We start from the raw sequence: 47,161 nt of genomic DNA on the forward strand, positions 1-47,161 counted from the left end.
TGCCATCTTTATTTAGAGGTAACATGTGTGTGTACGTTTTACCCTCAGCTATTTCTTTAGCTACAAAAAATTGCTGATGCGCACTACTTGCTACTTGTGGTAAATGGGTTACACAAATTACTTGAGTTGATTTACCTAATTGGCGTAACAATTTACCTACAGCGGATGCAGTAGGGCCCGATATACCTACATCAACTTCATCAAAAATCAATGTTGGTGTTGTCACTTTTTGAGCAATAATAACCTGAATAGCAAGGCTAATACGCGAAAGCTCACCACCTGATGCCACTTTAGCTAAAGGCTGTAAAGGTTGTCCTGGATTAGTTGATACTAAAAATAATACATTGTCGTACCCTAAGTTATTAGGTGCACGTTCTGGCTCTTGGGTAAGTGCTATTTCAAACACACCGTTTTCCATAGATAGGTTTGCCATGCTTTCGCTTATCAAGCGATTTAGTGTATCTGCGTATTCTTGGCGGCTTAAGCTCAAAGCTTCACTTGAATTTTTATAATCCGTTAATGCGTTCTCAATTTCAGATTCTAATTGTTCTAACCGAGAACTATTATTGCTTATAGATTCAAGCTCTTGTGAGATTGATTGATGAAACTCAACAAGTGCTTGTGGTTTTATGTGGTGCTTACGGGCTAAATCCATAGATCCACTTAATCTATTTTCCACTTCAACTAAACGAGCTGGGTCTAAATCGGCTTGCTCTGTGTAACTACGTACTTCACGGCTTGCTTCTTCAACCTGCACTGCTGCTTCACTCAGTAATGCAGCAACACTTGCTAAGCTTTCGTCGTATTGAGCAAGCTCTGTAAATTGTTGTGCGCTTTGTTGTAGTAAAGAGCAGGCATTTTGTTCATCACTTTCGTATAAGTGTTGTAGCTCGCGCTGACAAGATTCTAAAATAGTTTGGCTGTTACTTAATTTATAATGCTCAGCTTCTATTTGTTCAAATTCACCTTCTTGTAGTGCGAATTCGTCAAGCTCTGCTACTTGGTATTCTAAAAGCTGTTTTTGAGCTGCTTGTTGTTGCTGTTGTTGCTCTAAATGTTTAAATTCTTTTTGCAAACTAGCAAATTGCTTATAACTTTGGCTTACTGCACTTACCAAATGTTGATGGCCTGCATAAGCATCTAAAAGTTGTAATTGATGTTCAGCTTTTAATAAATGTTGGTGAGCATGCTGCCCATGTATAGAAATTAAGTATTGTCCAAGCTCTTTTTGTTGTGCAGCGGTGACCGCACTACCATTAATATAACTTTTGCTTCTGCCATTTTTACACACAACACGACGCAACAAGCACTCGTTGTCGGACGTGCTTAGCATATGCTGCTCTAAAAATGCTTGGGCAAGTGGAAGAGCATCTAAATCAAATCGTGCGCACACATCTGCTTTGTCTGTGTTCGGGCGCACAGCCGAAGCTTCGGCCCGCCCGCCTAAGCATAATGAAAGTGCATCAATAGCAATCGATTTACCAGCACCTGTTTCGCCGGTAATTGCGGTCATGCCATTTTGCCATTCGGTGCTTAAATTACTTACTATTGCAAAGTTTTTAATTTCTAAACCAATTAACATACTGTTTATCCATCCAGTCAATTAACTGTTAATTTATACAGTGTTTTGGTTTTTTGCAAATTAATTTTTTATTATTTAAGCAATATTTGCTTCTTCAATGAATTGTGTATTTATAGGGTTTTGTGGGGATTCATTTTGATCATCAATATTATCAGTAGGTTGTATCGTATCTTCAGTTTTAATATTTGCGATGAGAGGGGGAAGAGTATCTCGGTAAAAAACCTTGTTGTAGAGTATCCCTTGTTGAGGAAGCTCTGAAACAAAGTACTGTATATTATCGATTAAACTTTGGGCTGAGTTTGTTTGATGCGTTTTCATTAACTCGTTAGATAAAGTATTTACGAGTAAATCAGCAGTATCTTCGAGCTGTTGTAAGTTCTCGTCGGTATGCGGCTGTACAACGAAAAAATTACTTATAATTGCCTGTATTCTAGAGTTATATTTAGGGCGAATTATTTTAGCGTCGAGTAATTCATTTAGCTTTAATTTAACACGAGTACTCGCGTGCGATACACGTTCATTAAATAACTTTTTTTTAGCTTCTATCGCTTTTTTACGGTTACTTTCTACCTTAAGGTAGCTAGCCAGTAATGTAATTAATAGCAGCAGAGCAAAAAAAACAACATAAGTCATTATTGTTAGTTCCTGAAATGGTTCATTATTTTTATAGCGACATTTTGCTCTATAGTACTGCTTTTGGCAATAAAATTAGTATAAACGACTACCCCAATTTAATTTTGTACGTAAAACGTTGTAGTAAGAGTAGTTTTTAGGATGAATTAAGCGTAACTTTTTATCTGCTTTTTTAATTACAACTTCATCGCCCGGCAATACAGCAAGCACGACATGGCTGTCGCAACTTACTTGGAGACTATCGGTATTTTCGAGGCTAAGTTTTAAACGTACTTCGTTATCTGCATCAACAACTAATGGTCTGCTTGATAATGTGTGTGGAAACATTGGCACCAATGAAATGGCATTAAGTTCTGGTGTTAAAATGGGACCTCCCCCCGAAAGAGAGTAAGCCGTTGAGCCTGTGGGGGTAGATACAATTAAGCCATCTGAGCGCTGTGAAAATACAAAGTCATTATTAATAAAAGCTTCAAATTCAATCATGTGAGCAACTTTGTCAGCATGTAAAACCGCTTCGTTAACCGCTGAGTTAGCACTTTTTAATTCGTTATGACGATATACTTCTACTTCTAATAAAAAGCGTTCTTCTTCTAGGTATTCACCACTGAGTACTTGTTCCAAACTTGCTTCAAACCCTTCAGGGTTTAAATCAGTTAAAAACCCTAAGTTACCTCTGTTTACACCAATAACTGCAACATCAAAACGAGCTAACACGCGAGCTGCGCCAAGCATGTTACCATCTCCGCCAACAACAATAGCGAGATCAGCTCTCTCTCCTAAATCTACTAATTTAACAAGTTTATCTTTTGGAACATCAACTAATTGACTGCCAGTACGTTTTTCTACAATAACTTCAAAACCAAGTGCAAGTAAAAATGTATGCAAGCGTTGTAGCGTGGTAGCTGCACCAGGATGATTTGGTTTGCCAATAAGGCCAATGGTTTTAAAGGGAGAGTCCATAATATACGCACGATAAGTTATAATATTGCTAGAGTAACTCAAAATAGAAGTGTTTGAAAACACAGATTTTAGCAAAGTTATTATGAAGCAATTGATTGACTAATTAATCAGGTTTTTTCAAGTATGAGTTTGTGCCAGTACTTGAAATAACCACAAACGCCCCGATATATGTTTCATGCAACAAGATGTAGATACCATGAAAATAAACCCGCGAGATCAGCAAATTTTTTCAGCTGTTATGAACATGTACTGTAATGGTGAAGGTTTACCCGTTCCATCAACAAAAATAGCTAAGCTAAAAGGCATGGCGGTGTGTTCAGCTACTGTTCGTAATGCAATGGCTCGCCTAGAAAAAGTGGGCTTATTGTATTCGCCTCATACATCGGCAGGTCGAGTGCCTACAAATGAAGGGTTTGATTATTGGTTTAATGAGTTTTTTCCATTGGCTGATATTGCTAATTATTGGGAACCAGAGCAAGCACAATTAGTTGAACTTGCTCATGGGCTGAGCCAAAAATACCAAGTGTGTTGTTGTGTAGGTTTACCACAAGCAAGTTCTCAGCAAGTATTTAGAGTAGAAGTTCTCGATTTTGATTCAACAGACTGGCTTATCTTATTAATAGATAGGGCAGGGCAGAGTCATAATATTTGCATTGATAAGCCACATGATTCATCAGACTCTGTTCGCTACCAATTTGCGACATGGTTAAATACAGTATTTAGCCAACAAACATTAATGGAAGGCTTGTATCGTATGCAAGCTATGGCTAATACTGCACCTCGAAATTGTCATGATTCACTTAACCAGTGGACTCGTCAACTTAGTCAAAAATTAGGTTCAGATAACAGTATTGTTGTCGGAGAAAATTATCTCTACAAACAAATCGATTGTGAACAAAGTTTAAATATTGGTGTTTCATTTTTAAATTATGTAGAGGATAAGCTTGCCTTTAAAAATGGTTTATCGGTACTTAATAGTGAAGAGCTTCCTTTTACTGAGTGTAATGAGTTGATTGTTATTAGCGTGCCATATTTTCAAAATCAGGAATACCAAAGCCGTTTTTGTATAATTTGCCCTAAATCGGCGCAAATTGAAGAAATAATCCAAGAATTTAAATTAATTGAGACCTCTAACTCTTGAATCTTTTTATTCAACCCCCATAATTACCGCAGTTGAAAAGAATTGGAGCAAATATTTTATGTCGGAACAGACGCAAAAACCAGAACAAGAAGTAGAACTAAACGAAGAGCTAGCTCAAATGCAAGCTGATGTAGAGGCAGCAGTAGAAGCCGCTGATCAACATGCAGATGAAGAGCAGAGCCCTGAAGCAGAAATTGCAATGTTATACGCAGAGCTTGAAGCGGCTAAACAAACGATTGCTGATCAAAAAGACGGCGTTGTTCGCGCAGCAGCCGATGTTGATAATATTCGTCGTCGTGCAGCACAAGATGTAGAAAAAGCGCATAAATTTGCATTAGAAAAGTTTGCTAACGAATTGCTACCTGTAATTGACAACCTTGAGCGCGCTATTGAGTTTTCTGATAAAGAAAACGAGACTTTGAAGCCATTGCTTGAAGGTATTGATATGACCGTTAAAAGTTTTAACGAAGCGGTTGCTAAATTTGGTGTTGAAATTGTAGACCCACAAGGTGAGCAATTTAACCCTGATTTTCATCAAGCAATGTCGATTCAACCAAGTAACGATGTATCGCCAAATACAGTACTTGCAGTAATGCAAAAAGGCTATAAATTGAATGGTCGTTTATTACGCCCTGCAATGGTTATGGTATCTAAAGCAGCTGATGCTTAATTAATATTAGTTTTGAATAAAAATGCCTCATTGTGAGGCATTTTTTTTGTCTTTTATACGATGAATAATCTGTACAATAATAGTTAATATAACTGCACCAAACATTAAACTCGAAAATGGTACTGCGCTTTTAGCATGCATTAGTACAAGCAAAGGTCCTACTAAGGCACCGCTGCCAAATCTTAGAGTACCAATTACGGCAGTAGCCGTGCCGGTGTTTTTTTCAAACTTCATTAAAATAAGTGAATCGGCGTTACTTGCTGTTACTCCCAAGCTCATCATTAATGGTGCAATGCTCGCCACTATGTAATACAGCGGCATTTCTAATAGACTAAACGTTAGTAGTGCAGTGCCTGAAATAAATCCGCATGTGAGTCCGTAGTAAAGCATTTTTCGTGAGCCAACTCGCGGAACTATGCGTGTGTTTAAAAAATTACCAAACATGAGTGCCATTACGTTAAAGGCAAATAACACCCCAAATAATTGCTCAGAAACTTTAAATAAATCGAGATAGATAAAAGGTACTGATGTTAAAAAGCAAAAAAATCCAAACGACACAAACATAGAACTTAATATATCTGCACGTGCATCGGTATTGCTTAGTACGGTTTTATAACTATCAAAAAATAATGCTAATCCTTTTTTTTCATTTGTATGAATAGGTATATCGATTAAATACACTTGCACAAACGCTAAAATAATAAAGCTATAGGTAGCTAATACTAAAAAAATAGTCGACCAAACAGAAAAGCCTAAAATAAATGAGCCAATAGAGGGGGCAAGTAGTGGTGCAACCATCATGATCATAGACACGTAAGACATACCTTTAGCCGTGTTTTTTTGATATATGTGCCTAATAATACCCGGTACAACCACTGTTGCTGCAGCACCAGTAAATGCTTGCACGGCTCTAAGGATCCAAAAAGTATGTATTTCAGTTGTAAAAGCAAGCGCCATTGAGCTAATACCAAATAAGGTTAAACCTAACTTAGCAAGTTTACGACGACCAATTTGATCAGCAATAGGACCAAAAAAAAGCATGCCTAACGAATAGCCCGCTAAATAAATACTCAAAGATATTTGTACATTTGGCATGTTTGTTTGTAAATCGTTTGCAAGAACAAGCATTGCAGGCAAATACATATCAATAGCAAGCGGAGTAATAGCCACAATACTCGCTAATAAAGGTAATAAAATACGGATGTTAAAAGACGAGGTCGAGGCGCCCATGTATAAACTCAATCATGACTAAAACGTGGCTCATAGTGTAACAGGGCAAGGTGATTGGATAAACTTAGTTTGCCTGCTAACTTTATAGCTTTATCTCAAATATCAATATAATAATAAACACAATTTAGTATTTTTGAGTAAATTGGTTCTAATGCAAAATAAAACATTTATGTAAGAGTATATTTAGCGCTATTAATAGGTTATTCAGCTTGTTTGCAGCAACTGACTTTTAATGTAATTAGCATAAAGCAAAGATTTTAAACTGGCACCGTGTTTGCTATTCTACAGTTAATGAAAATAATGATTTAAGAGAAACACGATGAAAAAATTGGTAATTGCAATATTAGCGACAGCGGTTCTAGCAGGTTGCAAAACATCTCCAACAGGACGTACGCAAATAGCACTTTATTCAGATCAACAAATGAGTGAAATGGGCACTGCAAGTTTTGCTGAAATGAAAAAAAGTCAGCCCGTTAATACTGATGCTAAAACGAATGCTTACGTAAATTGCATTGCTGAAAAAGTGGTTGCTGTATTACCAAAAGAATATGCTTCTCAAAATTGGGAAGTGGTTGTGTTTGAAGATGAATCTGCTAACGCATTTGCATTACCAGGTGGCTATATTGGTGTACACACTGGTTTGTTAAAAATAGCAACTAACCAAGACCAGCTAGCGACAGTGTTAGGGCATGAAGTAGGTCACGTTATTGCTGAGCATTCAAATGAGCGTGTTTCACAAAGCTCAATTTTAGATACCGGTATGCAACTTGGCAGTGCTGCACTTGAAATGGGTAATATTCAATACCGTAACGAAATAATGCAAGGCTTAGGTTTAGGCGCTCAATATGGTGTGGTTTTACCATTTAGCCGCTCACATGAGTCTGAAGCAGATGAAATTGGTTTAGATTTAATGGCAGAAGCCGGCTTTAACCCAGAGGAATCGGTAACGCTTTGGCAAAACATGAGTGCTGCGAGCAGTGGTACAACACCTGAGTTTTTATCAACTCACCCAGCACCAAGTAATCGTATTAAAAATTTACAAGCGCAAATGAGTAAAGCGCTTGGTGAACAAAGCACAGCTAAAGCACAGGGAAAAAACCCACAGTGTAAGCTGTAACTTAGTTTATATAAATTTAAATCCCCCTGTAAGTAGCTTACTTACAGGGGGATTTTTAATTACTATCAATAAATAATTATTTAGTGCTAAGTGCTTTTTCAAATACGCCTTTAAAGCGTTCAAAATCTTCTATTTGAGGTAAGTGCCCTAGGTTATCAAGTTCAAACAACTGTGCGTCAGGGATCAGCGCAGCGGCTTGTTTACCTAATTTATCGTATCGACCAAGCTCGTAGTTAACACCGTCTTTTTTCCAGTTACGACCAGGACCTGTTCTGTCTCGTGTACCAATAATTAATTTAACGGGTACTGTAAAGTTTTTAAATTCAGTAATAACAGGTTGAGTGAAAATCATATCGTATGTTTTAGCGTTTACCCATGCCATTTTTTCTTTATCTGGACCTTGTATTTGCCCTGTTATAAAGTCAGTTAAAGCTGAATATGTTGCATTCCATTTCCCATCATAATAATTTTTTTGCTGGTAATTTCTTACACCTTCAGGTGTTTTTGCTAATTCGTTTTTATAGAAAAAGTTAGTATCTTTGTAATCAACATATTGCAGGTAGTTTTCTAGTCCAATAGGGTTCAGTAAAATTAATTTACTTGTAGTATTTGGATACATTAATGCAAAACGACTCGCTAGCATTCCACCCATTGAGTGCCCCAATACAATCGACTCTTTTATATTAAGCGAATCCATTAATGCATGTGTATGGTGGGCAAGAGTTGCAAACGAATACTGGTAGTCCGTTGGTTTGGACGATTTACCAAAACCAATTTGATCAGGAATTAACACTCCATACCCTAATGATTGAAGGTACTGGGCTGTTGTTGTCCAGTAGTCAGCATTAAAGTTTTTTCCATGCATAAGTGTAACAACAGGCATATCGGTTTTTGTTGGTTTTAAGTAAATATAAGCCATTTTTAATGATTGTTTTTGTGACTCAAGTGCAAAGTAATTCACTTTAAAATCGTAGTCATAATTACTTAAAAGTGCATCATAGGAAAGGGTAGATGTATCTTGAGATGTACCTGCTAAGGCATTGTTTGTTATTAATAATAAAGTAGAAAAACAAATAACTTTAATCGACGACATTCGTTACTCCTATTAAGGATAAAAACATGAACCGCATTAGGTAAGGCTCAAAATAAAGTATCACAATAACTAAATCTTAAGTGCTATTCAATTGGCGCTCTATAATGATCAAGGGTTATTTAAATTTAAAGCATAAAAAAGCGAAGCTAAATGAGGCTTCGCTTATTGTAAGTGTTTGAATCTTTATGTTTAAAATGTCCACTCAACATGGATTTGTGGAACTGACTCAGTTACATCTGTTCCTAGTTTGTTATGCCAGTATTGCCATTCCATACCTAAAAGTAGGGTGTTTTCTTTCATTTTAAAAGCGTGACCTAAATCCCAAGTAACAATTGGTTGTGCAAGTATCCACGCACGTACCTTGTTACCAAACTCGTCTTCACGTTCTGCTATATATTCTGCGTGACCTTTAAAGCTAAACTTTTGTGAGCCAATAGTGAAAGGATATTCAAAGGCGGCGTCAAACATCCAACTATTTGTTTCAATAGGTGCACCACCTTTTGCTACGCCTTCACTATCATCAATGTAGGCAGTGACTAGCGTTTGAAAAAAGTAAAATCCAGGTATATCCCAACTTAACTTAACACCAGGTAGGTATTTCATTACTTTTGCATCGCCTGCTACGTTAATACCTGCGGTTAGACCAACATCTAATAATGCACCAGAACTTATTTTTTTACCTGTAATGGCTGATAAGCTAATCGTTGAATACCACTCTGCATAAAAATCAGCATCCTGATAATCGTCATCTATATCGTCTTTACTGTAATCAATAAAGAAGAAATTATCGCCGTAGTCGTAGCCAGATGCATGTTGGACTGAATACACAGTGGTATCGGACTTTTGCTCAGTAAACGGATTTTTTTGATTGCCATTATTAATATGCAACGCTGTACTGCTCCAATTAGCAGCAAATGTTGGATTAGTAAAAACACAGGTAGATAAAGCAAGAAGAGGGAGTACATTTTTAATTTTCATAAGAATTTTTAACTATAAATTTAGTGGCACGCGAAAAGCGAAATTATAGCAGAAGTGATTGATTTGTTGAGTGTTAAATTAACATATGTTGCAGCTGTCTATTAAGCTGCAACATATAAATGCTAACGTATTAAGCTTTATTACGGCGTAAGCAAATAATTGCAATTGCAGTAAATGCTAAAATAAAGCAGTAATAAGAAGACGTTGATACTTCCCACGGGCTAATTTTAAACGTAGCACCTAATAACAATGCTTGGGCGCCGTATGGCAAAGAACCCTGTGTTACACAGGCAAATATATCAAGTAAACTTGCAGAGCGTTTACCAGTTATTTCACCGTCGTCAGCAAGCTTTTTAGCAATAGGACCCGCGACAATAATTGATACCGTGTTATTAGCAATACACATATTACTTGTCATAACTAAAGCTGCAATACCTAATTGATCAGCCACTTTACGATGCCATTTTGCAATGATTTTTGTAATTGCCTGAATCTTATGAGCAATATAATCAAGGCCACCATTAATGCGAATAAATTCAGATAATCCACCAATAAACATAGAGAGTAAAAATATCTCCTGCATGTCGGTAAAGCCTTTGTAAATATCTTTTACAAAGCTTGCGCCCTCATAACTTCCTGTAAAGCCCATAAGTGCAGCAAAAATAATACCGCTAAATAACACTACAAATACGTTTAAGCCAGCAACGGCTAACACTAAAATAAAGGCATAAGGAAGTACTAACCAAATATCGTAATCTTTGGTTTCAACTACTTGTGCTGCAGGTGTTAAATAAAACAACAAGCCAATAGTTAGTATTGCAGCGGGTACTGCTATTTTAAGATTCTCTTTAAACTTGTCTTTCATCTCACAGCCTTGTGTACGAGTGGCTGCAATAGTGGTATCGGAAATAATTGATAAGTTATCGCCAAACATAGCGCCAGATACAATCGTACCGGCCATTAACGCAGGGTCGATACCTGTTTTGATGGATACTGCATAAGCAATAGGACCAATAGCACCAATTGTTCCCATCGACGTACCCATTGCAGTAGATACAACCGCTGCAATTAAAAATAAACCAGGAAGTAATAGCGAAGGTGGAATAAGTGATAAGCCAGCATTTACTACCGCATCTACACCACCGGTTGCACTGGCAACGGCAGAAAACGCACCTGCAAGTAAGTAGATTAAACACATGGTAATAATATTGTTGTGTCCGGCACCTTTAATAAAGGTCTCTACACACTCGTTTACCGTGCCTTTATTTAAAATAAACGCAAGCATAATGGCCGGTAATATAGCCACTGGAGCAGGAAGTTGATAAAAAGCGTAATCAACCCCTTGAGATTGCAAATATAAACCTGAGCCTAAAAATAGTGCTACAAAGGTTAAAAGGGGTAGTAAAGAAAGTATTGCTTTGTTTTTGTTAAATGATGGCTGCATCATAATCCTCGAAACCAGTTAATTTACAACAGCCAAAAATTCCTCTTTTAGCTGAATTTAGCAAATCTACCTACTATGTTAATCATTAACAAAATTAGGAGAGTGCAGCGCCCGCAAGCCAAAGACCAAATCGACGCGAAAGAGAAGTTTAAATGTATAGATGGCTAAAGTAAACTGGTATTGTTATTATTATTAAATTAAAAGCTTACCTGACTATTGCATGACTTTTAGATAATATCTACAAAGTAACGCTATTTTCAGCGATTAATATTTGTCCAACTGCATAAAAATGCCCAAGCGCGTATTTGCAGTGCTCCGGATATATACTCAGATTAGTAAAAAACGGATTCAAATTTAAATTAGGTAAAACAATGACTACAAATCGAATAGGTGTTTTTGGTGCTAACGGCAGAATGGGCTTAGCTCTATTAGAAGCTGCGACAATTAAAGAGCAAACACAGCTTACAGGTGCATACGTTCGTAGCAGTTCGCCGTTATTGGGAATTGATGTAAATCAGATAAATAGTGCAGCCGATAAAAATGTTAGCTTTAGCGACGAAAGTACAATAGATAATGTAGATGTTTTAATCGACTTTACACTTCCCGCTGGTATGAAAAACCATTTAAAAACCGCTGTAGCACAAAAAATCCCTATGGTTATTGGTACTACGGGTTTAACAAGCGACGATATGGCACTTTTACACGATGCAGCTAAATATATTCCTATTGTGTTTGCTAGAAACTACAGTGTTGGCGTGAATGTATTACTTAACCTTGTGCAAACAGCAGCAACTAAATTTGGTGACGATTTAGATATCGAAATATTTGAAGCGCATCATCGCCATAAAATTGATGCGCCATCGGGTACTGCACTGGCAATAGGTGAGTCAATCGCGCAAGCGAAAGGTTGGAATCACGACGATGTTGCCGTATATGACCGAAGCCAAGTAGAAACAGCTAAATCGCAAAATGAGATTGGTTATTCGGTGCTAAGAGGGGGCGATATAGTAGGTGAACACACTGCATACTTCGCTACAATGGGCGAAAGGCTCGAATTGACCCATAAGGCAAGTTCAAGAATGACCTTTGCACTAGGCGCTATAAGAGCTGCAGGCTGGTTGCAAAATAAACCAGCAGGACTTTATGATATGCAAGATGTGCTAGATCTAAAGTAGTTTAGTTACCTTTTTAGCTGTTTGGGTCTAATTTCACCTAAAGTCACTTGTTTATTACAATTTACTAAATAGTATTAGACCTAAAAGGCAACTTAATGTAATATGCAGCCAATTTGCCAAAAATTACTAAATGCGTGTTTCCAATTATACCCAAATGGCTAGTAAATCCGGGGTTTCAGTGGGAATAAAAATAGTTTTAGGCAAGAAAAAATGATTGAAGGTTGAATGCTTTACATCTGCATCATTTAAGACTGCGTAAAACAATTTAAGCTCACAGAAATCTGGTTTTGACGATCCCTCTGGGTATTGGCGGGGTGTTAAGCAATTGCTTACTCCCGTTTTTTACTGTTAGGAGGTTTAACTTGACTAAATCCGCTCTGTTAGTCCTAGAAGACGGCACAGTGTTTCGCGGTACTGCAATCGGCGCTGACGGCATGTCAGTCGGTGAAGTAGTATTCAATACGTCTATGACTGGTTATCAAGAAATTTTGACTGATCCATCATACGCGGAACAAATCGTAACTTTGACGTACCCACATATCGGTAATACGGGTACCAACAGCGAAGACGAAGAAGCGAATCAAATTTGGGCCAAAGGCCTAGTGATCCGTGATTTGCCACTGCTAGCGAGTAATTTCCGTAACGAGCAATCGTTAGATGATTACTTAAAAGAACGTAATATTTTAGGTATTGCGGACATCGACACCAGAAAGTTAACTCGAATTTTGCGTGATAAAGGCGCACAAAACGGGTGTATTATTGCCGGTGACGAGCTAGACGAAAATAAAGCGCTACAAGCCGCGCAAGCCTTCCCAGGCTTAAAAGGTATGGATTTAGCAAAAGTTGTCTCAACCAAGGAAAATTTTGAGTGGCGCGAATCAAGCTGGACATTAGGCGAAGGATTTAAAACCCTTGATGCTGCTGATGAAAAGTTTCATGTTGTTGCCTACGACTTCGGTGTAAAGCGTAATATTCTACGTATGCTTGTAGACCGTGGTTGTAAACTTACAGTAGTACCAGCGCAAACTTCTGCCGCTGACGTACTGGCTTTAAACCCTGATGGTATCTTCCTATCTAATGGCCCTGGCGATCCTGAGCCATGTACTTACGCTATTGATGCAATTAAAACCTTTTTAGAAACCGACACACCTATTTTTGGTATCTGTTTAGGTCATCAGTTATTAGCCCTTGCCTCAGGTGCTAAAACAGAAAAAATGAAATTTGGCCACCACGGCGCTAACCACCCAGTTAAAGACCTAGACCGCGATGTAGTTATGATCACAGCTCAAAACCATGGTTTTGCAGCTCAAGAGTCAAGCCTGCCAAGTACGCTGCGTGCCACGCACAAATCGTTATTTGACGGAACGCTTCAAGGTATTCATCGTACAGATAAACCTGCGTTTAGCTTCCAGGGTCACCCTGAAGCAAGCCCTGGTCCGCACGATGCAGCCCCATTATTTGACCACTTCATCGATTTGATGCAAGCGCGTAAACACTAATTTAACTGGAGTAATAATGCCAAAACGTACCGACATAAAAAGCATTCTTATCTTAGGCGCAGGCCCAATTGTAATTGGTCAAGCTTGTGAATTTGACTACTCTGGTGCTCAAGCGTGTAAAGCACTTAGAGAAGAAGGCTACAGAGTTATATTAGTTAACTCAAACCCTGCAACTATCATGACCGACCCTGATATGGCCGATGCAACATACATCGAACCAATTCACTGGGAAGTGGTAGAAAAAATTATTGAAAAAGAAAAGCCAGATGCAGTACTGCCTACAATGGGTGGTCAAACGGCATTAAACTGTGCGCTTGAACTAGACAAGCACGGTGTATTGGCTAAACATGGCGTTGAACTAATTGGTGCAACGGCCGATGCAATCGACAAAGCAGAAAACCGCGAACGTTTCGATATCGCAATGAAAAACATTGGTCTAGAGTGTCCTCGTGCTGAGATTGCTCACTCTATGGATGAAGCCAAAGACATCATAACGCGCATTGGTTTACCATGTATTATCAGACCTTCTTTTACTATGGGCGGCACCGGCGGCGGTGTGGCGTATAACTTAGAAGAGTTTGAAGAAATTTGTGAGCGTGGCTTAGATTTATCGCCAACGAACGAATTACTAATTGATGAATCACTGATTGGTTGGAAAGAGTACGAAACAGAAGTTGTACGTGATAAAAACGACAACTGTATTATTGTTTGTACCATTGAAAACTTTGACCCTATGGGTGTTCACACTGGCGATTCAATCACCGTTGCACCAGCGCAAACGCTAACCGACAAAGAATACCAAATTATGCGTAACGCCTCTATGGCAGTATTACGTGAAATTGGTGTAGAAACTGGCGGTTCTAACGTGCAGTTTGGTATTAATCCTGAAGATGGCCGTATGGTTATCATTGAGATGAACCCACGTGTATCACGTTCATCTGCACTAGCATCAAAAGCAACGGGTTTCCCAATTGCTAAAATTGCAGCAAAACTAGCAGTAGGTTACACACTTGATGAACTTCAAAACGACATTACCGGTGGCAAAACACCCGCGTCTTTTGAGCCTTCAATCGATTACGTTGTAACAAAAATTCCTCGCTTTAACTTCGAAAAATTTGCCGGTGCTAACGACCGTTTAACTACGCAAATGAAATCAGTTGGCGAAGTAATGGCAATTGGTCGTAACCAACAAGAGTCGTTACAAAAAGCATTACGTGGTCTTGAAGTGGGTGCAACGGGATTCAACCCGATAGTTGCCCTTGATGACCCTAAAGCAAAAGAAAAAATAATTCGTGAACTACGCGAGCCAGGCGCTGAGCGTATTTGGTACATTGCTGATGCAATGCGCCATGGCATGAGCGTTGATGATGTTTACGAACTGACTAAAGTTAACCGCTGGTTCTTAGTACAAATAGAAGACATTTTAAAAGACGAATCAAAAATAGCGAAAGTAGGCATGGCGGGTTTAAATGCTGACTTCCTACGTAAACTTAAGCGCAAAGGCTTTGCAGATCCGCGTATAGCAGAAATTGCAGGTGTATCTGAAGCTGAAATTCGTAAAAAACGTCATTTATTAAACATCGTGCCAGTATACAAACGTGTTGATACGTGCGCTGCAGAATTTAGCTCAGACACTGCTTACATGTATTCAACTTACGATGAAGAGTGTGAAGCTAATCCAACAGATCGTGATAAAATCATGGTTATTGGTGGTGGTCCAAACCGTATCGGTCAAGGTATTGAGTTTGATTACTGTTGTGTACATGCCTCGCTTGCGCTTCGCGAAGACGGTTACGAAACTATTATGGTTAACTGTAACCCTGAAACGGTATCTACCGATTACGATACATCTGACAGGTTATACTTTGAACCAATTACGCTTGAAGACGTACTTGAAATCGTACGTGTTGAAAAGCCAAAAGGCGTTATCGTGCAGTACGGTGGTCAAACACCACTTAAACTAGCGCGTGAGCTTGAAGCAAATGGCGTACCAGTGATTGGTACTTCACCTGATGCGATTGACCGTGCAGAAGACCGCGAACGCTTCCAACAACTTGTTGAGCGTTTAAACTTACTTCAGCCAGAAAATGCAACAGTAACTTCAACCGAAGAAGCATTACTTAAATCAGTTGAAATTGGCTTCCCGTTAGTAGTACGTCCGTCGTATGTACTAGGTGGTCGTGCAATGGAAATTGTATACGACGAAGATGATTTACGTCGCTACATGACCGAAGCTGTACAAGCATCAAACGAAGCACCTGTATTACTGGACCGTTTTTTAGATAACGCGATTGAAGTTGACGTTGACGCAATTTGTGACGGCGAACAAGTAATTATCGGCGGTATTATGGAGCACATTGAGCAAGCGGGTGTTCACTCAGGTGACTCAGCATGTTCATTACCTGCACATTCTTTATCACAAGAAGTGCAAGACGTAATGCGCAAGCAAGTAACCGACATGGCGCTTGAGCTTGGTGTTGTTGGCTTGATGAATACACAGTTTGCAGTAAAAGAAGACAAAGTGTATTTAATCGAAGTTAACCCACGTGCTGCACGTACTGTACCGTTTGTATCTAAAGCAACCGGTGTTGCGCTTGCAAAAGTAGCTGCACGTTGTATGGCAGGGCAGTCTTTAGCAAGCCAAGGCATTACTAAAGAAGTGATCCCTCCTTACTACAGCGTTAAAGAAGTTGTTTTACCATTTGCTAAGTTTCAGGGTGTGGATCCAATCCGTGGTCCTGAAATGCGTTCAACAGGTGAAGTGATGGGTGTTGGTGATACTTTCGCCGAAGCATTCGCAAAAGCACAATTAGGTGCAAGCAATACTTTACCACGCGGTGGTCGCGCGTTATTATCTGTTCGTAATAGCGATAAGCCACGTATTGTTGAATTAGCCAAAATCATGACCGACTTAGGTTTTGAACTTGACGCAACTGGTGGCACGGCACAAGCTCTTGAAGAAGCTGGCATTGAAGTACGACGTGTAAACAAAGTATATGAAGGCCGCCCACATATTCTTGATTATATCAAGAATAAAGAGTACAGCTATATCGTCAATACCACCGAAGGTCGCCAAGCGATCGAAGATTCGAAGGTGTTACGTCGTGGTGCATTGCAAAATAAAACCAACTATACGACAACCTTGAACGCGGCATTCGCTAACTGTACTGCTAACAAAGCAGATGACCGTAGTAAAGTGACGTCAGTTCAAGAGCTACACCTGCGATTGAACTAAGGAAATGTGCCAAGGCCAACTAAGGCCTTGGTGTAAAGTGAGAAAAGTATGCAATCAATTCCGATGACAGTTCGTGGCGCAGATTTACTGCGTAAAGAGCTTAACGAATTAAAAACAGTTACCCGTCCAAAAATTATCGCCGACATTGCTGTTGCGCGTGAACACGGTGACTTAAAAGAAAACGCTGAGTACCACGCTGCGCGTGAGCAACAGGGTTTTTGTGAAGGTCGAATTCAAGAAATTGAAGCTAAACTTTCAAATGTTCAAATAATTGACGTAACTAAAATGCCAAATACCGGTAAAGTTATTTTTGGCACTACGGTAACTATTGTAAATGTAGAAACCGATGCTGAAGTAAAATACCGTATTGTGGGCGATGATGAAGCAAGTATTAAAAACAACTTAATATCTGTTAACTCACCGATTGCACGTGGCTTAATTGGTAAACAAATGGACGACGCAGTGTCTATTCAAACGCCAAAAGGTATTGTTGAGTTCGAAATCATTGAAGTTGAGTATCTTTAACGTATAACTCACTTTAACGTTTTAAATAAAAACCGATGTAATTACATCGGTTTTTTTATGTCTGTAATTTAACCTTTAATGGTAAACGCGCTCGTACAGTATTCATATTCTATAAATATGGTCTATGTTGGTATAGTAGGTACTTATACCGATATTGTTAAAGACGTATATATTCTAGCGCATTGAATAACTTACTAGCGGCGATAAAAATTATTTATATTGAACAGCTATATGTCATGATTTTCGCCTTGTTAATGAGCTATTTTCTTTTCGCTAAAATAGATCACCAATCTAACGTAATTGGTATTAACATATTCTCTAAAAAGGAAAAAATATGGCTAATATACTCTATCCAGCACCCTTAAATGTAGGATCAAAAATAGCAGTGTGCTCGCTTTCTGCGGGTGTAAAAGCTAAATATCATGAACGGTTAGACATAGTTATAAATGGACTCAAACATCGAGGATATAAGGTTGTTGAAGGCGAGTTTTTACGACAAAACAAACCAAGAGCGCAATTAAACGCAAAAGCCCATGCAGATCAACTAATGGGCTTTTTATTAGATGATGAAATAGACGCCATAATGCCTCCTTTTGGTGGCGAGTTAGCAATGGAAATATTACCCTTTCTTGATTTTAACGCCATTAAAGAAGCAAAGCCTAAATGGTTAGTTGGGTTTTCTGATGTAAGTACTATTGCATGTGCACTCACGGCTAAATGCCAATGGGCAACGCTACACAGCGCTAATCTAATGCAACTCCACCCAAACGAAAAAAGCCCTTATTGCCTGCAAATATTTGAAACACTAAGCTACGAAGCTGGCAGCAAGTTTGAGCAAGCTCCGTCATCTCATTATCAAAAAAACAGACCTGATTACGCACAAAATCCCAATACATTGTTTGAACACACTGAGGTTACTCAGTGGCAGTGTTTAAATTATTTTGATGAACGTACTATTGAAATGTCAGGACGTTTATTTGGTGGGTGTCTTGATACTGTAGGGTTATTACTCGACTCTCCATTTTTGGCAATACATGAATTTAAAAAAAATAGCGCACCCGAAGGGCTTATTTTATACCTAGAAAACTCAGAGTTGACACCAACAACCGTTGCACGGTTTTTACTTTCATTAAAATTAGCAGGTATTTTTGACGATATAAACGGCATTATTATTGGTCGTAGCGAAATTACTCAAGGGCAAGATGCTTCATTTGATTACCACCACGCGCTTGACGTTGCACTAGGGGGGTGTTTATTCCCTGTAATTATTGATGCTGATATTGGTCATGTTCCACCTAACTTGAATTTAGTAAATGGCGCTACTTGTACAATCACCGCTGACATAAATGAAGGTAAAGTAGTCAAAGCCTCATTAAATACCGAGCTTTGTTAGAAGTTTATTCACTTACCTTTGATAAGTAATTAAGTTAAAGGGTATAATAAGCCGGCATTTATAGCGCTTTAGTTATAAAAGTACATTCTCAGGGCGGGGCGAAATTCCCCACCGGCGGTATGTTTAATGTTATTTATAACTTAAACGAGCCCGCGAGCGCTTTATTTAACTTATTTTCACAGTAATTAGGTTAAGTAAAGGTCAAGCAGATCTGGTGAGATGCCAGAGCCGACGGTTACAGTCCGGATGAAAGAGAATATGGCTTATTATACTAATACCAATTTTATTAAAGACACGATCATTGTATCGCGTTAAGTGAGCTATTTTTTTAGCGCAGTAATAGGTCACTAATTTAATGCAGTTGGTATGACACTGTGCGCTGCTTTTTGCTGCGTGCTTTTTGTTATTTTATTTAAGCTATTTTGGTAGTGATCGTTTTAAATTTAAAGCGATATATTACTGATCCTTTCACAGTCCTGAATCTATTATTTTTTATTTGGAATATAATGATGATTCAGTCTCTACTTACTCAATTCGGCGAAAGCCATATCCGCGTACAAAGCGCAATTGCTGCACTACAGCAAGGGCAAGGCGTACTTGTTGTTGATGACGAAAACCGTGAAAATGAAGGCGATTTTGTATTTTCAGCTGAGCATTTAACGACTTCTCAAATGGCCGAAATGATCCGCGAAGGCAGCGGTATTGTTTGCTTATGCATGGGGGAGGAGCGCATTAAACAGCTCGACTTACCGCAAATGGTAGCTAACAATACGAGTCAAAATAACACCGCTTATACAGTCACTATTGAAGCTAAGCATGGCGTTACAACAGGCGTGTCTGCTGCTGATAGAGTAACAACTGTAAAAGCAGCGACAGCCGATAACGCCAAACCAAGTGATTTATCGCGCCCAGGGCATGTATTTGGTTTAAAAGCACAAACGGGTGGCGTATTAGTTCGTCGTGGTCATACCGAAGCATCCGTTGATTTAATGCAGCTTGCCGGCTTAAAACCATTTGGCGTAATATGCGAACTAACAAATCCCGATGGTTCAATGGCGCGCTTACCTGAAGTGAGTGATTATGCTAATAAACATAATATGACCGTGGTTTCTATTGAAGATTTAGTGCAATACATTCAGGCTGCACAGCTTCAAGTAGGTTAAATTACTATTTTATTAGCCTTAGATATATTATAAAGCACGCAGCTGTTGCGTGTTTTTTTATGGGTCTAACTTGCTCTTAAAAAAATAATAATTTGTTTTTATTGACGTTATTTAACAAAATTAGCGAAGGAATTGCACTTTCTGCAGCCGCTATAAACAGCCCCTTATAAGGAACTATTCCATTAAAGTCGATTATTCACACTATACACTTGAAGAGTTGCTCGATGTAAAAGCTAATATAGATGAAGATAAATACCCTGAGAATTTCAAGGCATTAATGGCTGAATTTTTAAAAAGAGAAAACGAATTCAAACACTATAATGATGCGATAGAAAAAGAGGCTGAGGCTGATAAAATATTACAGCAAATAAGCAGTTCTAATAAAAGAATAGCTGGAGTATTTTTATTTGGTTTGTGTGTCAGTTTACCCTTGGTGTTACTAAATGAACGGCCTGCTTTAAGTACGATTAATCTTTTTTATAGCGCAGTACTTTTAATTATGATGGGATTGCCTTTATTACATTCTTTTCGTTATGGCTGGACACTCGCTAGGCACGGTATAGTGACCGTGACCGACGATGTGTTTTCTTTCACTGTAATGCAATTGTTTTATAGCTCTATTTTTTGTTTAATACTTTTACTCACCATAGTAAGGTGACCTTAATACGTGCTGCAGCACATTAGCATGCAGTAACCTGTTTGGCTGAATTTAGGTGATGAGATCTGGTTTTGGGGGATTTTAGTATGAAAAATAAATTAATTTTTAGCTCTGCGTTACTCTTGCTTTCATGTACAAATGTACACGCCGCTATACTTTTAGATGCTGAAATTTGCGAAGTTTCAATGGACAATAATAGTGAAACACTTCAGTTGTCACCTCCATGCTCGGTAGTTAAAACTATAAATGATGAGGGAGATTTTCTTCAATTTGGTGAAACAAAAATTTATATTATTTCTGGAGCCCCTGCTAAGTTAGCGGAATTAAAAGGTTGGTCAGTTACAGAGAGTGATAAATGTTCATTGGAACATCAGGGTGTTATAGTCGTAAATAATAAATTTTCTCTCTCTAAAGTGGTAGATGGAGCTGTAGTGTGTCCTGATATTGGTTTAGACACAAAGTTTTATCAACAATACCTCCAGTATTAACTTATAAGATTGATATAGTTTTATTGCTTACTTTCTATACCTTATTCATTAAATTAAACCACTTATTTAAATAAGTGGTTTTTTAATATTGTTATCATTTAAGTTTATAACGTATTACTTATAAAACCTGAATAACTTGCTCTTTTGCTAAGCGAGACTTAGGTAATTTAGCATTATAATCTTCAGCGCTATCGTGATAGCCAATTACTAATGCCACGTCGCATACGTAACCATCAAGTTCTTTTTCAAAAACTTCGCCAATCAGCTCGGCATCTACGCCTTCCATTGGAGTAGAGTCAATGCCTAAACGTGCAGCTGCATGCATAGTGTTACCTAAAGCAATGTAAGTTTGTGCTTTAGTCCACTCTTCATTATTGCCTTGCTCATCAGTATTCATATCAACAAACGCGTAAGCACCAAAAGCTTGTTCGCGATTTTCTGCTTTAGTACGACCATTTTTAATATCTGCATCAATTACTTGTGCGTAATCATCGCGGGTATATTTAGGGTTGTGAGCAAATAATATTATATGCGAAGCTGTTTTAATGTGTGGCTGGTTAAACGCAAATTTATTAGCAAATGTACTATGCATACGCTCTTTAGCCTCATCTGATTCAATTACGATGAATTTCCAAGGCTGCGAGTTAATAGATGAAGGAGACAGGCGCATAGCTTCGTAAATAACGGCTAAATCGTCTTGAGATACACGTTTCGTTGCATCATAACGTTTTGCTGTGTAGCGCTTTTCTAAGTCATTAATAATAGGGTGAGTCATTAGTTTTTCCATTGAGTAGGTGTTTTACCAGTATTTACTATGTTGAGTCAGTTTTAGTAAAAACAAACCCTTTTAAAAATTTATTACAAAAATAATATCGTGCTTTTAAATCACTCTACTTACTTAATACAATCGATATATCTACGTAACGTAAGGCTTATCAATATAGCTATGTGCGGATAGTAGAGGATTATTACAATATGATAAACAGGTATATGGTTGAATCATTATCAAATATTATTAGGTAATAGTTTCTTTAATAAATATAAATACAGCAAAAGCCACCCCGAAATATTGGCTGGAGACGCCAATTGCATTGGCGCCTTTAATCAATTCAGGTATAAATAAGGCGTGTAATATTTATAGAATTAAAAACCTTCCAACACTATTTTGCCAATAGAGCGACCTTCTTCAAGTTCTGTGTGTGCAATACGCAGGTTAGCCGCATTTATAGTGCCTAAGTTTTTACCAATCGTGGTTTGAATGTAGCCTTGGTCAATCAAATCGGCAACATGATTTAATAACTTACTTTGCTCAATTAAATCTTTGGCATTAAACATTGAGCGGGCAAACATAAATTCCCAATGTAGAGATAAACTCTTCATTTTTAATTTGCTAACATCTAATGACTCAGGATCGTCAATCATTGCAATTTTACCAAATGGTGCAAGCACTTGCGTGTACGCTTCAAAGTAAGTATCAGTACTATGCAGGCTTGCTACATGTGTTACCGAGCCAATGTTTAACGCGTCAATTTGAGCAGGTAATGGTTTTGTATGGTCAACGACATAATCGGCGCCTAGTTTTTTAACCCATGCTTGAGAGCTTTCGCGCGATGCAGTGGCAATCACCGTTGCGCCAGTAATCGCTTTAGCAAGTTGAATAAAAATAGAGCCAACGCCGCCTGCGGCACCTGTTACTAAAATAACTTCGTCTGATTTTGTTGTTGCATCAGCAGCTTGTTTTACAATGTTTAAATGCTCAAATAATAATTCGTACGCTGTTATTGCAGTAAGGGGTAATGCAGCAGCTTCAGCATCGTTTAAGCTCTGCGGTTTAAATCCTACAATGCGCTCATCCACTAATTGAAATTCTGCATTACTACCTGGGCGAGTAATGTCACCTGCGTAATAAACCGCATCACCGAGTTTAAATGCCGTTACAGCATCGCCTATTGCAACAACTTCACCAACTGCATCCCAACCAATAACTTTTACTTCACCATCAGCAGGGGGCATAGATGCACGCACTTTGTAATCTGCTGGGTTAACTGCAATAGCTTTAACTTTAATTAATAAATCGCGACCTGTTGCAATTGGCTGTGGTAATTCAACATCAATTAACGATTTAGGATTAGTAACAGGAAGAGATTTTTTATAACCAATAGCTTTCATAATAAATGTCCTAATTTGTTTACGTATAAGGTGCAAGCCATGCTTTGGCTAGCTGATGGATATATAGTAGACCTTGCTTTAATGTAGATAAACCGCATAATCGTTGAATCATTATCAAATATAAATAGATAATATGAACATAGAAGATTTAAAACTTATTTTAAAAGTCGCTGAGTTTAGAAGTATTACGCTCGCAGCGGCTAAGTTAGATATGCGTACAGCCACAGCAAGCGCCGCTATTAAACGCGTGGAGTCAGCGCTTGGTAGCGAGCTGTTTGTTCGTACAACACGTCATTTGAGGTTGTCTGCTGCTGGGGAGCGCTACATACCACAATGTGAACAGGCTTTAGCAGTGCTTGAGCTCGCAAAACAAAACCTTAAAGGTGAACACGACGAAATAGAAGGCGAATTGCGTGTTGCACTTTCATCTGACTTAGGGCGTAACTTGGTGATCCCATGGATTGATGAACTCATGGACACTTATCCAAAGCTAAGTTTAAGAACCCATATAAGTGATAGTAATATCGACTTTTATCGTGACTCAGTTGATATAGCACTTCGTTATGGCTCGCCTAATGATGCAAGTGTTTATGGTTTTAAAATTTGTAACGTACCGCGCTTATTATGTGCAACTCACGAATACCTCTTACAAAACGGGACTCCCGTGCATCCTGATGATTTAACGTCGCATCAAGGTTTGTTTTATCAGTTGCAGGATATTATAAATAATACGTGGGAATTCAGTGATGGTGAATCAAAGTATAAAGTTAAAATGGATGGCAGGCGCGCCTCAAACGATGGCGATTTAGTCAGGCGCTGGTGCGTTGCGGGTAAGGGCTTAGCTGTAAAATCGGCACTTGATATAGCCGACGATTTACTCAATGACAGGGTAGTTACTGTTATGCCAAATTATCAACATGTTAATGGTGAACTTTGGCTTATTTGCCCAAGTAGGCAGTCAATAACCCCAGCGGTGCGTTTACTACGTGATGCATGCAGAGCAAAATCCCAAGCTATTCTGCAGCAGTTGGTAAATAAAGGAATTATTGATAAAAGCGTACTGAGCTAATTAAGGAAGAGTTATGCAAGTTGATGATATTAGAAGTTTTATTCCCTGTAAAAATTATGAGCAATCTCAGCGCTTTTATAAAGCGCTTGGATTTAAGATTGAAGATGCCTCAAATGATTTATGCGTGTGTACTTTTGGCGAATGTACGTTCTTTTTACAGCGTTATTATAATAAAACGTTTGCTGAAAACTTAATGCTGCAACTTTGTGTGTTAAATATAGATGAAGCATACGAACTCATTAGTAATTTAAACGGTTTTGATATCCGCTTTGAGGGTATAAAACAAGAACCTTGGGGTAGCGTTATTTACTTATGGGGACCATCGGGTGAGCTTTGGCACGTAACTGAATTAAATTAAAAATAAAAAGGAATAAATGTGAAATTTAATAAATATATAATTATTTTTATGGCGACCTTACTTGCTTCTTGTAGTTCGTTTATGAGTAACAATACAGGTAAAAATACGCAATCTAGTAGCTTAATGGACTTCTTATATCCTGATCAACAAAGCCGCTCTACCTATAAACCTGAAATACCTGTTTTAAAACTCCCTGTTACCGTCGGAATTGCATTTGTACCGTCTAAAAACTGGCAGCCAGACGGGTTAGAGACCCAAAACCAAGTCGAATTACTCGAAAAAGTAAAAAAGTCATTTCTACAATATGATTACATTGACCGCATTGAAGTTATACCAAGTACCTATTTAAAAGGAGGTGAAGGTTTTGCAACACTCGAGCAAGTCGGGAGGCTTTACGATGTAGATGTAATGGCACTGGTTTCATATGATCAAGTTACGCAATCGTATGAAAATAATGCAGCCTTACTTTATTGGACAATAGTGGGTATGTACGTTATTCCAGGTAATGAAAATACAATTCAAACCTTTGTGGATACAGCTGTTTTTGATATTAAAAGTAGAAAAATGCTATTTAGAGCACCAGGTATAAGTAAACTTGAAAAAAGAACAACAGCAATAGGTATTGATGAAACGTTATCTGAAAAGTCGGCTGAAGGTTTTAATCTAGCGGTTAGTGATATGAGTACTAATTTAGATGCAGAACTAGCAAGGTTTAAAACACGTGTTAAAGAAGAAAAAATTGCAAAAGTCGAAAATAAAGATGGCTCTAGCAGCGGTGGCTCTTTGAGTATTTATTTACTCGTCTTGTTGTCGTTATTAGTTATGCGTAGCAAAAAAGTTTAAAGTTGATAAAAAACCAAGTATTTTTAATAATGCCACCGGCTTAGAGCTAGTGGCATTATTTTTTATTAGCTAACTTAGCTTTTTATCAAAAAACTCAACGGTACGTTGCCATGCAAGCTCGGCATTGTCTTTATCATAACGACCTGTAGAGTCGTTATGAAAACCATGATTTGCCCCTTTATACATATGCATAGTGTATTCAACGTTATTGGCTTTTAAGTCTTGTTCGTACTGTGACCACGACGCGTTTACACGTTTATCTAGCTCGCCCAATTGAATCATTAATGGTGCTTTAATATTTTTACGTAAACTTTCGCTGGCTGGAGTGCCGTAAAAAGGCACTCCGGCGCTGATTAAGTTGCTATCTACTGCCGCTAAATAATTAACAATGTAGCCGCCAAAACAAAAACCGACAGCGCCTAACTTACCGTTACTGTTAGCATGCGATTTTAAAAAGTGTGCAGCGGCTACAAAATCGTTTTGAATTTTAGCGCGATCCATAGTTTTTTGCATAGCGCGTCCTTCATCATCATTACCAGGGTAGCCACCCAATGGAAAAAGCGCGTCGGGTGCAAATGCAATAAAGCCCACTTTAGCTAAACGCCTTGCTATGTCTTTTACGTACGGGTTTAATCCACGGTTTTCGTGTACCACGAGTACAACAGGAAGCTTACCCTCTACATTTTTAGGGATTGCTAAGTAACCTTTGCCTTTACCGTGTCCGTCTGGCGAATCGAATTCTTCGTACGTTGCCGTTATATCGTCATCGTTAAACGATACTTGTTCAGCCAGTGCGTAATTAGGTAATAATGCTGATGTAAGTACAGCCATCGAAAAGCCAAGTGCAGCAAGGCCACCGAGTTTTTTCATAAACGTACGTCGGTCCATTAAACCGTGGGCGTACTCGTCATACCAATCAAAGGCTTCTTGAGGAATGTGATCAGAGGGAGATGTATTCATGGCTGTTCCTTAATTTTATTATGTCTATTTATTATTTAAATACCATAACGTATTAAGAATAAAAAACGAGCAGTTTATGTCTTAAATAATAGGATCATTTATTTAAGCTAAAGCGAAAAAGAAAAAACTCAGCATAATATGCTGAGTTTTTATGGTTGGGATACCTTATTTATAACCAGTTAATCATGTATAGCTGCTGGTTGAGGATCTGTTATTAAAGGCTTTTTATTTTTCTTTCGCATTAAACGCTTAATGTCCTCTAGTGCAACGTACTGGCACGGTATAAGTATCAGTGTAATTACTGTGGCAAATAACACACCAAAAGCAAGTGATACAGCCATTGGGATAACAATTTTAGCTTGTAAACTCGTTTCAAAAATAATTGGCATGACACCAATAAAAGTAGTGATTGAGGTGAGTAATATCGCTCTAAAGCGACGAGCACCGGCTTGCATTACAGCATCCTTAATCGCAACACCTTCAGCGCGTGCTTTGTTTACAAAATCAACCATAACGAGGGAATCATTTACGACCACACCCGCTACAGCAATTATGCCAAACATAGATAAGCTACTCATGGTCATACCTAAAATCATATGCCCAAACATAGCGCCAACTACACCAAACGGAATAACCGACATTATAATAAGTGGTTGTGAGTAAGATCGAAGCGGAATCGCTAACAAGGCAAATATAATCATCATTGATATACCAAAGTCACGAAGCTGCTCTGAAGCGCTATCCATTTCTTCTTGAATACGGCCAGCTACATCACTTGTAACGCCAGGGTAGCTTTTAAGTAATGATGGTAAGTATTCATCGCGAATTTCCTCAGCAATCGCAAATGGTTCGGCTTTGTCGGTATTTACCGCAGCCCAAACGTTAACTGTACGTTTAGAGTTTTCGCGACGAATACGGTTTACACCGTCAACCAATTTAACTTCGGCTATTTCGCTAAGTGGTACTTCAGCGCCTGTAGGTGTAATAATACGCACACTTGCTATGTCGCTAATTGAATTACGTTCGTCTTCTGGGTAGCGGATCATGACTTTAATTTCTTCGCCTTCACGCAATATTCGCTGCGCTTCTAAGCCGTAGTAACTAAAGCTAACTTGCGATGCGACATCAGCAAGCGTTAAACCCATGCTGTAAGCGAGTGGTTTTAAATCAAGTTGCACTTCGTCGGTGGCACTTTGCATTGAGTCGTTTACGTCGCCAACGCCTTCCATTGTTTGTAATTTGGCTTTTAATTTACCAGCCACTTCTTTTAGCTCGTCAGCATTTTTGCCTTCAAGTTTAAAGCTAACGTCGCCATCATCTCTACCGCCATTCATTATACTGTCTTGAATGGTCATGGTTTTAACGCCAGGTAAAGCGGGCATTTGCTCGCGCCATAATGCACTTAGGGCAAAGGTGTCGATAGGGCGTAAATCAGGCTCTACCAAAATAGCCATAATATTTGCTTCAGTTCGCCCGCGCAGGCTTACCGATAAGTCACGGATCATCGGTTTACCGTATTGTTCTTTTAGTTGCTGATCGACCTTTAACAACACGCTTTCTATTTTACGTGCGGTTTCAAGCGTTGCTTGCTCAGATGAGGCAAGGTTCATTTCTATATCAATACGCGGAAAGTCGTGCGGTATTTTTGGGTTTGGTACAAACTTAACTAAACCACCTGCAAACATACCTGCGCTTACAATAAGTAAACACATAAAGCCGACAATTACAGTATAGCGATAGTGAATACAGCGGCTAACAAAAGGAAGGTAGTAGTTATTCACAAAGCCTTTTAAGCCACTATCAATTACCATACGTAAGCGATGCAATGGATTTTTAGGGTTTGGTTTACGCGGGTTCATTGCTGCAATGTGTGCAGGTAAAATAAGTTTTGATTCAATGAGTGAAAAAATCAAACATAAAATAATCACGCCACCAATGGCCTTAGAAAAAGCAGCACCAGGGCCGGTTGCGAGTGTTTGTGGTAAAAATGCAGCAATGGTAGTTAGTACACCAAAGGTTGCTGGCATCGCAACACGTTTAACACCGCGTACTACGTTATCAAGTGTATGACCGTATTTTTCTATTTCGGCACTGGCTGATTCGCCAACAACTATGGCGTCATCAACAACAATCCCGAGCACAAGTATAAAGGCAAAAAGTGAGGCTAGGTTAATTGTTACATCTAAAAAGCCAATGGGCATAAACAAAAAGGCACCTAGAAAAGACACCGGTAAACCCATCATTACCCAAAATGCCAAGCGTAGTGGTAAAAATAGTGCCAGTACTATCATTACTAACAAGCCACCCCAAATCATGTTATCGACCATCATATCAAGTCGACCTTCAAGGTAGTAAGTTAAATCAACAATAGGAGAGAGCTTAACGCCTGCAGGTAAAAGCGGCTCTTTAGCGGCCATGTAGCTTTTAAGTACTTTTGCTACATCGGTAATGTCTTGATCTTTTGATGCATTAACTTCAAACGATAATGAGTTTTTACCATTATATTTTGAATACTGCAGGCCTTCTTCAAAGCCATCGTTAATGGTTGCTACATCGCCTAAATAAATTTGTGCGCCATCAGCAAGGGTAATAAGCGGCAGTTTTTCAAACTCAAAGCCACGGTAGGCTTGTTTTTCAACACGCATCGAAATATAACCGTTTTCAGATCGTATTTGTCCCGCCGACATATTGGCCGAAAAGTTTTGCACCGCGCCTGCAATATCTCTAAATGTTAAGCCATATTCGCGCAGTTTATCGGGGCTGACTTCTATGCCAATTTCGTACTCTAAACCGCCGTTAAAATTAACAAGGTTAACGTGAGGCAGTGCTTGCAGTTCATCTTTTATATCGTTGCCAAGCTCTTTTAACTGGTAGTTACTCATGTCGCCATAAAGCGCGAGTATCATTACTTCTTGCTCAAACTTATCGCGGCGAACAACAGGTCGCTCCATCCCCGCAGGAAAGGTGTTTATTGAATCAACTTGTACTTTAATTTCATCAAGTACTTCTTGTGGATTGTATTGTTCTTCTATTTCAATCCACGCTTGTGAAAAACCACGGTTAGAGTAAGTAATTAGGCGTTTAATACCTTCAATACCTTCGAGGTTTTCTTCAACTTTTATGGTTATTCCTTCTTCAACCTCTTGCGGGGCAGCTCCTGGGTAAACTGCTTGTACGCTTATCCAGTTACTTTCAAACTGTGGGAACATTTGTTTGCGAATGGTCATCGCCATTAAAATACCGCCCACTAATATAAATATCATTAGTAGGTTGGCAGCAACGGGATTTCGGGCAAACCATGCTATTAATCCTGTTTCACGAGTGCTCATGATTATTCCTCTTTCAGCGCAAGTTGAGTTACATCAGTTTTATTAGGCACAATATCTTCAACTTTTACTGCCATACCTTCAGTAGGATACTCAAGCGCTGAGGTAACAATTTGCTCGCCATTTTTTAACCCTTGACTGGCTATAATCATGCCGTTTTGTTCGCGTATAATATTGAGGGTTTTAAACGACAATGTTAAATCGTCATTTAAAATGACAATTTTATTATCTTTAACTAAATGGTGCGCAACAATAATCGCGTTATCAAGCGGGCGACCTTCAATTGTAGCGTTAATGTATGACCCAAAACGAAGTGGGCGTGTTTTATCGCCATAAGGTGTTGCAAGCTGTGCAACTAAGTAGCTCATGCGGCTTGTTTGATCAACCACACCTTCGGTGCGAATTACTATTGCCTGCCACATTGTTTGCTTACCCGCATATTCTGCGTTAAATGTAACGTTTGAGCCTACACCGCCGTTTTTTAAATATTGTAGTTCTTGGTCGGCAACCGGTAAACGTACCTCTGCAACTGAGGTTGCACTTAATGCACCAAAGCTGCTACCAGGATTTACTACTGAGCCTAAGCTAATTGTGCGCTCATTAATAATGGCATCATATGGAGCTTTAATATAAGTACGTTCAAGATTACGGCTAGCACGTTTAACACTTGCTTGAGCAGAGCGGTAACGAGCTAGTTTTTCGGCTAATTGTGGCTTACGTAAATAAAGTTCTGAGGCGATAGCTTCGCTTGAATCTGACTTAATACGCTCCCATTCAGCTTTTGCTACATGTGCTTGTGCGCGTTCTATTTCAAGTGCTGAGCTTGCTTGTGCTAAACCGGCTTGCGCTTCAATAAAGTCTGCCTCGTAATCATTTGCATCAATTCGTGCTAAAATATCGCCTTGCTTTACAAACGCGCCTTCAACAAATTGATCTGATACCGAAATAACTTGCCCGCTTACTTGCGCTATCAGCTCGGTACGGTCCTTTGGTTTAACAATGCCGTACGATTTAACATCGAGCGTTATAGAATCTAAAAGTACGCTTTGTGTTGCAACTAAAGGGCGAATATCTTGCTCAGGCTTTTCTTCGGGTGGCTGTTTCATCATCTTAAAAGCTATAGCTAACGCAATGCCGCCTGCTAAAACAGCAATTGGGAGTATTATTTGTTTTGTAGTAGCCACAAGGCATTCCTTCATAATTGGTGGTGACAGAGCAATAATACGCAATAAAGTGTTTACAAGCTGTTTTAAGATGTAACAAAGAATTACATATGTACATTACAACTCAACATGCGGCTAATTACGTTCCTAAAAAGGAATTAAAGTAAATGTTTTTTATACAGAGGATATTATGAAAACCGAATCTATGAGTTGCAGGCTAGGCTGCGGCGCATGTTGTATTGCCCCCAGTATTAGTTCGCCCATTCCAGGTATGCCAAATGGTAAAAAGGCCGGAGAGCGTTGTATTCAGTTGGACGAACGTAATTTATGTAAGTTATTTGGTGATTCAAGCCGACCTAAAGTATGTAGTGATTTTAGCGCCACATTTGATGTGTGCGGATCAACAAATGCACAGGCTCTAGCGCTTATTACAGAGCTCGAAGAGCTAACTTAGTGAGCTATTAAAATACACATATATTTACACTTATCTATTAGTGAGTATTTATTTTAAGTAATTAAAAGCTGCGCTTTTCACGCGAGCAAGCTCTGCGTCTACCGCCAAAGTGTAGGTTTGAGTCTGTTTTGTAGACGTGAAGCTTGCTTACGTTACTGGTTACCAGCTATACGTTGCGCTTAGCGTGTATTGCTCACCACGCCCTGGTGTACCTGGTATTTCTTCAAACGATTCACCCCATAAATTATCTGCGGCTAAGGTAATAAATAAGTTTTTCACCATAGGTGGTGTCATTTTTAGCGTTAAATGAGTAAATAAAGCATCGTCGTCACTACCACGCAGTGCATTTTCGTGTTGCTTGCGCCATTCGTTATCAATTCTAAATTCTAAAATATCGGTAGGGTTCCAAACAGCGCCAAGTGTTATGCGGTGATCAGGGAAATTTAATGCATAAAAGCTAGCATCAATATCTGCCGCACCGTAATTTTCTGACTTATGAAGATACGTGTAACTCGCTACAATTTCGGTAGTATCAAAGTGTTTGGTTGCGAAAAATTCTACACCTGTAGTATCAATATCCACAGGATTTGCAAAGCGTGCCGAGGTAGAATCAAAATTAAACGTCCAGTCGGTTAAGTTATTATCTTTACGATAAAAAATAGCCGAATTAAGCTGCCAACTTTGCTCATCTAGTAATAAACCAAGCTCCAAGTTTTTAGTGGTTTCGCGCTCAAGATTGTAATTGCTTCTAAATAAGCCACCCGAATCACTGCCGCCAATTGCTGTATAACCGGCTACTTGGCTTGCCTGCGCATACGATAAATAAAACGTGCGCTCAAAACCTTCGCTGTTTTGTGTTTTTAAGGTTACATCACCAATAAGTGACGTTTCAGAGTCGTCTCTGTTAGTGTCGTCAAAAGCAGCACCTAAACGAATAGTAAGTTGCTGGTTGTCCTCAAGCGCTATTTTGTACTCTGGTAGTACACTAACTTTATAATAGTTTCGAGATGTAAAGTTGTTTTCAAGCGTGGTTGATTCAATAGAATCTTCAATAAACTGTGTTGAATAATTTACTGCAAATACATCACTTTGAGTATGTCGACCTGACAATGCTAACGATTTAACCTCGGTTTCGTGAAAGGCTTCAAATGAGCTTGGGTTCTCGCGCGAGAAAATATAATGATCGTTATGCTTACGATAATAAGCAGACACTTCAAAATGACTATTATCTGCGTAGTTTTGCTTATGGTTTAGCATAAGTAAACGTGTTTCTAAGTCTTCGGTTTCGTTAACGCCAAATGGAGTGTACAAATTTGGCCAACCAAAAAACTTATCTTGTGAGCCAAAAAATAGGTCGGTTTGAGAGTCAGAACTTGCTAATTGAACACGACCCGCTGCACGCGTAAAATCGTGGTCGCCATTATCAATTGAGCCATCACTTTGTGAGTGAGAAAACTCACCTTCAAAGCCAAGCGTCCAATCTTTTGCTCCTTCAAGGGGCATACTCACACCAGCGTGTAAGCTTTGTAAGTTAAAATCGTTAGTACCAGTACCTAACGATACGCTGCCACCCGTGTTAATCGGTTTCCAGCCAAACGATACCGTACCTACAGAGCTATTAACGCCGTTAAGAGCATTGTCAGCACCCGTTAAAATAGCCGGACCTGTAAGCATTTGCGGTGCTATAGGAATTTCAGCAAAGTAATGACCAGATTGTGGGTCGAGCAGGGTAGCACTGCCTACTCTAAAGCCTGTGTTTTCAAAAATACCGCCGCGAATAGTTACATCAGCTTGCGCCTCAGCCATATTGCGCGATTGTAAATCAACACGCGGGTCATATTCTAAATTAGATATAGGAGAGTCAAATGTACCTACAGGTAATTTATTTGCAGTGGGCGATGCTTCAACTGTTATTTGTTCGATTGATGTAGGCTTTTCAGTTTTAACTTCGCCGTAGGCAACGTTTGTAACGCTGCATAGCAGCGCAGGCAGTATAAAGTGCGTGGCACTATTCATGTTATGTGTCTCATTTTTTATATGCAATTTTGGTAACAATTAAATTCAGAACACACTTTTCAGGCGTGATAAAATAATTAGATTGAACAACTGCGATTTTTCGCGTTATTGTACATTAATAAGAAAAAACTGCATTTGATAATCATTTACTGTCATCGTTTTTATAGTTTTTTAAATAATTTATAAATTGAATTTTGGTTACGCTTATTATGAATAACGAACAACACAAAAATCACACCTACTCAGAAATGATTTATTTTGCTGGTGGTTGCTTATGGGGTGTGCAAGAGTTTTTAAAACATTTGCCAGGTGTAATTAGCACTGAAGCAGGGCGTGCTAATGGCACAAGTGATAATACCCAAGGCGAATATGATGGTTATGCAGAGTGCGTAAAAGTAATATTTAATACCGAAACGGTTAGCCTAAACGAGCTGATTGGTTACTTTTTTGAGATTATTGATCCGTATAGTATTAATAAGCAAGGTGAAGACGTAGGACCTAAATACCGAACTGCCATTTATAGTGAAGATCAAAGCCATTTAGTGGTGGCTGGCAATTATATAAATCAGCGAAGTGATGCAGATAAAATAGTCGTACAGGTAGAGCTTTTAACTAACTACGTACCGAGCGACCCTGAGCACCAAGACCGACTAACAAACTTTATAGACGATTATTGCCATATACCGCTTGAGTTACTGCATAAGTATAAAGCTAAATAAAGTCTTATTTAGTTGTTATCGTTTTTGCTTTTTGCCTTTTTTGTTCGGTTTATCATTTTTTTTACGAGGAAACATATCTCGAATTAGGTAAGGAACCGCTAATAAAAAGATCCCAGACCCTAAGTAAAAAAACAGGTTAAAAAGATAAGAAAATGGAGAGGTCGAGAAAAAATAAATTTCAGATTCAACTCGATAATCTGTTGGTGTAAGAACATAGCCGTCATATATAGATTTTATCGTGATTATTATAAGCAATAGTCCTATAGAGAAAGAGAACAAGGAGAATGCTATTTGATTCAATAGCATTCTTGTATTACTAATATCAGCGTGTTTTACTTTGGACTTCTTTTTTTTGCTTTTATTATTTAACCGTTTCATGTTTACCAAAAAAAGTAATAATGATAGCTATCAATATCCCTACAAAACCAACGCTTGAAAAAACTAAACTATATTCACTTTTAATGTTAAAAATATTCAATAAGCTAGTTATTAATAAAAGTGATATTCCAGCTGCTTTTACAAGTGTTTGGGCTTTATTTAAACAAAACCATGCTTGACAAGAAGGGCATTGCTTTTCAATGAAAATGCCTTTTTTATTTATATTTTTTATATCCTTACTATCAACCTTACTTTTACAATTTGGGCACGCAACGTTCATTTTAATCCTTTAATTCGTCTTTATTAATTTCTCTTAATACTCTAAACCCAATTGAGTCGGCTCTTGCATTTATAGTAAAGCCCATTCTTAGTGAGTGATGTACATGCGGCTGTGGCATAGTCCAACTGGCACCTTTCACCGTTCTATCATTACAATCACCAGTTTTATTTGCAGCAGTAGTACCCGTTACATTGTTATGATTATCTACGTAACAGTCTTCCACCCATTCATAAACATTTGAGGTTACATCGTATAAACCAAAAGGGTTTGGCTTTAAAATACCTACTTGCCAAGGGTGTCCTAAATCAGAGCCTTTAGGGCAACCACCTAAATCTCTATCGCAGTGGTCAATGCCTTGTTTATACTCATTACCCCACCAAAACTTACTACTTGTTCCAGCGCGAGCAGCATATTCCCATTCGACTTCGCTTGGTAATCGATATGTATAGCCTGTTTCTTTGCTTAGCCATTTTGTATAAGCAACGGCATCAAACCAAGATATATTGATCACAGGTTGCTTACCACGACCCCAGCCCTCATCGCTTGGGCAAGAGCGTATGCCGGTTTTACAAAATTGATCATATTGCGCAAAGGTAATTTCAGTTTCACTTAGTGCATAGCTATCTTTTACTGTCGCTTCAAAAATTGGCGCTTCATCTTGAAAAGAACGAAAGTTTTCACCGCCTATGGTGCCTGTACCAGGCGGTATTATTACCATATTTGGCGATAACTCACCGTTTTTGAGCTTATCTTGTATATAAGTAACTTCATGATTAGTGAGTTTGAAACTAGGCCTGCTAATATTAAAAAAGCCAACAGAAAACCCAATCAAAATTATAATAATAGCTAGATATTTTATTTTTAGTTTAGACAACATATATCACTCTGTAGTTATACCAATCATATAGGTTGCTGAATTGCTCACTTTATTGTGTAAACCATTTACACTACCGTACATTGTTGCAGCTGTACCAGCTCCGGTAGCGAGTGATTTTTGAGTTAAAAAAGCTTTATAAAAAGAGCTTCTAATTAATCGTTGTACTTGTGCTTGGGTGTACACTTTTGTTGCTTTAGTACCATCGTCTAAAAGGGTTTGCCCACGTATAACTTGTTTAAGTAATTTTTGATTTTTAACTAATCGAGGGTTATTTAATTTTAAAATCTCTACTGCGAGTTTTTTACGGTTTTCACGGGTCATCCCTTGATACATTTTTAATAGCTTATTTTGCCCAAGCGCTTTATTTTGTTTAAATTTAATTAATAAAGAGCCAGCATCTAAACCTGCTTTGGTCAAATCAGCTACTTGAATCACGTCTAATGTAACCATTAAAGTTGAAAACATAGGAGATGAGTCAAGCCATTGATTATATTCTTCATTACCGTTTAAACTGTTAAATACACGACCAAGACTTACGCCACATTGAAACGTTGAAGCCGCAGTTGAAGTTAATGTTAAAGGAATTGCAGCCCAAGTAGCGCCAACAGTAACAGCCCCTCCACCAGTTTCAACGAGTATTAGTACCCAACCAGAAGCTGCCCCTGCGCATGAAATCATTGAATTTTTCGACTCTTTCCATATTGAAGAGTTTATCTTGTCTACTTTATCTTGAGCTTTCATCTGTTTAGGGAGAACAAACTCCTTAATGTAGATGACTTTTTTATCTGCTCTACAGCTAACTCTTAATACTTTTTGGTCGTAATTACTATTGGGATTAATAAGCAACATAGCTGGATTTACTGAAAGTTTAGAAATATTATCTTTTTCTGCTTCAAAAATAACGCCAGCTTGTCTAAGTTCTGGATCTGAGTCTAATGAGGCATACATTTCTTGTAATACAGATTTGGGAAATAAACGTTTTACTTTAAGTTCGAATGCGGGATTTGATGACACGCTATTTATTCCATTAAATACTTTTTATTGGCGTAATCTAACATAACTTGTTCGTCATTTAAATTTCTTTTTATTTAAGCTAAGACATTGAAATTATTATGTGTTACTTAAAAGTAAATTTAAATAAATGTGAAATTGCATTCTGAATGCGCGCTTAATTTTAATGTTTTATAGGATGGTGTTTTTAAAAATAAATTAAATTAAATGAAGCCGTAAAAGCTCAATAGTAATGTTTTTCCGATTTTTTATTTTTAAAAAATGATCATATTAAAACTGATTGTTTATTATATTTTTTTACAGAGACTTATATTTAAGATTTTAATACATTACTTTATGACTTAGACTCTCAAGTCATAAAAGTAAATGATTAAAAATCAGCGTTTAGCGATAGGGAAATCATGAATAAATCGATATTTCAGATAGTATTAAAAGAAAACTGGGATAATCTTGGTGACGTTATTAAACGGCATTATTTTTTAAAGCCATTTTCAAATGACCATATTTGTGTTTCTGGGACAATGTCAGAAATATATCACTCTCCTTTAGCTAAGTTATTTATACCCTTTGGTGTATTGTTCGGGGCTGTGGTCCCATATAAAGGGCGCAATATTCCAATCGATGTAAACTACAATAGCAGTACTAACAATACGAATTTGTATTGGGATAGGGTGTTTAAATTTTCTGATAATCACCATTTTCACTTTAAATCACATATGGAGCATGTTCAGGATAATGAAGTGATTGAGTTTGTTCGCTTTGGTGTTGGCATGCGACTAAAAGTAACCGCAGAGGACGGCGCTATCGTATTTAGAGATAATGGTTACATTTGGCGGTTATTTAATATAGATATTCCAATTCCCGTAGGGCTTATTTTTGGCAGTGCATATGTAGAAGAGCGACCCATAGACGACAATAGTTTCAGTATGAAAATGATTATGAAACATCCACTATTTGGTATTATGTTTCGTTATAACGGTCAATTTAAGTTGGATATTAGCGATAAAAGTACAGCTAAGAGTATAGGTAAGAGTATAGCTAAAACCACTGTTAAAAGTGACGACAGCTAACTATAACTTATTATCAAAAATCAGGATTTAGTAACTTAATTTAAGAAAGGAATGGCGTGAATCTAATCGAAATATTAAAAGCTCACTCTAGTAAAGTTGGGCAGGGCCAAAGCATAAAAAAAGTTCATGATTTAGAAGCAAGGTTAAATATTAATTTACCTCAAGACTTTACCGATTATCTTATAAGTTTAAATTATGCAGAAATATTTGATGATCCAGTTTATGGGATTAACCCAGAGATAAAGCGGTTAGATATTTACGAGCAAAATAAACATAAAGAACATTTTAAGTTTGGGTTTCTAGAGGTGTTTTCAAACGATATTGATGGCACTGTTTATATTCGACCAGATACAGGAAATGTATATAACGCTAGCTTTTCAATGCCTATAGCAAAATCGTTCACAGAATTTGCAGCTAACGTTATTAAAGAAGCGTAAATAAGTAAAATTAAAAATAAGTTTATATGTAAGTACAATTCACATTGCTACTACTTATTATAAGTTTTGTGATTACACAGTAAAACAAACAGACACGAAAAAGCTCACAAACCTGTGAGCTTTTTTAAAACTAACTAAAACTTATTGCTGCTTTTGCGGCGGAAAGTTACTTAATATTTCGCTAACTGTTTTATTAATTGAAGCTTCACGCTTTTCTGGTGATTGGTTTTTCTTTAATCGACCTTCTTTAGCGCCGCGCCATACTAGCTGGTTTGATTCACGATCCACAATATCAATAATTAGCGTGCCTACTTCGTATTCACGCGCGGTTGTATCTTTTTGAAAACCACTTCCCCAGTAACCCCAATTATGGCGGTAACCTGTGCTAAACGTGTCTATTTCAAGTTCTTTATCAACCGATGCATGATAATTAACAAGTACATCAGCTTGCGTTGCATCAACTAAGCTCATACCTAATGTTTGGCTCAGCTCTGCGTTTACGGCAGTGCGAACACGTTTTTCCATAAGGCCATTTATTTGATAGTTATTTGTGTCTTTAGTCAGGCTGGCGTTTTCTACCCAAGCAAATGTTTTAAAATTATTAAAGTTAGCTGATTTGTCGTAATCCCAATCTGGGGTTTGTGTACAGGCAGTAAGTAGTGCTAGCGCTGCAACAATAAGTATATTTTTCATTACGTTTGCTCCAATAAATTACGTTGATTTAAAATAACACAAATTATTTGAATGTGTATTATTTAAACGTCCTAAATATTAGTCTAATTGTTAGGGCGTGTTGACCTCTCGTGGTTGAATTTGCAGCAGTATGTTTGGTATTTGGGCAAGGCAGAGCCTATGTAGTGTGGTTATTCCCCATAAATAGGCGATAACGCAGCATAAATGCCAAACATGCGCTGTCCTTTGGGTTCTTTCTAGGGACGGTTAACTCTTTGTTGCTCGGTTTTTACTTAGCCCGCTAGGTTACAAACCTCACGCCGCGATTAAATCGTCCCTAGATTGAACAAATTTCAATCCACAAAGGTCAACACGCCCTAAGGCTGAACGACTAGTTAACCTATGTTAATTAGTCGTTGTTTATTAACTAATGTTCAACTTCAATCCAATCTTTTTCATCTACCCAGTTTTGTGCACCGTCTTTTACCGAGCGAATAGGCACAATGTAGTCACAACTTATTTGTGGCTTAACTGAAGCAAATATAGGCACAAAACCAAAGCTTAGTGCGGTTTCTATAATTGCTTTTTGATTTTGCGGGTCAATGTCGGCCGCTTCATCTATGTAAATAGGTATACGGTATAGGTTTTGTTCCTGATCGCTTAATAGGTAGCGAATAAACAACATGCCACACAATAACTTAATCGTAATACGTGTGCCGTTTGAACCCGCCGAATCTATTTTTTCAAAGTGCTCTGTTTCACCTGCGCGGTTAACCACTTCAAATCGAATATCAAATAAATCGGTAAGTGTTAAACCCGCTTTATCTGAGGCGAGTTTAATTAAGTGATCTTTCGCTTCGTTTACTGCGCTTTCGCTGTACGGTTCTTGGCTCAGTAAATCAAGCGTGTCGCCTTGTTCAAACTGATGCGACGTGCTGATAATAGTATCTATACTATCAACCAGCATTTTGCGCGGTATTACGTTAATTTTAAACGCTTGCAGATTTGAAATACGGTGCTGGCTTATGCCTTTATTAAAGCTGTTCATTTCGCGGCGAAGTCGGTCTAAATCTTCTCGCAAGCCTTTAATAGTTGCAGCCACTTCGGTAAGCGCAACGCGAGCTTGGCGCTCAACAGCGTCGCGTTCGTTATCAATATTATGAAAGGCGCTTATTAGCTTTTGGTATTTAGTGTATTCGTCGTTTTCGTTGTCGAATTTAGTAATACCCGCGTTATATACATGCAAATAGGTGTTGCGCACGTTTATGTCAAAATTACGCAGCTCTTGGCAGTCTTTATTAAAGTGATGAACAAGATCGCTTAAGTTATCAAAGTCGACCGTAATATCAATCATGTACGGGGTCACTTTGCCGCTGTATAAATCAAGCGTGTGGTCAATTCGCTCGCTTTTAACTTGGCGTAAGCGCTCAGTTTGGCGATTAATTTGATCTTGTTTCGATTTAATTAACGAGCGACGATCGGCAATTGAGCCACTATTTTTTTGAATATCTTGCAAGTAGTCGTCAACTTGTTCGCGCTCAGCTAATAATTGCTCTTTTAGCATGGCTTGCGCTTCAACCGACTGCTGCATTATATCAAACTGCTCTAAGCGTTTTAGGGCGCTCTCTGCGCTCATTAGTTCATCGTATAACGCGTCTTTTTCTTTTTGCTTGTCGGCAACGTTTGCAGCAACGTCGCGTTGTTGCTTAAACTCTTTAAGTGAATGCTCAAGTGCATTTAGCTGAGCGGTTAATTGCTCCTTGTTTTCGCCGCTTTGCATTTGCACAGGCGAGAGCTTTTTGAGCTTAATGCTCGCACCTGGTAGCGTTAATACACCGCCTTTAACGTTTTCACTTAATAGCGATAAAAACTCCCCAAACGCGTCTTCGTCATCAATGGTTATATCGCCATTAGTGGTGGTCGCAAACGAGAGAATATCTGGGTTTAAAATGCGCGATATTTCCTCTACTTCTTTTAACGAGAGGTCTTCGCGCATACGGGTAAACAAATTAAACTCAAGGTTTTTAAGTTGCAGCTTTAAGCTCTTAATTTGTTTTTGTGTTTCGCTAATGCGGTAGTCAAGCGTGTGCAGGCTTTGCCCTTGTGCGCTGGTTATAGAGTGCGAAAGCGACTCGTAATCTTGCTTTAACTGAGTCAGGCTGGTTTTAAGGGTGGCTTTATTTACCAGTTCAAATTCGCTTTTAAGCGCATCGTAATCTAAAAACCACTGCTCAATTTGTGTTTGTCTGCGCTCTATGTCGCGCGATTGCTGTACGTATAGGCTTTGCTTTTGCTCAAACTCGTGTTTTTCGTGCTCTATATCTTCAAGCGCTATACCCAGCTCATTAAGTTGCGATTCTTGATAAGTATCAAAATCAATCAGTGCTTGGTCAATTTTAGGTGCATACGCCGCTAATTTACCTTTAAGCACGGTTTGGTTTTCAAGCATTGATTCAAGCGCGGCTATTGGCTCTTGCATTGACTCAAGGGCTTTTAGTTCGCGTTTTGAGCGGTTTACTTTATCAAACGAGCGACGCCATACTTCATAAAAGTCGACCTTAGAGTTTGACATATGGCGTTCAAACACGCGTAGCATAAAGCGTTTTACGTCGCTTGCGCCTAATTTGTGTAAGTTAAGAATACGTCTAAATATTTCTTTATAAATAGAGGAGTCTTGCACATTATTTAGCGGGATCATTTTTAGGTTAATGTCGCCGTCAAACGGGGTTGCGCCGCCAGTAAGTAGCGCGTTTAGCTCTTGTGCTTTTAACTCAATAGGATTGTAGTTAAGTGATTTTAAATGGTTGAACAGCTTGGTAAATTTAATAATGGTTTTACCTTGCGTGTACTGCTCTAAATCAAGCTTACCTTGATAACAAAAGTACTGATGCGCGTAACCGGCAATTTTACCAAGCCCTGCAACGCCTATTACTACCGAGCCATGAGGCAAGTTAGCTTCTAGTAAAATGTACGACTGATCGGATGAAAAATAAAACTTACGGGTTTCATCTAAATCGTGTCCGTCCCATTCCGTTAAGCGTAAATCGTTAATAAGCGGAAACTGCAGGGCGTTAATAACCGAGCTTTTACCTGTGTTATTGGGCGCGCAAATAGAGCTGCTTTTATCAAGCGGGATCACACATTTTGCATAGCCTGCGGTGTTAAGTAGGGCGAGTTTACTTAGTCCATATAGATTTTTCATTCCTCGTCCTCTGTAATGTAGGTTTCTTCGTTTACTTCCATGAGTGCATCTATGTAGCGGTGAATTGGCGCTTGTAGCATAAAGCCGCCTTCTACTTCACGGGCTAAACCTAAGCGCACCATGCGCAGGTAAACGTCTTTGCGCAGGTCCGATCCCGAAAATATCTCAAGCTGATCAAACAAATGTTTGTTAATTTGCACCAGCGTTTGCATAAGCTCTAAATCGTTTACGTCGTCAAACAATGCACGCATTGGATCTTTACCCGTATTGGCGTAGTGCTCAATTAAAATGTAAATGGTGAGTGCGATAGCGCGAGATATTTTGCCCATATTGGGTGTGCTTTCGTCGCTACCAAAGTAATAAAAGCCACGGCTGTCGCGTTTTAAATCGTTACCTAAAGCGGTAAATAGGGCGGTGTAGTCTTCTATGTGTTGGTCAAGCTCTTGCCACATTACGTTGTCTTGCTCGCAAATGTGATAACCCGCTACTAATTTTTTATTAATGGCTTGTAGGTGGGTTAGCTCGTCTAAGTTTATGTGTGTCATGGTTTATTTACCTGCCTTTGAATCTGGCTGAGGCTCTGAATTAAATGGATATAAAGAAAAGTGCTGACCGGCAATTTTTACGCGGGCTTTTTCATCGCTTTGAATTATTTTAATATCGCTGTCGCTGACTAATTTTTGATACAAAAATAGCATTTCGTCGGCATCGAGATTTGGGTAGCTTTCGTCTAAAAATTGCAGCAAGGGTTGCGGCTTTTTGCGTTTTTTATTAAAGCGCTTAGCAAAGTTGGTTTTAACATCGTTGTAGTCAGGAATATTAGGCGTAACAAATGCAGGCACGTCTTGTTGATCTGGCAATTGGTATTCTTCGTGTTCAAATTCAACCAAGCTTGCCATGTAAGCCACAATATGACGTTGCTGACCAAGTGAATATCGCTGCGCGTCGCTTACAAAATGTGGTTGCACAGCACTTAGCATATTGTCTACGCCATTTTTACGTACAAGCCCAAGTACTTTGGCTGCTTGGCGAGTAATTAAGTTATTACGGCGTAACTCTTCGCGCAGCGGCATAAGCATATCGGCACTTTTACGTAAGCTTTCTCGACCCACTAAATGCATTTCGAGTATACGGGTACGTAATTGCTCCAACATGCGTTTGTCGTTGTACGCTTTACCTGAGCGCTCAATGTGCAGTATTTGCTTACTTATTTGCTCTTCAATGAGGGTAAAACACGCATGAAATTCACCACGTATATCAACCATTTCAAGTATTGGCTCTATGTATTCGTCAAACGCTTCTATTACTGCTTTGTAACGTTTTTGCAGCGATTGCACCGCATTATTAGATTTAGCTTGTTCAACAATATTTAAAATAGCGTTTTCGTTGTGTGCGTATAGCTTCATTATTTTACGGACCCGATCATCCATAATGCGGCTGTAGCGGCGTAAGTCGTCAAAGTCTTCTATTTCGCCAGCGTTATCTAGGCGATTACCTAAACGTGCGAGGTCGTCGACTAATACGCTAATTTCTTGCGCTAAGCCTAAATGTTCTTCTTGCAATAAAAAAGTAGCAAAATCGGCAATGGCACGATTTATTTCAAGCTGAGAGGATTTAGCCAGTGGAATTAAAATATCTTGGTTTAACAAACGATTTGTTTCTTTATAAATGCGTTCGTTTGACCACGTAGGCTGCTTTTGCTTAATAGCGTTTTGTACGTCTTTTAGGCTAAAGTCAGCCATTTTAAAACGTTTAAATAATAGCGCTAATACACCCCAATGTTCGGTTATGGTGTTTAGCAGCTTTTTAGCTGGGATCATAAGAGGTTACAACATCCTAGTATTTTATTATTGAGTTCTTTTAGAAGACTCATTATTACGTATTTTTAATTAACCTTGTCTGTATATAGTATTCGTTTTTAAGACCATTTAATAATAGTTTTTGCATAGAGGCAGTGCTAAAATTCGCGCCGAAAATAGGCACATGAAATGGAATGTTATTTGTGTGTTCTTTAAAACTATATCAAAGGTTGTTTAACTACCATGGTTTCCTCGATTATTCTAACCCTGATAGCGATTGCATTTTTACTGATCGTTATAGAAGATATAATCCATGTTAATAAAGCTAAAACCACGCTGTTTTTTGGTACGCTTTGCTGGATTCTTCTTTTTATATACCCTCTACACGGGCAAAGCCCCGATACGATTCAACACCTTTTAAATGAAAATATTTTAGAAATTGCATCTCTATGGCTATTTTTAATGGCTGCGATGACCTTTGTAGCGTATTTAAATTCAAAGGGGTTTATAGAAAATATTGTGCACCGTGTTATGCCAAAAAGTATTAGCGAAAAAAAGCTCATGTTTTTGGTGGGTGGTTTTGCATTTTTGTTTTCGTCGATTTCAGACAACGTAACAGCTACGCTTATATCGCTCGCGGTTGTTATGTCGTTAAAACTTGAACCTAAAAAGCTCATTAAATACGCCACGCTTATTGTGTTTGGGGTTAACTCAGGTGGGGTATCGCTAATAACAGGTGACGTAACCACACTGATGATATTTTTAGACGGCAAAGTAACCATTGCTCATTTATTACTACTTATAGCGCCAGCACTTGCAAGCGTTATGCTGCTAGCCGCGTTACTGTCTATAGGTATGAAAGGGCGTGTTGAGTTTGCTGGTGCAGGTAAAACCCGCATCGAAAAAACCGACATTACCATTGCTGTTATATTTTTATCTACCGTAGTGAGCACACTTATGCTGAGTGTAGTTTACAGCGTACCGCCTTTACTCACCTTTTTGTTTGGCTTATCAGTGATGTTTTTAGTCGCGCAATTTTTAATGCGCAAAAAAGACATTAACAAAGACATAATCGACTTTGTTCGCGATATAGAATACGACACATTATTGTTTTTTGTAGGTGTACTTTTACTTGTAGGCGCACTTAAAGAAATTGGTATGTTGAGTAAATTTACCGACCTATATACGGTAATGGCACCCGAGTACGCAAACTACTTAATGGGCATATTATCAGCAGGGGTCGATAACGTACCGCTTACTGCTGCTTTATTAAAAGCCGATATAGTAATGAGCCAACAACACTGGTTGTCGTTTACGTATGCAACGGGCGTGGGCGGTTCAATGCTGATCATTGGGTCGGCTGCGGGCATTATTGCCATGAGCAAAGTTAAAGCGCTTACCTTTATGAGCTACTTGCGTTTATCGCTGCATTTATTAATTTGCTACACCGTAGGTTATGCAGGCTCGTATTACATGGGCAGTTTTATTTGATGCATAAATTATTAAATGCTTGACAGCTAGACGTCTAAACGATAACTTTCAAAGCCCCGCTACTTAGTGGGGTTTTGTTTTATTAGCCACTGGTTAATAAAGCATTCAGAAGAGGTGCGATACTTAGGTACTTAATGTTAGGCGACGAAAGCCGATGATCATTAAGGAGGGAAGTACTCGCCGAGGAAAATAATGGTACGTCGTCATTGTTTTTCGGTTTATGGGGCTGAATCCTCAAAACTGTCACCAATATAGGTGGAGAGCTTCTGGCAGTGGACTTATCTTCAAGCATTCCTTTGCCAAGTTCTTCTTGTTTTATTGCGGTTTGGATACCGCGAAAGGAGACTAAATGACTACCCAATCAGCGCCACAAACAGTGCCTCAAACAGAGTTAAGCGCAAAATCAGATTACATCGTTGCCAAGTTTGGCGGAACAAGTGTTGCAAACTTTGAAGCGATGAGTCGCTGTAGCGAAATTATTGTTGCAGATAAAAGCGTACGTATTGTTGCCGTGAGCGCCAGTGCCGGCGTAACTAACCACTTAGTTGCACTGTGTAAATCAAGTATTACCTCAAGTGAGCGCCAAGAACACATAAACGGCGTGCTTGCTATTCAACAAACTATTTTAGATGAGTTATCGCTAGATGCCGATTTAGCGGTTGGCTTTAACGAAACCCTAAAAGCATTTCAAATATTGGCTCAAGAGTCACTAACAACCGATCAGCAACACGATGAGCTATTGAGCTTTGGTGAGCGTTTATCGTCGTATTTGTTTGCTCAGGTGCTGCGTTTAAATGGCTTAAATGCCGATCGCTTTGATGTGCGCAAGGTGCTTAAAACCGACAGCCAATTTGGTAAAGCAACGCCTAATGTTGCAGCCACAGCGCAAGCTGCTAAAGAACATTTAATCCCGTTATTAGACGCTCAAGTAATTGTAACTCAGGGATTTATTGGCAGTGACGAATACGGCCAAACCACAACGCTAGGACGAGGTGGTTCAGACTACAGCGCTGCATTATTAGCTGAAGCAATTAACGCTAAAAGCGTGCATATTTGGACCGACGTAGTGGGCATTTTTAGCACCGACCCGCGTTTGTGCGCAAAAGCGACGCCAATTGCACGTTTAAGTTTTGACGAAGCCGCCGAAATGGCAACCTTTGGCGCAAAGGTATTACACCCAGCGACAATTTTACCAGCAAGCCGTAGCCATATTAACGTGTTTGTAGGTTCTAGCCGAGAGCCAGAGCGCGGCGGTACGTGGATTGAGCGCGAAAAATCGCAGCAACCAGGTATACGCGCAGTAACGCAACGTAAAAACCAAATATTGCTTACGCTTAAAAGCCCAGAAATGCTACTAGCAAGCGGCTTTTTAGCACGCGTATTTACACTATTAAGTGAGTACAATATATCAGTAGATTTGGTAACTACATCAGAAATCAGCGTAGCTATAACCCTTGATAACGCGCAAAACGCATCGCGCCCAGAGCTCGATCAAGAATGCCTAGATAAGCTTGCAGAGTTTTGCCATGTTTCGGTAGAAAACAACCTAACATTGGTGGCACTTATTGGCTCTGAGATTCAATTACGCCAACACGAAATGAACTTAATGAGTGTACTAAAAGACTTTAACATTCGATTAATTTGTCACGGTGCTAGTAAGCACAACCTGTGCTTTTTAGTAGAGCAAACTGAGTCAGATAACGTAGTACAGTCTATTCATAGCCGTTTATTAGAAAACGATTTTGCTGCGTAAGTAATCGTTATTAAGGAAAATAACCTAGTAAAATTAACTAGGGGCTGTTGATCTTTGTAGTATATATATTAATCAGCCCACATTGGTAGCCACATCATAGTAAATGCTAAAGCGAGCATGGAATGATAAT

Annotated in this window: 40 protein-coding genes and 2 riboswitches (1 of these 42 running past the window's edge); of the genes, 20 read left to right on the top strand and 20 right to left on the bottom strand. The window is 38.7% G+C overall.

What is annotated here, in order from left to right:
* The 3 genes from recN to nadK form a co-directional block, all read right to left on the bottom strand.
* Positions 1-1,582 carry the 5' portion of a DNA repair protein RecN gene (gene recN / locus GQR56_RS09600; RefSeq protein ID WP_166110763.1) on the bottom strand. 92 nt of this gene lie to the left of the window's left edge, so the window shows 1,582 of its 1,674 coding nt (coding positions 1-1,582); the start codon lies at positions 1,580-1,582; the stop codon falls past the left edge of the window.
* A gap of 75 nt (positions 1,583-1,657) precedes the next feature.
* Positions 1,658-2,215 (bottom strand): hypothetical protein, encoded by a 558-nt coding sequence (locus GQR56_RS09605; protein WP_166110767.1) that lies wholly within the window; start codon positions 2,213-2,215, stop codon positions 1,658-1,660.
* 75 nt (positions 2,216-2,290) lie between these two features.
* Complete coding sequence (gene nadK / locus GQR56_RS09610; RefSeq protein ID WP_024610341.1) at positions 2,291-3,175, bottom strand: NAD(+) kinase; 885 nt, start codon at positions 3,173-3,175, stop codon at positions 2,291-2,293.
* Between the two features lie 175 nt (positions 3,176-3,350).
* On the opposite strand from nadK, the gene GQR56_RS09615 reads away from it, so the two are divergent.
* Together GQR56_RS09615 and grpE are read left to right on the top strand one after the other, a co-directional pair.
* Positions 3,351-4,316, top strand: a complete 966-nt coding sequence (locus GQR56_RS09615; protein WP_024610342.1) for an HrcA family transcriptional regulator — start codon at positions 3,351-3,353, stop codon at positions 4,314-4,316.
* Between the two features lie 58 nt (positions 4,317-4,374).
* Positions 4,375-4,986 carry a nucleotide exchange factor GrpE gene (gene grpE, locus GQR56_RS09620; protein WP_024610343.1) on the top strand — a complete coding sequence of 204 codons (612 nt, stop codon included), beginning with the start codon at positions 4,375-4,377 and terminating at the stop codon, positions 4,984-4,986.
* A gap of 27 nt (positions 4,987-5,013) precedes the next feature.
* Here the strand turns inward: grpE and GQR56_RS09625 are convergent, their stop codons facing one another.
* Complete coding sequence (locus tag GQR56_RS09625) at positions 5,014-6,216, bottom strand: multidrug effflux MFS transporter (RefSeq protein ID WP_166110770.1); 1,203 nt, start codon at positions 6,214-6,216, stop codon at positions 5,014-5,016.
* Positions 6,217-6,535: 319 nt separating this feature from the next.
* On the opposite strand from GQR56_RS09625, the gene GQR56_RS09630 reads away from it, so the two are divergent.
* Entirely contained in the window at positions 6,536-7,333 is a 798-nt protein-coding gene (locus tag GQR56_RS09630) for a M48 family metallopeptidase (RefSeq protein WP_166110773.1), read from the top strand.
* A gap of 76 nt (positions 7,334-7,409) precedes the next feature.
* Here GQR56_RS09630 and GQR56_RS09635 read toward each other — a convergent pair whose 3' ends face one another.
* From GQR56_RS09635 to GQR56_RS09645, 3 genes are all read right to left on the bottom strand, one after another.
* Positions 7,410-8,426 carry an alpha/beta hydrolase gene (locus GQR56_RS09635; RefSeq protein ID WP_166110776.1) on the bottom strand — a complete coding sequence of 339 codons (1,017 nt, stop codon included), beginning with the start codon at positions 8,424-8,426 and terminating at the stop codon, positions 7,410-7,412.
* A gap of 189 nt (positions 8,427-8,615) precedes the next feature.
* The gene (locus GQR56_RS09640; RefSeq protein ID WP_166110779.1) at positions 8,616-9,404 is read right to left on the bottom strand and encodes a nucleoside-binding protein; all 789 of its coding nucleotides are present in this window, start codon (positions 9,402-9,404) and stop codon (positions 8,616-8,618) included.
* A 130-nt stretch (positions 9,405-9,534) separates the two neighbouring features.
* The gene (locus GQR56_RS09645; RefSeq protein ID WP_024610348.1) at positions 9,535-10,848 is read right to left on the bottom strand and encodes a Na+/H+ antiporter NhaC family protein; all 1,314 of its coding nucleotides are present in this window, start codon (positions 10,846-10,848) and stop codon (positions 9,535-9,537) included.
* A 371-nt stretch (positions 10,849-11,219) separates the two neighbouring features.
* Here GQR56_RS09645 and dapB point away from each other — a divergent pair, with 371 nt between their 5' ends.
* The 8 genes from dapB (at position 11,220) to GQR56_RS09685 (ending at position 20,984) form a co-directional block, all read left to right on the top strand.
* A complete protein-coding gene (dapB, locus tag GQR56_RS09650) occupies positions 11,220-12,023 on the top strand; it encodes a 4-hydroxy-tetrahydrodipicolinate reductase (protein WP_024610349.1) in 804 nt (267 codons plus the stop codon).
* Between the two features lie 362 nt (positions 12,024-12,385).
* Positions 12,386-13,522: a glutamine-hydrolyzing carbamoyl-phosphate synthase small subunit gene (gene carA, locus GQR56_RS09655; protein ID WP_007375827.1), complete on the top strand. Its 1,137-nt coding sequence runs from the start codon at positions 12,386-12,388 to the stop codon at positions 13,520-13,522.
* Positions 13,523-13,538: 16 nt separating this feature from the next.
* Positions 13,539-16,757: a carbamoyl-phosphate synthase large subunit gene (carB, locus tag GQR56_RS09660; RefSeq protein WP_024610350.1), complete on the top strand. Its 3,219-nt coding sequence runs from the start codon at positions 13,539-13,541 to the stop codon at positions 16,755-16,757.
* Positions 16,758-16,805: 48 nt separating this feature from the next.
* Positions 16,806-17,282 (top strand): transcription elongation factor GreA, encoded by a 477-nt coding sequence (gene greA, locus GQR56_RS09665; RefSeq protein ID WP_024610351.1) that lies wholly within the window; start codon positions 16,806-16,808, stop codon positions 17,280-17,282.
* 334 nt (positions 17,283-17,616) lie between these two features.
* Complete coding sequence (locus GQR56_RS09670; protein WP_166110782.1) at positions 17,617-18,675, top strand: S66 peptidase family protein; 1,059 nt, start codon at positions 17,617-17,619, stop codon at positions 18,673-18,675.
* A gap of 80 nt (positions 18,676-18,755) precedes the next feature.
* Positions 18,756-18,937: riboswitch (FMN riboswitch) on the top strand.
* A 247-nt stretch (positions 18,938-19,184) separates the two neighbouring features.
* Positions 19,185-19,838 carry a 3,4-dihydroxy-2-butanone-4-phosphate synthase gene (gene ribB / locus GQR56_RS09675; protein WP_166110839.1) on the top strand — a complete coding sequence of 218 codons (654 nt, stop codon included), beginning with the start codon at positions 19,185-19,187 and terminating at the stop codon, positions 19,836-19,838.
* Positions 19,839-20,115: 277 nt separating this feature from the next.
* On the top strand, positions 20,116-20,496 hold the full coding sequence (locus GQR56_RS09680) for a hypothetical protein (protein ID WP_166110785.1): 381 nt from the start codon (positions 20,116-20,118) through the stop codon (positions 20,494-20,496).
* Between the two features lie 86 nt (positions 20,497-20,582).
* On the top strand, positions 20,583-20,984 hold the full coding sequence (locus GQR56_RS09685; protein ID WP_166110788.1) for a hypothetical protein: 402 nt from the start codon (positions 20,583-20,585) through the stop codon (positions 20,982-20,984).
* 118 nt (positions 20,985-21,102) lie between these two features.
* Here GQR56_RS09685 and GQR56_RS09690 read toward each other — a convergent pair whose 3' ends face one another.
* Positions 21,103-21,759, bottom strand: a complete 657-nt coding sequence (locus GQR56_RS09690; protein ID WP_166110791.1) for a nitroreductase family protein — start codon at positions 21,757-21,759, stop codon at positions 21,103-21,105.
* Between the two features lie 368 nt (positions 21,760-22,127).
* Positions 22,128-23,153, bottom strand: a complete 1,026-nt coding sequence (locus GQR56_RS09695; protein WP_166110794.1) for a zinc-binding alcohol dehydrogenase family protein — start codon at positions 23,151-23,153, stop codon at positions 22,128-22,130.
* 133 nt (positions 23,154-23,286) lie between these two features.
* Here GQR56_RS09695 and GQR56_RS09700 point away from each other — a divergent pair, with 133 nt between their 5' ends.
* Genes GQR56_RS09700 through rhlP form a run of 3 tightly spaced genes read left to right on the top strand, consistent with a single transcriptional unit; the run spans position 23,287 to position 25,423 of the window.
* Positions 23,287-24,222 (top strand): LysR family transcriptional regulator, encoded by a 936-nt coding sequence (locus GQR56_RS09700; RefSeq protein ID WP_166110797.1) that lies wholly within the window; start codon positions 23,287-23,289, stop codon positions 24,220-24,222.
* A gap of 13 nt (positions 24,223-24,235) precedes the next feature.
* Entirely contained in the window at positions 24,236-24,580 is a 345-nt protein-coding gene (locus GQR56_RS09705; protein WP_166110800.1) for a lactoylglutathione lyase, read from the top strand.
* A gap of 48 nt (positions 24,581-24,628) precedes the next feature.
* Positions 24,629-25,423 carry a rhombotarget lipoprotein gene (rhlP, locus tag GQR56_RS09710; protein ID WP_166110842.1) on the top strand — a complete coding sequence of 265 codons (795 nt, stop codon included), beginning with the start codon at positions 24,629-24,631 and terminating at the stop codon, positions 25,421-25,423.
* 69 nt (positions 25,424-25,492) lie between these two features.
* Here the strand turns inward: rhlP and GQR56_RS09715 are convergent, their stop codons facing one another.
* The 3 genes from GQR56_RS09715 to GQR56_RS09725 all read right to left on the bottom strand — a co-directional run bounded on the left by GQR56_RS09715 (position 25,493) and on the right by GQR56_RS09725 (position 30,893).
* Complete coding sequence (locus tag GQR56_RS09715; protein WP_166110803.1) at positions 25,493-26,383, bottom strand: dienelactone hydrolase family protein; 891 nt, start codon at positions 26,381-26,383, stop codon at positions 25,493-25,495.
* Between the two features lie 179 nt (positions 26,384-26,562).
* Positions 26,563-29,712, bottom strand: a complete 3,150-nt coding sequence (locus tag GQR56_RS09720) for an efflux RND transporter permease subunit (protein ID WP_166110806.1) — start codon at positions 29,710-29,712, stop codon at positions 26,563-26,565.
* A 2-nt stretch (positions 29,713-29,714) separates the two neighbouring features.
* Positions 29,715-30,893: an efflux RND transporter periplasmic adaptor subunit gene (locus tag GQR56_RS09725; protein ID WP_166110809.1), complete on the bottom strand. Its 1,179-nt coding sequence runs from the start codon at positions 30,891-30,893 to the stop codon at positions 29,715-29,717.
* Between the two features lie 169 nt (positions 30,894-31,062).
* Here GQR56_RS09725 and GQR56_RS09730 point away from each other — a divergent pair, with 169 nt between their 5' ends.
* Positions 31,063-31,326: a YkgJ family cysteine cluster protein gene (locus GQR56_RS09730; RefSeq protein ID WP_024612699.1), complete on the top strand. Its 264-nt coding sequence runs from the start codon at positions 31,063-31,065 to the stop codon at positions 31,324-31,326.
* A 159-nt stretch (positions 31,327-31,485) separates the two neighbouring features.
* Here GQR56_RS09730 and GQR56_RS09735 read toward each other — a convergent pair whose 3' ends face one another.
* Positions 31,486-33,342: a TonB-dependent receptor gene (locus GQR56_RS09735; RefSeq protein WP_166110812.1), complete on the bottom strand. Its 1,857-nt coding sequence runs from the start codon at positions 33,340-33,342 to the stop codon at positions 31,486-31,488.
* Positions 33,343-33,551: 209 nt separating this feature from the next.
* On the opposite strand from GQR56_RS09735, the gene GQR56_RS09740 reads away from it, so the two are divergent.
* Positions 33,552-34,061 carry a peptide-methionine (S)-S-oxide reductase gene (locus GQR56_RS09740; protein ID WP_166110815.1) on the top strand — a complete coding sequence of 170 codons (510 nt, stop codon included), beginning with the start codon at positions 33,552-33,554 and terminating at the stop codon, positions 34,059-34,061.
* A gap of 361 nt (positions 34,062-34,422) precedes the next feature.
* Here the strand turns inward: GQR56_RS09740 and GQR56_RS09745 are convergent, their stop codons facing one another.
* The 3 genes from GQR56_RS09745 to GQR56_RS09755 are packed head-to-tail and all read right to left on the bottom strand — an operon-like array spanning position 34,423 to position 36,610.
* Positions 34,423-34,719 carry a hypothetical protein gene (locus GQR56_RS09745; RefSeq protein ID WP_166110818.1) on the bottom strand — a complete coding sequence of 99 codons (297 nt, stop codon included), beginning with the start codon at positions 34,717-34,719 and terminating at the stop codon, positions 34,423-34,425.
* Between the two features lies 1 nt (position 34,720).
* Positions 34,721-35,596, bottom strand: a complete 876-nt coding sequence (locus tag GQR56_RS09750; protein WP_166110821.1) for an SUMF1/EgtB/PvdO family nonheme iron enzyme — start codon at positions 35,594-35,596, stop codon at positions 34,721-34,723.
* Positions 35,597-35,599: 3 nt separating this feature from the next.
* Positions 35,600-36,610: a hypothetical protein gene (locus tag GQR56_RS09755; RefSeq protein ID WP_166110824.1), complete on the bottom strand. Its 1,011-nt coding sequence runs from the start codon at positions 36,608-36,610 to the stop codon at positions 35,600-35,602.
* A 398-nt stretch (positions 36,611-37,008) separates the two neighbouring features.
* On the opposite strand from GQR56_RS09755, the gene GQR56_RS09760 reads away from it, so the two are divergent.
* Together GQR56_RS09760 and GQR56_RS09765 are read left to right on the top strand one after the other, a co-directional pair.
* Positions 37,009-37,677, top strand: coding sequence for a DUF4166 domain-containing protein (locus GQR56_RS09760; protein ID WP_166110827.1), 669 nt, complete (start codon positions 37,009-37,011; stop codon positions 37,675-37,677).
* 56 nt (positions 37,678-37,733) lie between these two features.
* Complete coding sequence (locus GQR56_RS09765) at positions 37,734-38,114, top strand: SMI1/KNR4 family protein (protein WP_024612707.1); 381 nt, start codon at positions 37,734-37,736, stop codon at positions 38,112-38,114.
* A 141-nt stretch (positions 38,115-38,255) separates the two neighbouring features.
* Here GQR56_RS09765 and GQR56_RS09770 read toward each other — a convergent pair whose 3' ends face one another.
* The 4 genes from GQR56_RS09770 to GQR56_RS09785 all read right to left on the bottom strand — a co-directional run bounded on the left by GQR56_RS09770 (position 38,256) and on the right by GQR56_RS09785 (position 43,808).
* Complete coding sequence (locus tag GQR56_RS09770) at positions 38,256-38,807, bottom strand: DUF4136 domain-containing protein (protein WP_024612708.1); 552 nt, start codon at positions 38,805-38,807, stop codon at positions 38,256-38,258.
* 406 nt (positions 38,808-39,213) lie between these two features.
* Positions 39,214-41,988, bottom strand: coding sequence for an ATPase (locus tag GQR56_RS09775; protein WP_024612709.1), 2,775 nt, complete (start codon positions 41,986-41,988; stop codon positions 39,214-39,216).
* Positions 41,985-42,533 carry a hypothetical protein gene (locus GQR56_RS09780; RefSeq protein ID WP_010553432.1) on the bottom strand — a complete coding sequence of 183 codons (549 nt, stop codon included), beginning with the start codon at positions 42,531-42,533 and terminating at the stop codon, positions 41,985-41,987. The genes GQR56_RS09775 and GQR56_RS09780 overlap by 4 nt, the downstream gene beginning before the upstream one ends.
* A gap of 3 nt (positions 42,534-42,536) precedes the next feature.
* Positions 42,537-43,808, bottom strand: a complete 1,272-nt coding sequence (locus GQR56_RS09785; protein WP_166110830.1) for a hypothetical protein — start codon at positions 43,806-43,808, stop codon at positions 42,537-42,539.
* 222 nt (positions 43,809-44,030) lie between these two features.
* On the opposite strand from GQR56_RS09785, the gene nhaD reads away from it, so the two are divergent.
* Positions 44,031-45,278: a sodium:proton antiporter NhaD gene (gene nhaD / locus GQR56_RS09790; RefSeq protein ID WP_007375803.1), complete on the top strand. Its 1,248-nt coding sequence runs from the start codon at positions 44,031-44,033 to the stop codon at positions 45,276-45,278.
* Between the two features lie 101 nt (positions 45,279-45,379).
* A riboswitch (Lysine riboswitch) is annotated at positions 45,380-45,552 on the top strand.
* A gap of 75 nt (positions 45,553-45,627) precedes the next feature.
* Positions 45,628-47,031 carry a lysine-sensitive aspartokinase 3 gene (lysC, locus tag GQR56_RS09795; RefSeq protein WP_166110833.1) on the top strand — a complete coding sequence of 468 codons (1,404 nt, stop codon included), beginning with the start codon at positions 45,628-45,630 and terminating at the stop codon, positions 47,029-47,031.
* Positions 47,032-47,161: the final 130 nt, after the last annotated feature.

Source organism: Pseudoalteromonas sp. Z9A5 (assembly GCF_011378875.1).
Lineage (GTDB): Bacteria > Pseudomonadota > Gammaproteobacteria > Enterobacterales > Alteromonadaceae > Pseudoalteromonas.

Coding starts and splice junctions, on each gene's coding strand:
- GQR56_RS09735 (WP_166110812.1), bottom strand. CDS start 33,342: ATGAATAGTGCCACGCACTTTATACTGCCTGCGCTGCTATGCAGCGTT.
- GQR56_RS09745 (WP_166110818.1), bottom strand. CDS start 34,719: ATGAACGTTGCGTGCCCAAATTGTAAAAGTAAGGTTGATAGTAAGGAT.
- nadK (WP_024610341.1), bottom strand. CDS start 3,175: ATGGACTCTCCCTTTAAAACCATTGGCCTTATTGGCAAACCAAATCAT.
- GQR56_RS09730 (WP_024612699.1), top strand. CDS start 31,063: ATGAAAACCGAATCTATGAGTTGCAGGCTAGGCTGCGGCGCATGTTGT.
- GQR56_RS09685 (WP_166110788.1), top strand. CDS start 20,583: ATGAAAAATAAATTAATTTTTAGCTCTGCGTTACTCTTGCTTTCATGT.
- GQR56_RS09740 (WP_166110815.1), top strand. CDS start 33,552: ATGAATAACGAACAACACAAAAATCACACCTACTCAGAAATGATTTAT.
- GQR56_RS09605 (WP_166110767.1), bottom strand. CDS start 2,215: ATGACTTATGTTGTTTTTTTTGCTCTGCTGCTATTAATTACATTACTG.
- GQR56_RS09705 (WP_166110800.1), top strand. CDS start 24,236: ATGCAAGTTGATGATATTAGAAGTTTTATTCCCTGTAAAAATTATGAG.
- GQR56_RS09695 (WP_166110794.1), bottom strand. CDS start 23,153: ATGAAAGCTATTGGTTATAAAAAATCTCTTCCTGTTACTAATCCTAAA.
- GQR56_RS09640 (WP_166110779.1), bottom strand. CDS start 9,404: ATGAAAATTAAAAATGTACTCCCTCTTCTTGCTTTATCTACCTGTGTT.
- GQR56_RS09700 (WP_166110797.1), top strand. CDS start 23,287: ATGAACATAGAAGATTTAAAACTTATTTTAAAAGTCGCTGAGTTTAGA.
- rhlP (WP_166110842.1), top strand. CDS start 24,629: ATGGCGACCTTACTTGCTTCTTGTAGTTCGTTTATGAGTAACAATACA.
- GQR56_RS09720 (WP_166110806.1), bottom strand. CDS start 29,712: ATGAGCACTCGTGAAACAGGATTAATAGCATGGTTTGCCCGAAATCCC.
- grpE (WP_024610343.1), top strand. CDS start 4,375: ATGTCGGAACAGACGCAAAAACCAGAACAAGAAGTAGAACTAAACGAA.
- GQR56_RS09750 (WP_166110821.1), bottom strand. CDS start 35,596: ATGTTGTCTAAACTAAAAATAAAATATCTAGCTATTATTATAATTTTG.
- GQR56_RS09760 (WP_166110827.1), top strand. CDS start 37,009: ATGAATAAATCGATATTTCAGATAGTATTAAAAGAAAACTGGGATAAT.
- dapB (WP_024610349.1), top strand. CDS start 11,220: ATGACTACAAATCGAATAGGTGTTTTTGGTGCTAACGGCAGAATGGGC.
- carB (WP_024610350.1), top strand. CDS start 13,539: ATGCCAAAACGTACCGACATAAAAAGCATTCTTATCTTAGGCGCAGGC.
- GQR56_RS09770 (WP_024612708.1), bottom strand. CDS start 38,807: ATGAAAAATATACTTATTGTTGCAGCGCTAGCACTACTTACTGCCTGT.
- lysC (WP_166110833.1), top strand. CDS start 45,628: ATGACTACCCAATCAGCGCCACAAACAGTGCCTCAAACAGAGTTAAGC.
- GQR56_RS09715 (WP_166110803.1), bottom strand. CDS start 26,383: ATGAATACATCTCCCTCTGATCACATTCCTCAAGAAGCCTTTGATTGG.
- GQR56_RS09645 (WP_024610348.1), bottom strand. CDS start 10,848: ATGCAGCCATCATTTAACAAAAACAAAGCAATACTTTCTTTACTACCC.
- GQR56_RS09775 (WP_024612709.1), bottom strand. CDS start 41,988: ATGAAAAATCTATATGGACTAAGTAAACTCGCCCTACTTAACACCGCA.
- ribB (WP_166110839.1), top strand. CDS start 19,185: ATGATTCAGTCTCTACTTACTCAATTCGGCGAAAGCCATATCCGCGTA.
- GQR56_RS09690 (WP_166110791.1), bottom strand. CDS start 21,759: ATGACTCACCCTATTATTAATGACTTAGAAAAGCGCTACACAGCAAAA.
- GQR56_RS09780 (WP_010553432.1), bottom strand. CDS start 42,533: ATGACACACATAAACTTAGACGAGCTAACCCACCTACAAGCCATTAAT.
- GQR56_RS09670 (WP_166110782.1), top strand. CDS start 17,617: ATGGCTAATATACTCTATCCAGCACCCTTAAATGTAGGATCAAAAATA.
- GQR56_RS09625 (WP_166110770.1), bottom strand. CDS start 6,216: ATGGGCGCCTCGACCTCGTCTTTTAACATCCGTATTTTATTACCTTTA.
- GQR56_RS09680 (WP_166110785.1), top strand. CDS start 20,116: ATGGCTGAATTTTTAAAAAGAGAAAACGAATTCAAACACTATAATGAT.
- GQR56_RS09785 (WP_166110830.1), bottom strand. CDS start 43,808: ATGATCCCAGCTAAAAAGCTGCTAAACACCATAACCGAACATTGGGGT.
- GQR56_RS09630 (WP_166110773.1), top strand. CDS start 6,536: ATGAAAAAATTGGTAATTGCAATATTAGCGACAGCGGTTCTAGCAGGT.
- nhaD (WP_007375803.1), top strand. CDS start 44,031: ATGGTTTCCTCGATTATTCTAACCCTGATAGCGATTGCATTTTTACTG.
- GQR56_RS09615 (WP_024610342.1), top strand. CDS start 3,351: ATGCAACAAGATGTAGATACCATGAAAATAAACCCGCGAGATCAGCAA.
- GQR56_RS09635 (WP_166110776.1), bottom strand. CDS start 8,426: ATGTCGTCGATTAAAGTTATTTGTTTTTCTACTTTATTATTAATAACA.
- greA (WP_024610351.1), top strand. CDS start 16,806: ATGCAATCAATTCCGATGACAGTTCGTGGCGCAGATTTACTGCGTAAA.